This is a genomic window from Novosphingobium sp., from assembly GCF_036733805.1.
GTDB lineage: Bacteria > Pseudomonadota > Alphaproteobacteria > Sphingomonadales > Sphingomonadaceae > Novosphingobium.
Genome location: NZ_DAIMZT010000020.1, coordinates 1 through 49,324, shown reverse-complemented (window position 1 = coordinate 49,324; position 49,324 = coordinate 1). Strand labels below are relative to the sequence as shown.

General features: G+C 62.8%; 40 protein-coding genes. 21 read left to right on the top strand and 19 right to left on the bottom strand.

The window, feature by feature from the left end; all coding sequences use genetic code 11:
- A partial coding sequence (locus V7D69_RS07030; protein WP_333605419.1) for an efflux RND transporter permease subunit occupies window positions 1-2,518 on the bottom strand: 2,518 nt, incomplete at its 3' end.
- Entirely contained in the window at window positions 2,515-3,777 is a 1,263-nt protein-coding gene (locus V7D69_RS07025; protein ID WP_324063796.1) for an efflux RND transporter periplasmic adaptor subunit, read from the bottom strand. The genes V7D69_RS07025 and V7D69_RS07030, both read right to left, overlap by 4 nt.
- Window positions 3,778-3,847: 70 nt before the next feature.
- On the opposite strand from V7D69_RS07025, the gene V7D69_RS07020 reads away from it, so the two are divergent.
- Complete coding sequence (locus tag V7D69_RS07020) at window positions 3,848-4,804, top strand: glycosyltransferase family 2 protein (protein ID WP_333605418.1); 957 nt, start codon at window positions 3,848-3,850, stop codon at window positions 4,802-4,804.
- Window positions 4,789-5,625, top strand: coding sequence for a ChbG/HpnK family deacetylase (locus tag V7D69_RS07015; protein WP_324064167.1), 837 nt, complete (start codon window positions 4,789-4,791; stop codon window positions 5,623-5,625). The genes V7D69_RS07020 and V7D69_RS07015 overlap by 16 nt, the downstream gene beginning before the upstream one ends.
- On the opposite strand, the gene V7D69_RS07010 is transcribed toward V7D69_RS07015, so the two are convergent.
- On the bottom strand, window positions 5,622-6,608 hold the full coding sequence (locus V7D69_RS07010; RefSeq protein WP_333605417.1) for a CorA family divalent cation transporter: 987 nt from the start codon (window positions 6,606-6,608) through the stop codon (window positions 5,622-5,624). The genes V7D69_RS07015 and V7D69_RS07010 overlap by 4 nt on opposite strands.
- 189 nt (window positions 6,609-6,797) lie before the next feature.
- Between V7D69_RS07010 and msrB the strand changes: the two genes are divergently transcribed.
- Window positions 6,798-7,196 (top strand): peptide-methionine (R)-S-oxide reductase MsrB, encoded by a 399-nt coding sequence (gene msrB, locus V7D69_RS07005; RefSeq protein WP_333605416.1) that lies wholly within the window; start codon window positions 6,798-6,800, stop codon window positions 7,194-7,196.
- A 159-nt stretch (window positions 7,197-7,355) separates the two neighbouring features.
- A complete protein-coding gene (locus V7D69_RS07000) occupies window positions 7,356-9,563 on the top strand; it encodes a transglycosylase domain-containing protein (protein ID WP_333605415.1) in 2,208 nt (735 codons plus the stop codon).
- 80 nt (window positions 9,564-9,643) lie between these two features.
- Here the strand turns inward: V7D69_RS07000 and V7D69_RS06995 are convergent, their stop codons facing one another.
- The 3 genes from V7D69_RS06995 to hflK form a co-directional block, all read right to left on the bottom strand.
- The gene (locus tag V7D69_RS06995; protein ID WP_333605421.1) at window positions 9,644-11,200 is read right to left on the bottom strand and encodes a Do family serine endopeptidase; all 1,557 of its coding nucleotides are present in this window, start codon (window positions 11,198-11,200) and stop codon (window positions 9,644-9,646) included.
- A gap of 132 nt (window positions 11,201-11,332) precedes the next feature.
- On the bottom strand, window positions 11,333-12,172 hold the full coding sequence (gene hflC / locus V7D69_RS06990) for a protease modulator HflC (RefSeq protein ID WP_324063271.1): 840 nt from the start codon (window positions 12,170-12,172) through the stop codon (window positions 11,333-11,335).
- On the bottom strand, window positions 12,172-13,320 hold the full coding sequence (gene hflK / locus V7D69_RS06985) for a protease modulator HflK (protein ID WP_324063273.1): 1,149 nt from the start codon (window positions 13,318-13,320) through the stop codon (window positions 12,172-12,174). The genes hflC and hflK overlap by 1 nt, the downstream gene beginning before the upstream one ends.
- A 178-nt stretch (window positions 13,321-13,498) precedes the next feature.
- On the opposite strand from hflK, the gene V7D69_RS06980 reads away from it, so the two are divergent.
- The 5 genes from V7D69_RS06980 to V7D69_RS06960 all read left to right on the top strand — a co-directional run bounded on the left by V7D69_RS06980 (window position 13,499) and on the right by V7D69_RS06960 (window position 20,404).
- A complete protein-coding gene (locus tag V7D69_RS06980) occupies window positions 13,499-14,488 on the top strand; it encodes a P-loop NTPase (protein ID WP_324063258.1) in 990 nt (329 codons plus the stop codon).
- Complete coding sequence (locus V7D69_RS06975; protein WP_333605414.1) at window positions 14,488-16,758, top strand: molybdopterin cofactor-binding domain-containing protein; 2,271 nt, start codon at window positions 14,488-14,490, stop codon at window positions 16,756-16,758. The genes V7D69_RS06980 and V7D69_RS06975 overlap by 1 nt, the downstream gene beginning before the upstream one ends.
- Window positions 16,758-17,807: a ferrochelatase gene (gene hemH / locus V7D69_RS06970; protein WP_333605413.1), complete on the top strand. Its 1,050-nt coding sequence runs from the start codon at window positions 16,758-16,760 to the stop codon at window positions 17,805-17,807. The genes V7D69_RS06975 and hemH overlap by 1 nt, the downstream gene beginning before the upstream one ends.
- Window positions 17,808-17,896: 89 nt before the next feature.
- Window positions 17,897-18,889 carry a MarR family transcriptional regulator gene (locus V7D69_RS06965; RefSeq protein WP_333605412.1) on the top strand — a complete coding sequence of 331 codons (993 nt, stop codon included), beginning with the start codon at window positions 17,897-17,899 and terminating at the stop codon, window positions 18,887-18,889.
- A gap of 189 nt (window positions 18,890-19,078) precedes the next feature.
- Entirely contained in the window at window positions 19,079-20,404 is a 1,326-nt protein-coding gene (locus tag V7D69_RS06960) for a GGDEF domain-containing response regulator (RefSeq protein ID WP_324063265.1), read from the top strand.
- Between the two features lie 55 nt (window positions 20,405-20,459).
- Here the strand turns inward: V7D69_RS06960 and V7D69_RS06955 are convergent, their stop codons facing one another.
- Window positions 20,460-21,716, bottom strand: a complete 1,257-nt coding sequence (locus tag V7D69_RS06955; RefSeq protein ID WP_414690989.1) for an aspartate kinase — start codon at window positions 21,714-21,716, stop codon at window positions 20,460-20,462.
- A 64-nt stretch (window positions 21,717-21,780) separates the two neighbouring features.
- Between V7D69_RS06955 and ubiG the strand changes: the two genes are divergently transcribed.
- Window positions 21,781-22,521: a bifunctional 2-polyprenyl-6-hydroxyphenol methylase/3-demethylubiquinol 3-O-methyltransferase UbiG gene (gene ubiG / locus V7D69_RS06950; RefSeq protein WP_324063266.1), complete on the top strand. Its 741-nt coding sequence runs from the start codon at window positions 21,781-21,783 to the stop codon at window positions 22,519-22,521.
- Here the strand turns inward: ubiG and V7D69_RS06945 are convergent.
- A complete protein-coding gene (locus V7D69_RS06945) occupies window positions 22,514-22,852 on the bottom strand; it encodes a Spx/MgsR family RNA polymerase-binding regulatory protein (RefSeq protein WP_324063268.1) in 339 nt (112 codons plus the stop codon). The two genes, ubiG and V7D69_RS06945, sit on opposite strands and share 8 nt — an antisense overlap.
- 31 nt (window positions 22,853-22,883) lie before the next feature.
- Here V7D69_RS06945 and V7D69_RS06940 point away from each other — a divergent pair, with 31 nt between their 5' ends.
- The 4 genes from V7D69_RS06940 (at window position 22,884) to V7D69_RS06925 (ending at window position 26,809) form a co-directional block, all read left to right on the top strand.
- On the top strand, window positions 22,884-23,453 hold the full coding sequence (locus tag V7D69_RS06940) for a recombinase family protein (protein ID WP_333605411.1): 570 nt from the start codon (window positions 22,884-22,886) through the stop codon (window positions 23,451-23,453).
- Between the two features lie 1,042 nt (window positions 23,454-24,495).
- A complete protein-coding gene (locus V7D69_RS06935; RefSeq protein WP_333605410.1) occupies window positions 24,496-25,053 on the top strand; it encodes a hypothetical protein in 558 nt (185 codons plus the stop codon).
- Window positions 25,054-25,065: 12 nt separating this feature from the next.
- Window positions 25,066-25,677: a hypothetical protein gene (locus V7D69_RS06930; protein WP_333605409.1), complete on the top strand. Its 612-nt coding sequence runs from the start codon at window positions 25,066-25,068 to the stop codon at window positions 25,675-25,677.
- A 52-nt stretch (window positions 25,678-25,729) separates the two neighbouring features.
- The gene (locus V7D69_RS06925) at window positions 25,730-26,809 is read left to right on the top strand and encodes a hypothetical protein (protein WP_324063006.1); all 1,080 of its coding nucleotides are present in this window, start codon (window positions 25,730-25,732) and stop codon (window positions 26,807-26,809) included.
- 103 nt (window positions 26,810-26,912) lie between these two features.
- Here the strand turns inward: V7D69_RS06925 and V7D69_RS06920 are convergent, their stop codons facing one another.
- The 3 genes from V7D69_RS06920 to V7D69_RS06910 all read right to left on the bottom strand — a co-directional run bounded on the left by V7D69_RS06920 (window position 26,913) and on the right by V7D69_RS06910 (window position 28,096).
- Complete coding sequence (locus tag V7D69_RS06920) at window positions 26,913-27,110, bottom strand: hypothetical protein (protein ID WP_324063005.1); 198 nt, start codon at window positions 27,108-27,110, stop codon at window positions 26,913-26,915.
- A 208-nt stretch (window positions 27,111-27,318) separates the two neighbouring features.
- Window positions 27,319-27,672, bottom strand: a complete 354-nt coding sequence (locus V7D69_RS06915; RefSeq protein ID WP_324063003.1) for an arsenate reductase — start codon at window positions 27,670-27,672, stop codon at window positions 27,319-27,321.
- Between the two features lie 115 nt (window positions 27,673-27,787).
- On the bottom strand, window positions 27,788-28,096 hold the full coding sequence (locus V7D69_RS06910) for an antibiotic biosynthesis monooxygenase family protein (protein ID WP_324063001.1): 309 nt from the start codon (window positions 28,094-28,096) through the stop codon (window positions 27,788-27,790).
- 95 nt (window positions 28,097-28,191) lie between these two features.
- On the opposite strand from V7D69_RS06910, the gene aroC reads away from it, so the two are divergent.
- Window positions 28,192-29,259: a chorismate synthase gene (gene aroC, locus V7D69_RS06905; protein WP_333605408.1), complete on the top strand. Its 1,068-nt coding sequence runs from the start codon at window positions 28,192-28,194 to the stop codon at window positions 29,257-29,259.
- Between the two features lie 28 nt (window positions 29,260-29,287).
- Here aroC and map read toward each other — a convergent pair whose 3' ends face one another.
- Both map and V7D69_RS06895 read right to left on the bottom strand, forming a co-directional pair.
- Window positions 29,288-30,115 (bottom strand): type I methionyl aminopeptidase, encoded by an 828-nt coding sequence (map, locus tag V7D69_RS06900; RefSeq protein WP_324063049.1) that lies wholly within the window; start codon window positions 30,113-30,115, stop codon window positions 29,288-29,290.
- Window positions 30,116-30,152: 37 nt separating this feature from the next.
- The gene (locus V7D69_RS06895; RefSeq protein WP_324063051.1) at window positions 30,153-31,007 is read right to left on the bottom strand and encodes a DUF4163 domain-containing protein; all 855 of its coding nucleotides are present in this window, start codon (window positions 31,005-31,007) and stop codon (window positions 30,153-30,155) included.
- A gap of 49 nt (window positions 31,008-31,056) precedes the next feature.
- On the opposite strand from V7D69_RS06895, the gene V7D69_RS06890 reads away from it, so the two are divergent.
- Genes V7D69_RS06890 through argC form a run of 4 tightly spaced genes read left to right on the top strand, consistent with a single transcriptional unit; the run spans window position 31,057 to window position 35,037 of the window.
- A complete protein-coding gene (locus tag V7D69_RS06890; protein ID WP_324063053.1) occupies window positions 31,057-32,439 on the top strand; it encodes a leucyl aminopeptidase family protein in 1,383 nt (460 codons plus the stop codon).
- Window positions 32,432-33,670: an MFS transporter gene (locus tag V7D69_RS06885; RefSeq protein WP_324063055.1), complete on the top strand. Its 1,239-nt coding sequence runs from the start codon at window positions 32,432-32,434 to the stop codon at window positions 33,668-33,670. Before V7D69_RS06890 ends, V7D69_RS06885 begins: the two co-directional genes overlap by 8 nt.
- A 42-nt stretch (window positions 33,671-33,712) precedes the next feature.
- Window positions 33,713-34,117, top strand: a complete 405-nt coding sequence (locus V7D69_RS06880) for an SH3 domain-containing protein (RefSeq protein ID WP_324063057.1) — start codon at window positions 33,713-33,715, stop codon at window positions 34,115-34,117.
- Window positions 34,114-35,037 carry an N-acetyl-gamma-glutamyl-phosphate reductase gene (gene argC, locus V7D69_RS06875; protein WP_324063059.1) on the top strand — a complete coding sequence of 308 codons (924 nt, stop codon included), beginning with the start codon at window positions 34,114-34,116 and terminating at the stop codon, window positions 35,035-35,037. The genes V7D69_RS06880 and argC overlap by 4 nt, the downstream gene beginning before the upstream one ends.
- Before the next feature lie 50 nt (window positions 35,038-35,087).
- Here argC and V7D69_RS06870 read toward each other — a convergent pair whose 3' ends face one another.
- The gene (locus V7D69_RS06870) at window positions 35,088-39,848 is read right to left on the bottom strand and encodes an NAD-glutamate dehydrogenase domain-containing protein (RefSeq protein ID WP_333605407.1); all 4,761 of its coding nucleotides are present in this window, start codon (window positions 39,846-39,848) and stop codon (window positions 35,088-35,090) included.
- 154 nt (window positions 39,849-40,002) lie between these two features.
- The gene (locus V7D69_RS06865) at window positions 40,003-40,899 is read right to left on the bottom strand and encodes an ROK family protein (protein ID WP_324063063.1); all 897 of its coding nucleotides are present in this window, start codon (window positions 40,897-40,899) and stop codon (window positions 40,003-40,005) included.
- 207 nt (window positions 40,900-41,106) lie between these two features.
- On the opposite strand from V7D69_RS06865, the gene V7D69_RS06860 reads away from it, so the two are divergent.
- Both V7D69_RS06860 and msrA read left to right on the top strand, forming a co-directional pair.
- A complete protein-coding gene (locus V7D69_RS06860; RefSeq protein WP_324063065.1) occupies window positions 41,107-42,150 on the top strand; it encodes a LacI family DNA-binding transcriptional regulator in 1,044 nt (347 codons plus the stop codon).
- A 57-nt stretch (window positions 42,151-42,207) separates the two neighbouring features.
- Window positions 42,208-42,879 carry a peptide-methionine (S)-S-oxide reductase MsrA gene (gene msrA, locus V7D69_RS06855; RefSeq protein ID WP_333605406.1) on the top strand — a complete coding sequence of 224 codons (672 nt, stop codon included), beginning with the start codon at window positions 42,208-42,210 and terminating at the stop codon, window positions 42,877-42,879.
- On the opposite strand, the gene V7D69_RS06850 is transcribed toward msrA, so the two are convergent.
- From V7D69_RS06850 to V7D69_RS06835, 4 genes are all read right to left on the bottom strand, one after another.
- Window positions 42,867-44,492: an NAD(P)/FAD-dependent oxidoreductase gene (locus V7D69_RS06850; RefSeq protein ID WP_333605420.1), complete on the bottom strand. Its 1,626-nt coding sequence runs from the start codon at window positions 44,490-44,492 to the stop codon at window positions 42,867-42,869. The genes msrA and V7D69_RS06850 overlap by 13 nt on opposite strands.
- Window positions 44,493-44,620: 128 nt before the next feature.
- Complete coding sequence (locus V7D69_RS06845; RefSeq protein WP_324063069.1) at window positions 44,621-46,411, bottom strand: acyl-CoA dehydrogenase C-terminal domain-containing protein; 1,791 nt, start codon at window positions 46,409-46,411, stop codon at window positions 44,621-44,623.
- Between the two features lie 82 nt (window positions 46,412-46,493).
- Window positions 46,494-48,821, bottom strand: a complete 2,328-nt coding sequence (locus tag V7D69_RS06840) for a 3-hydroxyacyl-CoA dehydrogenase/enoyl-CoA hydratase family protein (RefSeq protein ID WP_333605405.1) — start codon at window positions 48,819-48,821, stop codon at window positions 46,494-46,496.
- The coding region (locus V7D69_RS06835) for a thiolase family protein (RefSeq protein WP_333605404.1) at window positions 48,818-49,324 on the bottom strand (507 nt) is incomplete at its 5' end. The genes V7D69_RS06840 and V7D69_RS06835, both read right to left, overlap by 4 nt.

The following is a 49,324-nucleotide window of genomic DNA, read 5'->3' as shown; positions in this document are numbered from 1 at the left end:
TTCCCAGGTCGCGCCCACGCACGCTGAACTTGATCGGAATGTAACGCTCCTGGTGTTCGCGATAGATGAACGAGGCGCCGGAGGTCAGCCGCACGTTCGCCACTTCCGACAGCGGCACCTGGATCAACCCGTTCCCGTCAGGCGCAGGCGCCCCGATGGTGATCCGGCGAATGGCATCGATCGTGCCGCGCTGTTCCGGCCGCAGTCGCACCACGATCGGAAAGTGGCGGTCCGTCCCCGGTTCGTAAAGTTGCGCGGGTGAAGAACCGCCGATTGCGGCGGCCACCGTCTGATTGACGTCATCAGGCGTAAGCCCATAGCGGGATGCCTTGGCAAGATCGACGTCAATCCGCACGGTCGGCTGGCCGAGCGACTGAAACACGCCCAGATCTTCGATCCCGCGCACTTTGGCCATTTCCGCCTTGATCGCATTCGCGGTCTTTTCCAAGACCGCCAGATCGGGGCCGTAGAGCTTGATCGAATTGGCCCCTTTCACGCCGGAGGCCGCTTCCTCCACGTTGTCCTCAATGATCTGCGAGAACGAAAATTCGACGCCGGGATACTTGTTCTGAAGCTCGGACGACATCTGGTCGATCAGCTTCTCTTTGGTCATGCCGGACGGCCATTCTCCGTGCGGCTTAAGCGGCACGAAATATTCCGCATTGAAGAAACCGGTCGCATCGGTGCCGTCATCCGGGCGGCCGTGTGCGGACAGCACTGACACCGCCTCGGGATAGCGGGCAAGGTCTCGCCGCACCGCATTCACCAGCGGCTGCCCCGCCTCGAGGCTGATCGAGGGCGGCAGACTGGCGCGGATGTAGAGGTTCCCCTCCTCCAGATGCGGCAGGAACTCGATGCCGAGAGATCGCACGCCCACTAACGCCACTACCAGCGCCAGCGCCGCGCCCCCGAAGGTCAGAACGCGGTTCGCCTGGGCAAAAGCGGCGGCGGGCTCATAGCGACGGCGCAGCCAGGCGACGAGGCGGGTCTCCACTTCCGACAGCCGATCCGGCAGGAGGATTGCCGAAAGTACCGGAGCCACCGTGAAAGTCGCGATGACGCCGCCGGTGATCGCATAGGCATATGTCTTCGCCATCGGCCCGAAGATATGACCTTCCACGCCGGTGAGAGTGAACAGCGGAATGAAGCTGGCAATGATGATCGCGGCCGCGAAGAAGATTCCGCGGCTCACCTCCGAACCGGCGTGCAGGATGGCGCTCAGCCGGTTGGCCGGCGTATAGTGCCCGCGCCCGGCCTCTACCGCCGCAGAGCGTTCAACCATGTGGCGGAAGATATTCTCCACCATGATGACGCTGGCATCGACCACAAGCCCGAAATCGAGCGCGCCTACCGAAAGCAGATTGGCGCTCTCTCCCTGCGCAACCAGGATGAGCACCGCGAAGGCAAGTGCAAACGGAATCGTCGCCGCGACGATCAGCGCGCTTCGAAGGTTGCCGAGGAATATCCACTGCAGCGCAAAGATCAGCACGATCCCGGCCAGCAGGTTCTCCATCACGGTATGCGTGGTCAGGTGAATAAGGTCGGACCGGTCGTAAATCCGTTCCAGGTGCACGCCTGGCGGCAGCACCCCGGAATCGTTGATTTCGGCCACTTCCTTCTGCACGGCCTCGATCGTCGGCATGGACTTGGCGCCGCGCTGCATCAGGACGATGCCCTGGACGATGTCATCCTGGCCATTGTAACCCGCAATGCCCAGGCGCGGCTCATTTCCGATCGAAACTTTCGCCACGTCCTTCAGCAACACCGGCGCACCGCCTGCCATGCCGACCAGCACGTTCTCAATGCCTGACGGCGACTGGATCAGGCCGACGCCGCGCACGATCGCGGCCTGGGCGCCGAAGTTGATCGTCTGCCCGCCAACATTGCTGTCGCTCTTGCCGAGCGCCGCCATTACCTGAGAGATCGTAACCCCGTGCGCCACCAGCCGGTCGTTGTCGACCGTAACCTGATACGTCCGGAGCTTGCCCCCCCACCCGGTGACGTCAATAACGCCGGGAATACGCTTGAACCGTCGCTGGAGCACCCAGTCCTGCAGCGTCTTGAGGTCCATCACCGAATAGCCGGGAGGAGCAACGATGCGATAGCGATAGATCTCGCCCACCGGGCTGGTAGGCGAAAGCGTGGGCTGAGCGCCGCCTGCAAGAGGGGGAAGCTGCGACAGGCGGTTTATCACCAGCTGCTGCGCTTCCTGAAAGTTCAGATCGTAGGAAAACTGGACCTTAACATCCGAAAGACCGAACAGCGAAATCGCGCGGACAGTGGTGAGATGCGGTATTCCAGCCATTGCGACTTCGATCGGAATCGTCACATTGCGTTCCATCTCCTCAGCCGAAAGACCTTCAGTCTGAGTGACGATTTCGACCATCGGCGGAACTGGATCGGGATAAGCCTCGATATTCAACGCGGCGAATGCAAAGCCGCCCGCGACAAGCACGGTCGCGAAAATGGCGACGATCAGCAGCCGCTGACGCAGCGCAAAGCCGAGAATGCGATTCACGAGCCCATCCCGGCTTCATTGACGAAGATAGCGCCACCGGTCACCACGGTCTCGCCGGACCTTAGCCCGCTGACGATCTCCACCCGGCCGCCCTGCTCATCCCCCGTGCGCACGCCCCTCGCCTCAAGCCGGTGATCCGGACGCAATATCCAGAGCCGGGCGCTGTCACCCTCGTGAATGACGGCAGTGGCCGGCACGTAAAGCCGGGGCTCGCTCGTCATGTGACGGATCGTAAGGCTGGCGAACATCTGCGGCTTCAGCGCGTGATCCGGGTTGGCGATCGTCGCGCGGACCGGCAGGCGGTGCGTCGCCGGATCGATCCCGGCGCCTACGGTATCGATCGTCGCATGGAACACGCGTCCGGGATAAGCCGGCGTCGTCACGTCGACGCCGTCACCGACATGAGCGGCGGACGCATCGCTTTCCGGCAGCTGGGCGACAAGCCAGACCTTCGTGGGGTCAGTGATAGTGAAGACCGGCTTGTCGCCGCCCACCTGAACGTATTGGCCAGGCGATACGTCGCGAGTTGCGATGGTGCCCCCGATCGGCGCGTGGAGCGTGGTCACCTCATGCAGGCCGACCACTTCGCGCACGCTTTCCAGCCGACGGATTTCGGCGCCCGACTTGCCCAGGATCGCAAGCTTATCACGCGCAGCACCCGTTGCGGCTTCCGCACTGCGTTCCTGCGCCTGCGCGGCGGCGAGATCAGTCTGGGCCTGCTGGTAATCCTTGCGCGCACCGCCGGCCGTTTCGGCGAGAGCCTTCGCCCGCTCCGCATTACGCTCCGCATTCAATAATTGCGCCTGCGTCGAACGCAACGTGGCCTCGGCCGCGAACAACGTATTTCGGGCATCCACAAAGTCGCTGGTGCGGATCATCAAAAGGGGCTGCCCCTTGGAAACGACCCGTCCCGTATCGACTAGCACCTGCACGACCTGTCCGGAGTAAGGCAGCAGCACAGGCGTGCTCAGATCGCCGTCCGCGCTGACCGTACCGGTGGCCGTCGTCACGCTTCCGGTAACGCTGGAGCCGATGCGCTCAAGCGAAAGCGATCGAAGTTGCTCTGCGGTGGGGCGAAAGGTTCCCGGTGGATCGGCAGGCGCCGGCGCCGGCGCATGATGGAAAAGGCCAGCGACCAGCCAGATGACAAGCAACACGGCAGCCAGAATGCCTGCCGCGATGGCAAGTAGCCGTATTTGCGCGTGGCGGGGAAGGCGGACCGGATCGGCGGCGGGGGAATCATGGATCGGCACGGACATGCGGCAACTTTCGTGAAGCGACCGCGCGCCTAGGATCGCTGCCTTACATCCTGCTTACAGCAAACCGCGAATGCCCGAATTTGCAAATGAGGTTCAACGACCGCTGCGCCGTCTTTGGGAAAGAGGAGCGGCAATGATTCACACCGAGGTCAGATATCCACCGGGCGCAATCACGGGAAGCGTCCGTCGAAAAGCAAGTCAAGATGTCCGTTCCGGCGACGATGGCGAGCGCTGGACCGTGGTAATACCCTTTCATAACGAGCGGACCTTTCTGCCGCTCGTCCTAAGAAGTATCGCGACACAGCATGAACGTTTGAAACTCATTCTGGTCGACAATGCCTCTACCGATCGCAGCAGCGAGCTTGCCCGCCAATTGTGCGACGACCTCGGGCTAAGCGCCACTCATGTGCGCGAAGCCCAGCCCGGCAAAGTGGCCGCGCTGCAGCGCGGGCTGGAAGAGGTCGCGACCGAGTTCGTCGCAACGTGCGACGCCGACACTTTTTATCCTGCTGATTATCTTACCGTTGGGCAGCGCCTGCTTTCCACGCCTGGGGCCGTCGCAGCCATCGCCGCCAATTGTGATCTTGGCGCGGCCGGATGGGCCGCTCGCATGGCCGGCCTGCGCTTGTCTCTCACGGCCAGGCTGCTGCAACAGCAATGCCTGAATGGCGGCGCGAGTCAGGTGTTCCGCACATCGGCATTGCAACGCTGCGGCGGCTTCGATCCAGCGATCTGGAACTGGGTTTTGGAAGATCACGAAGTTATGGCCCGGATCGCCCTGCACGGCCAGATCGCCTATGGTCGCGATTTCCTGTGCCATCCCTCACAGCGGCCACGTTCGGTCAACTGCACGGGCTGGACCTTGATCGAGCAAGTGCGTTATCATGCCACTGCCCCTTCGGAACGCGTGGCCTATTTTCATGAGTTTCTCGCCCCCAGACTGCGAGCACGCGCACTGTCGAGCGAGAGGCTGCGTCGCCAGGACACGGCCTCGCTGGAGCGTGATGTACGGTGTCTTCACGGTTGATTCTTTGCGCTGACGATTTTGCGCTGACTCGGGAAATCAGCACGACAATCGCCGCCCTCGCCCGAAAAGCCTGTCTCAACGCGGTGAGTTGCATGGCTGCGATGCCTAACTGGGCCGACGATGCGCGAATGCTTGAAGGTATCGAAGAGGTTGAATGCGGCGCCTTCGGCCATGTCCAGGTCGGCCTGCACCTGGTTCTCACCAGCGAGCGCCCCATCACGCGGATGTCCTGCCTCGATCAGGAAGGAAAGTTGCCGGGGCCGGACAGATTGCTGTTGCTGCTGCTGGCACGGCGGATCGACCTCGCCGAGTTCGCTCTGGAAATAGACCGCCAATTCGAAGCCTTTGTTCGCGCACGCGGCTGCCCTCCCGCCTTCGTGGATGCCCATCAGCATGTCCATGTCTATCCCGGTATGCGGCAGCTGGTCATCGCGGCGGTGAAGCGTCACGCGCCCGACGCCTGGGTTCGCGTGCCCGCCGACGGAATATCTCCCATGCTGGCGCGCCCCTTCCGCGCGAAGGCCGTGGGCTCAACGCTGCATTCGCTGGGTCTGTGCCGCGCCCTGGCCCGAGCAGGGATCGCCGCCAATCGGAGCTTTGCCGGGCATTACGATTTCCGGGGCTCCTACGCAGACCGCCTGCCCCGATTTCTCGAACATGGATCCCGTGCGCATCTGGTCATGTGCCACCCTGGCGCGGGCCTCGCTCCCGGCGACTCCATCGCGGCCGCGCGCATAGAAGAAGCGCGGGTTCTCGGGCAGATGACGCTCGCCCAACGAATAGCGGAACTGTCGCAGGACGCACCGCGCCGATCAACCTAACGGAAGAACCCTCGTCCTCGCAGGAACACGTAAGTCGCCAAGGCAAAGGCCGCGGCGATCAGACTGGCGCCGATGGTGCCGCCATGACCCGTCAAGGGCAGGTCGCCGGTGTTCATGCCGAAGATACCGGTGACCAGCGTGGTCGGCAGCAGCAGCGCGGTCATGACGGAAAGAATGTAGAGGTTCTGGTTCATCCTCAGGTTGGACTGGTCGTTGATCTCATCGCGCACGGCGCGAAGCTGGCTCATCACGCTTTGGATATCGCCGTCCACGCCATGCACGCGTTGCGACAGCTTTTCCACGGTCGGCAGGATCGTGCCCGGCAGGTCCTGGTCAAGTTCCAGGCGGCGAAACACGCTCTGCATGCCTTCCAGCATGCGGTGGAGCTGAGCCAGGCGGCGGCGAATGTCCATCAGGCGATGGCTGTTCGGCACCTGTCGCTCCTCGACCAGCGCATCCTCGGCCACTTGGACTTCGGCGGACAGACTGCCGATCACGCGCCCGAAGTTTTCGAGGATGGCGCTTACGATCAAGTCAAGCCCCCGCGCCGGCGCGGTGACAATATCGCTTTCACGCAGCCGCCGCCGGGCAATATCCGCCGATCCGATGGGGTGGTGACGGGCCGAGACGATCAGATTCGGCGTTAGCACGATGCGCAGAGCCCCGATGCGGCCGGTATCGCGCACGTCGAAGTCCCGCTCGAAGTCGTGAAGCACGCAGGCGACCGTTTCCCCCTCCACCAGCGCGCGCTGATGCTTGTCCTGCGAGAGCAGTATCTCGCGCGCGCCGGGTAAAAGCTCCGGCGTCGTCTCGATCCATAGCCGCGTCCCATGATCGGCAAGGTTAAGATGGAGCCAGCGCAGGAAGCCGGTATGCGGACTGTCGCAATTGTCGACGTCACGCCTTTCGCCCGCCGCGAAGTCGATACCCCAGATCAGACCGGGTCCCTGACGGAGCGCGATCCTCTCATGCGGTTGCTCCATCGATCTTTTCTCCATTGTGGGCGGCGACATTCCAGAAGATCTTGGACTTGCGCCAATTTCGAGGCGACTCTGCCTGGCCGGTGCGGGTTAGCACGAAATTGTCTGCGTTCGAGAGCGCCTCCGACATCCGCTCACTCTGGAAAACCTCTTTCGCCGCCGCCATATCCCGGCCGCAAGGAGAACGACGCGATGACTGACAAGCTCAACCTCACGGAAGCCGAATGGCGAGCGAAGCTTTCCTCGGAGCAGTACCACGTCCTGCGCGAAGCGGGCACGGAACGGGCGTTCACCGGCAAGTACGAGGGCAACAAGCAGCCCGGCATGTATTTCTGCGCCGGCTGCGGCGCGCAGCTGTTCTCCTCCGAAACGAAATACAATTCCGGATCGGGCTGGCCCAGCTACACCGCGCCCGTGGCCGGTGAAGCGGTCGAGGAACACCGCGACATGTCGCATGGCATGATCCGTACCGAAGTGACCTGCGCGAAGTGCAGCGGCCATCTTGGCCACGTCTTTCCCGATGGTCCAGGGCCGACCGGGTTGCGGTACTGCATCAACAGCGCTTCGCTGGATTTCAAACCCGAGGAATAGATCGCGCGGTTCGCGGCCGGCAAACGAACGATCCCACGCATCTTCGACGGACATCGAAGGCATACCGACGATCACCGTTAACCTCGGGTTACAAATCCCCGTGCAAAGTGTAGGAGCGACCGGACATCGGTGTCTGCAAGAGGGGTTTGCACCTAACACATGGCCAAAGATTCCGGCCGGAACCGCAACTCAGGCGGTTCTTCCTCGACATCTCAGAAAAAACCGCTCTGGCTGCGCATGGTGCGCGGGCTGTTCGTGTGGGGCTTCGCCGTGGCGCTGCTGGGGGCGATCTTCCTGGGCGCGGCGGTATTCTTCACTGAGCGGGAGCTGCCGGATTACAACGCGCTCAAAAGCAGCCAGAACGGCCAGATGATCGTCGTGCGCGCGCGCGACGGGTCGGAACTGGTCTCTCTGGGGCCAAGCTATGGCAAGTGGCTACCTTACGACCAGATACCGCAAGTGATGAAGGACGCCATGGTCTCTGTGGAGGACCGGCGCTTTCGCGATCATCCCGGCGTCGATCCAATCGGCCTCGCCCGCGCCGTCTATGTCTCGCTAACCACGGGTGGGCGCGCCAAGGCGACATCTACGATCACGCAGCAGCTTGCCCGAAACATTTTCCTCAACAACTCCCGCTCGTTCACCCGCAAGGCGCGCGAGGCGGTGTTGGCGCTGGCGCTGGAGCGCAAGTTCGGCAAGGACGACATTCTCGAGCTTTATCTCAACAAGGTCTATTTCGGCGGCGGCGCTTACGGCATCGATGCGGCCAGCCGCAAGTTCTTCGGCCATTCGGCCACTCAGCTGTCGACGGCGGAAGCGGCGATCATCGCGGGCCTGGTGAAAGCGCCCTCAAACTACTCGCCGACCGCCGATATCAATGCCGCGATCGATCGCGGCAAGGTCGTGCTTGACCTGATGGCCAAGAACGGCGCCATCTCAGAGGCAGAGGCGCAGAATGTAGACTTTACCCATGTCAACATCGCCAGGGAAAAGGGACAAAATTCGGTCCGCTATTTCACGGATTGGGCATTGCCGCAGCTCGACATGCTGCTGCCGCAGACCACCGAGCCGATCGAGGTCTGGACCACGCTCGATCCCGCCATGCAGCGGGCGGCGACGGCGGCGGTGGACAGTAACGTGCCCAAAGGCGCGCAGGGCGCACTGGTCAGCGTGGATCGCGACGGCGCCGTGTTGGCAATGGTGGGCGGCACCGACTACGTGAACTCAAATTACAATCGCGCCACCGCCGCCGTGCGCCAGCCCGGCTCGGCCTGGAAACTGTTCGTCTATCTCGCCGCGCTGGAAGCCGGATATACCCCGGCAGACCGCGTGGTGGATGAACCGGTGACGATCAACGGGTGGAGCCCGCAGAACTCTGGCCGTTCCTATGCGGGCGCAATCGATGTCCGCACCGCTTTCGCTTATTCCAAGAACACTGTCGCCGCGCAGCTTGGCAATGAGGTCGGCTTCGGCACGGTCGCCAGCATGGCGCGCCGCTTTGGCATCACAACGCCGATCAACACCCAGCCGGCCATGGTGCTGGGAACTTCCGATGTGCGCCTGATCGACATGACGCGCGCCTTCGCGGCGGTTTCCGCCGGCGGTACTTCGGTGGAGCCCTATGGCATCATAAAGGTGACGACGACTTCGGGCGAAGTGCTTTACCAACACAAGTCCGTGCAGGGGCAGGTTCTGGTGCCGCCTAACGTCGCGGCGGGCATTACCGACCTGCTGCAGACCGCCGTCGCTACCGGCACCGGGCGCTCCGCGCAGATCGGAAGGCCGGTGGCAGGCAAGACCGGCACGACCAGTTCGAACAAGGACGGCTGGTTCCTGGGCTTCTCCAGCGGGATCACCACCGGCGTATGGATGGGCCGCGACGACGCGAGGCCCGTACCCGGCCTTTCGGGCGGCCATGCTCCGGCGCGGGCCTTTGCCGATTACATGAAAGTCGCCGTCGCCAACCGCCCGGTGCAAGAGTTCGACACCAAGCTGCAATTGCCTGAATGGCAGCTGGAACCCGACGACGAGCAGCTTCAAGGCAATCCGGACGATTACTATTACGTTGACGAGAACGGCAATCTGGTGCGTCCGGAGAACGGTACGCGTCCGGATGGCCAACCGCGTTACGAGGATGGCTCCGTGGGACCTGGACCAGGCCCCGGAACGCCGCAGGTTCCCGATTACGGCCCTCAGAACGGACCCGGCGCGCCGCCCGCGGCGGGCGAGGACTTCCTTAACCGGGCCACCGGCCAGGACAACCGCGCGTCCGATCCGGGACTAAGGGCGGGGCAAAATGCCGCCACGCCGCAATCGCGCCCCTCACCGCGTCCGGCGCCGACACGCATCCCTCCAATGGCGCCCTGAAGCGACAAAGGCCAGCCCCAACGAAAACGCCCGCCGGTACGAACCGGCGGGCGTTTTCGTTGGGGTTCGTGATATTTGCGTCAGCGCAAGCGGACGGGCACGAAGATCGGAGACTGCCCGCGTGGCTGAACGCGCAGCAGGATCGCGGCGCGGCCATCAGCCTTGGCAGCCTTGACCGCCGTTTCAAGGTCCGCCTTCGTTGTCACTGGCTGACCGTTCGCGGCAAGGATAATGAAACCGCGGGCGAAGCCCTTCTGCCCGGCATCGGAACTCGGGTCCACCGCGACGATCACGACGCCGCGCGTACTGTCCGCCGTGCCGAGCTGCCGCGCGATCTGCGGAGTGAGCGGTGTGACTGACATGCCCAGCGACTTTTCGACCAACCCCTGCTGTTGCGGCTGCTGCTGGTCGGACCCGCCGTTGAAGGCATCGTTGTCCTGATTGCCGTCAGGGTTGAAGCCCTGCTGCAGTTCGTCGTCGCTCGGCCGCTTGGCGACGGTGGCGGTCACGATCATCTGGTGGCCGTTGCGAAGCAGCTCGACCGGAATGCGCGTGCCCGGCGCGGTATTGGCGACGAGATACGACAAGGTCTGGTCGCGCGTGACCTCCTGGCCGTTCACCTTCACGATCACATCGCCTGCCTGGATGCCGGCCTTGGCGGCCGCGCCATCCGGCTCGACGGCCTGGATGAACTCGCCCTTGTTGTGCTCGAGACCCAGCGAATCCGCGAGGTCATCATTCAGCGGTTGAATGCGCACGCCCAGATAGCCTCGCTCGATCGCCTCGCCCCGGATCAGTTTCTGGACGATCGGTGCGGCGGTGTCCGCCGGGATTGCAAAACCAATGCCGACGCTGCCGCCGGTGGGCGAGAAAATCGCGTTATTGATGCCGATGACCTGTCCGTTCATGTCGAACATCGGTCCGCCCGAATTGCCGCGGTTGATGGCGGCGTCGGTCTGCAAGTAACGGTCATAGGCGCCGCCATTGCCGGTGTTGCGATAGACCGCCGAGATAATGCCCGAGGTCACCGTGCCGCCCAGGCCAAACGGGTTACCGATGGCGATGATCCAATCGCCTACGCGCGCGTGCCGCGAATCGCCGAATTTTACGAAAGGCAGCGGTTTCTTGGCGCTGATCTTCAGAACCGCGAGGTCTGAGGCCGCATCCTTGCCCACCAGCTTGGCGGGATATTCGTCTCCATTGGACAGGGTGACGGTGATCGACTCGACCTCTCCCTTGCCCTCAGCGGTGATGACGTGATTGTTCGTCACCACATAGCCATCGGCCGAGATGATGAAGCCGGAACCCAACGATTGCGCCTCGCGCGTCTGATTGCCGCCGCCCTGGCCTTGGCCCTGGCCCTGGCCGCCGAACAGCCCTTCGAACGGGGTGCCGGCGAAAGGATTGTCCGCCGCTTGCACCTGGATCCGTTGGCGCGTCGAGATATTGACCACCGCCGGCGCGAGTTGTTCGGTCAAGTCTGCGAAACTGGCCGGCGCGCCGGATCGCGGAACGACCTTGGATATCTGGCTCGCTTCGTTCTGAGCCACTTGCGCCCCGGCCGGATAGCCGGTCGCCAGCGTCAGGGTGGCGCCCCCCAGCAGGAGCGCTGTCGTCAGTCCATAAGCATATCGCACGGGCTTCACGTCCTTTGATTCCTCCACAGCGGGGGCCAGCGGCACCATGTCCTACCCGGTTCGGTTGACGCCCGCAGGCTTAACCGGGATTGAATGGCGCGGCCTGGCCTCCATTCGGCCCTTTTCGGGCGGTTACGGCTCCCTGAAGTGCCTCAGGTAGGCATTATCGGGCGAGAGTAGAAGGGTCTTGTTGGCCTGATCCTTCGCGAACGACACCGTATAGCTTTGCATGGCCCGGTAAAAATCATAGAACTCCGGGTCCTTGCCGAAACTGTCGGCATAAGTCTTGGCAGACTGCGCCTCGGCATCAGCGCGGATGATCTGCGCATCGCGCTGCCCCTGCGCCGCGACCGTCTTGGCCTCTTCCTGCCGCGCCGCCTCCATGCGGGCGAAAGCGCTTTCCAGCGCACCGTCGGGCAGATCGGCGCGCTTGATCCGCACGTCGACGACTTGCGCGCCATACTCACGGGCTTCCCGATCAAGCAGATCGCGAATGTTTATCATGGCCCGGCCCCGTTCAGCCGTCAGCAGCGACTGAAACGTGCGTTTGCCCAGCTCCTGGCGCACGACCGAGGAAAGGATCGGCTGAAGCTGTTCGGTCACCCGATCAGACGTGCCGGCGGTTTCGACCATGCGCACCGGATCGATGATCCGATAGCGGGCGAAGGCATCGACATTCAGGCGTTGCTGGTCGGTCGAAAGCACCTGCTGCGATTGCATGTCTACGGAAAGCAGGCGCTTGTCGATTCGCTGCACCCTGTCGATCAGCGGCACACGGAAATGAACACCGGCGTCGGTCTGGCCGAAATCGGCCTTGGCATTGAACGGATTGTAGACCGCCACAGGTCGACCGGCCCGGATGACGACGGCCTCTTCGTTCTCCGGCACGACGATCACGCTCATCATCAAACCGACGATGATGACGCCGGCGAGGATCCACGCCGCCTTGTAGTCTTCCCACAAGTTGCGCATCATTGTCCTCCCGTCCCGGTGGCGGCCGCATCCGGCGGGGCATCGTCTGCCTTGCGCCGCTTCATTTCCGGCAGCGGGAGGTAAGATGTTACGCCCGGCGCACCGGCGACGACCGTGTCATTATCGCGCAGCACGCGCTCCATCGTCTCGTAATACATTCGGCGCTTGGTCACTTCGGGGGCAAGCTTGTACTGTTCATAGACCTTGTTGAAAGCGGTAGCATCGCCCTGCGCCCGGGCAAGAAGTTGCTGCGCCCACGCACGCGCCTCGCTGCGGTCACGCTCGGCTTCCTGCTGAGCGACGGTGACCTGTTCGAACGCAGACCTGGTCTTGGCAGGCGGGTCGGCCTTCTTGATCTCCACACCCTGCACCGCAACGCCCGACTTGTAAGCATCCAGGACGTGCTGCATGCGGTCCCGCACATCCTCTTCCATTTGCGCCCGCCCGGCGCCGGAAATCGCATCATTTAGAGATATCTGCGCAATCGAGGCGCGCATCGCCGCCTCGGCCACTTCACGCACGGTTTCCTCCGGATCGACGAGGCGGAACTTGTAATTCTTCAGGTTCTTGATGTTCCACCGCACCAGGTAGCTAAGATCGACAAGGTTCTTGTCGCTCGTGAGCATCAGCTTTTCCGTGTCGTTCTCAGGAATCATATCCACCCGGAACGAGCGCACATCCTCCACGTCCACCTGCTCAATCGGCCAAGGCAGTGTCAGGCTCACGCCGGAATCGACCGGACGGGAATATTTTCCGAAGATGGTGACTATGCCCTGGTCTTTTGGCCCCAGCACGTGGACGCTCGACAACAGGAGCGCCGCCGCGACCGCAAGGCCGATCCCCAGCGGCAACCAGGACTTGCCGTCCGGCCGGCGCGGGATTCGCGGGAAGCCTCCGCCCGAACCGCCGGAGCCGCCCGAACGGCGCTGCTCGCGATTGCGGAAGATATCCTCGATGCTGGCCGAGCGGCGCGGCGGTGTCTCCCCGCTGGGAAGCCACGGATTGCGCGGCCCCTTGCCGCCATCATCGCCTTTCCCCGCATCATCGCTCTTGCCGGCCGGTCCGTCGGCCCCAGCTCCTTCATCGTCGCCGCTTTTCCGCCCGTCGTCCTTGCCGCCGCTGCCCCACGGGCTGTTGCGGCCGGCCATCGCCAGTCCCACGGGGGCATTCGGGCCAGTGCCCGATCCCGTCATTGCATCGCCGATTACTTTCATGAACCCATCTATAAGTACCCCCCGCGCAAAATACAGGGCTGTCTTGCCCTTTTTGCGCGACTGCGCCACCTGAGCGGCAGCACCCGCCACGAATTACGGGCCTGGAGAAAGCATGACGAGTGACGCCGCCGACGCGCTGAAAACCCTTCTGCCGCCAGAAGCTGCCCCGCGCCTGCAATCGCTGCGCCTGGCTGACGGGTGCGCCACCCTCGTGCTCGATGCCACCGGGCTTGGCGCGCCGGGGCGCGACGCGCTGGAAGCATCCGTGCGGCAAGCGCTCAACGGCGCTCCGGGCGTCACCGAAGTGCGCGTGGCGATGATGGCGGACAAGAATCCGGAAAGAGGGAAAAATACTGGTCCACAAATCGTCGCGATCGGCTCGGGCAAAGGGGGGGTGGGCAAGTCCACCGTCGCCGCCAATCTCGCCGTGGCGCTAGCCCGCGCCGGGCACAAGGTCGGCCTTGTCGATGCCGACATCTACGGTCCTTCGCAGGCTCGCCTGCTGGGCACCGAAGGCAGCCGCCCTGTCGCGCATGACAATCGCCTGGTGCCCATCGCCAGCCAATGGGGCGTGCCAGTACTGTCCATGGCGCACCTTGCGGAGCCTGGCCAGGCAATCGCCTGGCGCGGCCCCATGGCCTCCGGCGCGCTAACGCAACTGCTGGAAGGGCATTGGGACGAGGCGGAGGTTCTGATCGTGGACCTGCCGCCGGGCACGGGCGACATTCAGCTTACCATGCTGCAAAAGTTCAAACCGGCCGGGGCCGTGATCGTCTCCACCCCGCAGGACCTTGCGCTGATGGACGCGACCCGCGCCGCCGAACTTTTCGCCAAGGGCGCGGTGCCGGTCATCGGCGTGATCGAGAACATGGCCGGTTACACCTGCCCGCATTGCGGCGAGGTAAGCGATCCTTTCGGCTCGGGCGGCGCAGAGGCGGCGGCCGGCCACATGGGAACCGGCTTTCTTGGCCGTATACCGCTGGACATCGCGATCCGCCGCGAGGGAGACGCGGGCACACCCACCGCCGCCGGCGAGGGACCGCAGGCACAGGCTTTCGCTGACCTGGCGGGCAAGATCGCAGACTGGCTGGAAACGCATTGATGGCGCTGACCCGGCGCGGCATCCTGATCGGGGTCCTGGCCGGAAGCGGGCTGGCGCTGGGATATGTCGTTCGACCCCGCCGATTTCCTCTACCATTGCAGCCCGCCCCCGGCGAGTTCGCCTTCGATGCCTGGATCAAGATCGGCAAGGACGGCGTGGTTTCGGTGGCGGTGCCGCAAGTGGAGATGGGCCAGGGCGTGACGACGCTGATCCCGCAAGTGGTCGCACACGAATTGGGCGCCGACTGGCGGCAGGTGGCTGTCGAAACCGTGCCGGTCAGCCCGATCTATGCCAACCTCGCGCTTGCGGCACGGTGGGCGCCTCTATGGATGCCGCTAGCACCGTCTCTGGCGGAAAACCCGCATGGGATGCTCGCTCGCCGCTGGGCTGAGGATCGCGCCTTCAACGCCACGGCAGACGGGATGTCCATCGCCGCGTATGAAGCGCCCGCTCGCGCCGCTGCCGCATCGGCCAGAGCCATGCTGATGAAGGCCGCGGCCGCGCGCTGGGGCGTTGATTGGCAGGATTGCGAAGCAAGGGACGGCTTCGTGGTCCACAAGGGTGCTCCGCAAACCAGGCACCTTCCCTTCGGCGCTCTGGCGGAAGAAGCGGCGGCTCATGCCCCGCCCTCCACCCCGCCATTACGGGCCGACGCCATGGCCGAGAAGCAGGAGCGCAATTCCGCCGGCGCACCGCCGCGCTATCCCCGACTCGATCAACTGTCCAAGGTCGATGGTTCATGGACCTTCGCAGGGGATGTGCGGCTACCGGGAATGCTCCATGCCGCCATTCGCCACGCGCCGCTGGGCGCCGACGCTTCGCTATTTGCGATGCGCGAGGATGCGGCGAAAGGCACGAAGGGCTTCGTGCGGGTAGTGAAGGGCGAAGGCTGGGTCGCCGCGGTGGCGCAAGACTGGTGGACCGCCGAAACCGCCCTTGCCCGCATGGCGCCCCGGTTCAAGGTGACAGGCCCGATCGACAGCAACGCCGTTGATGCCGCCCTTGACGAAGCCATGCGCACCGGCAAGGCGCACCGCATTTACGCGGCGGGGGATATGGCGCTTATCGAGGGCGGACTGCCACTCCAATTGCGCTACGAAGTCTCGCCCGCCGTTCACGCCACGATCGAAACCGCCAGCGCCACCGCCCGCCTTGAGCACGGCCGTCTCGAACTATGGATCGGCACGCAGGCGCCCGAGGCCACGCGCGAATCGGCGGCGCGGGCCGTGGGCCTCTCGATTGCCGACGTGGTGCTTTATCCGATGCCTCTGGGCGGCAGCTTCGACCGGCGGTTGGAATTTGCCCACGCGGCGCAAGTCGCGATCCTGGCGAAGGAGCTGGGCCAGCCGGTGCAACTGACCTGGTCGCGCGGTGAGGAAATGCGCGCCGGCCTGCCGCGAACGCCCGTGGTCGCGGTAATGGCTGCGCGTCCTGACGCCGAAGGCGGCGTAGCCGGCTGGCGCGCGCGCATCGCCGCGCCGCCCGCCGCCCTGCAATTCGGCCGCCGCCTGTTCGGCCAGGACAGTCCGGAGCAGGCGGTCGCAGCGGTCGCCGGAAAGGCCGATCCGCTGGCGCTTGAAGGCGCGGTGCCGCCTTATGCCATTCCCGCCGTTGCGGTCGATCACGTGCCCGCGCGGATCGCCTTGCCCGTGGGGCGTCTGCGCGGCAATGCTCATAGCTATACGGCGTTCTTCAACGAAAGCTTCATTGACGAACTGGCGCATAAGGCGGGGCGGGAACCGCTGTCATACCGCATTGCCATGCTGGGCAAGGATCCGCGTCTCGTCGAATGCTTGCAGCGCGCTGCCGGACTGGGGCAGTGGGGCGGGGGCGGTGACAATAGCGGCCAGGGCATCGCTTGCCACGTGATCGGTGAAGGACGCATCGCCGTCGTCGCCAGCGCGCGCCGGGATGAGAACGGCGTGCGCGTTGACCGGCTGAGTGCGGTTTCCGACATCGGCCGCATCATCAACCTCGACATCGCCCGCCAGCAGGTGGAAGGCGGGCTGGTGTTCGGCCTCGGCCTCGTGCTCGGCTGCTCGATGCGCTACGAAGAGGGCCGCCCGCTCACCGAGAGGCTTGGCGAACTGGCCTTGCCCGTGCTGGCGGATTGCCCCACGATCGAGGTGGATTTCGTCCCGAGCGATGCCGATCCGGCCGATCCCGGCGAGCTGGGGGTGGCCGCGGTAGCGCCCGCAGTCGCCAATGCCCTCTATTCGGCGACCGGGGTGCGATTTCGCCGTTTGCCGCTGTTTGACGAGGAAATTTGATGCCTCCGTCCCATCATCCCGCCCTGCCCCCAAACGGCGTCGGCGTGTTGCTCGTCAATCTCGGCACCCCCGATGCGCCGACGCCGGACGCGGTGCGGCGCTATCTTGCGGAGTTCCTTTCCGACCGGCGGGTGGTGGAGCTTCCGGCGTTGGTCTGGAAGCCAATTCTCCACGGCGTGATCCTGCGCACGCGCCCGGCCAGATCCGCGCACGCCTATGCCCAGGTCTGGACCGACGAGGGTTCGCCCCTTGCCGCCATTACCGCCGGGCAGGCGCAGAAGCTGCAGGAACGGCTGGGGGAAAGCGTGCGGGTGGACTGGACGATGCGCTACGGCAACCCGTCGATCCCCGCGAAACTGCGGGCCATGAAGGAGGCGGGATGCGATCGCATTCTCGTGGCGCCGCTCTATCCGCAATATTCGGCGGCGACGACCGCCTCTGTGCTGGATCGGGTCGGCGATGCCCTGCGGACCATGCGCTGGCAGCCGGCGCTGCGGACCCTGCCACCGTATTACGACGATCCTGCCTATATCGCCGCGCTGGAAAACGACATCACGGCGCAACTGCAAGCATTGGACTTCACGCCGCAGGTGCTCCTCCTCTCCTATCACGGAATGCCGGAGCGCACCCTGCATCTGGGGGACCCCTATCACTGCCATTGCCGCAAGACCTCCCGCCTGCTGAGCGAACGACTGGCTGCCCGGCATCCCGGACTGCGGCTCGGACTGCGGCCCGGACTGCGGCCCGGACTGCGGATAGAAACCGCCTTCCAGTCCCGCTTTGGTCGCGCGAAGTGGCTTGAACCGGCGACGGAGGCGGTGCTGGCCCGCGAGGCGAAAGGCGGCACGCGCGCCCTGGCGGTGATCGCACCGGGCTTTTCCGCCGATTGTGTGGAAACGCTGGAGGAATTGGCCATCCGGGGGCAAGACGTCTTCACGACCGCTGGTGGCGAACGATATGCGACGCTCGCCTGCCTCAATGACCGGGCAACGGGCATGGCCATGCTCGAAACGCTCGTCCGCCGCGAGCTCGGAGGCTGGTGGACATAGGCTTACAAAATTTTAACCTAGCCTCATTCTTGACGTGATCCCTTTATGTTCTATCTATGTTCACGGCACTTGGCACGGAGTCGGAACAGATGAACGGCATGGACTTCCAACAGCAGGATTTCAGCTACTCGGTCCGGCCCACGGATGGGGCGATGAGCGGACTTCCGGTGGCAATTTCGATTTTCGCAGATCGGGGACATCTGCGCGCCACGATGCAGGAAGATGCACAAGCCGCGCGACTGACGGTCACGGCCGCTGGTTCGCTGGCGGACCTGCTTGAAAGCGGCGCGAGGCCGCTGGGCGACATCGTGCTTGTCGATTGCCCGCAAGTGGATGCGCGCGCAGCTGCGGCTCTGACGCGGCTGGATCAGCGCGCCGCGCGGTGCGAGGCAAGACTGATCGTTTCAACCAGCGTTGATGCTCTGGACGAGGTCTTTGCCTGTATGGACCAATCGGCGCCGGTGCTGCTGGTCAATCCCAGTCGGGCGGAACGGGTGATCGCGCTAGGACAAGTGCTGAGCAGCGTATCTCCCACAAGGCTGCGCGAACTTTCCGAGGACGATCGGCTGATGCTGCTGCGTCTTTCCGAGCAGGTGGGGCAAATCGCCGGTCGGATCGAGCATCTCGCGCCGGGAGGAACGCAAGTGAAGGACGCGGGCCTCGGGGCTTTTCGTTTCGCCGATCATACTTCCGACCGGCTGGTCGAGGGGCCGAATGGAGCGGTGACCGCGAAGAAGCGGGCTGCCCGCCCAGCGCTTCCCGATGCGCGTCTGGTGCGCAAGATCATCCGCCAGCGCCAACAGCGCGCCCGCCATTTCAACGCCGGGCTGTTCGCCGATCCGGCATGGGACATGCTGCTCGATCTCACCGCCGCGCGTGTGGAGCATAAACGGGTCTCCGTCACGTCGCTATGCATTGCCTCGGGCGTTCCACCGACGACCGCGCTGCGCTGGATCGGCCAGATGATCGACGCGGGGCTTTTCGTGCGCCTGTGCGACGACAGCGACCGCCGCCGCGCCTTCATCGAACTGACTGACAAGGCCGTGGACGCTATGGCCCGATACTTCGCGGATATGCCTTGAACAGCCGGGAATGAGGCGTCTCACGCGGAGCGAAACCGGGACGATCGACGCCAAGGTAAATGTCCGACTCACGAGTGCAAACGGATGCACCGCATGAGGCCCTTCATCAGAAACTAACCGGTCTTATGCGAACCGTACGCGGCGAGAGCTGCTTCCGGCCTCGCTGTGCCCACGCTGCAAGGAGCTCTCGTGACCCGCTTCCGCCAGATCCATAGCGCTCAGCCGTTCGAGACGGTGGCGCAGACGTCCTCGACCATCCTGCTCGTGGAGGATTCGGCGGCGATGGCACTGATGCTCAAGTCCCGCATCGAGTCGGAAACGGCCGGTGAAGTCGAATGGTGCAAGACTTACGCGGAGGCTGAACGGGCCTTGACCCAAGGCCGCCCCGGTCTGGCGCTGACCGGCATGAATCTGCCCGATGCACCTGATGGCGAAATCATCGACCTGTTGGAGGAAGAAGGGGTTCCGACCATCCTCTTCACCGCGACGCTGAACCGCAAAGTGCGCGAACGCGCCAGTGCGCCGCACATCGTCGACTATTTCATCAAGGACGCAAAGGACACCATCGATCATATCATCCGCACCATCCAGCGGATTACCGAGGCTGCGGTCGCCTCCATCCTGGTCGTTGATGACAGCGCGAGCGCGCGGGCGACGCTGAACGAAATCCTGCGCCTGCAGAATTACCGGATCTACGAGGCAACCTGCGGCTTGGAAGCGTTGGAGGTGTTAGCGGCGCACGGCGACATCCAGCTTGTCATCACCGACTTCCATATGCCCGACATGGATGGCCAGGAGCTTACGCGACGCATCCGTGCCAGTTATGCTCCCGAACGCATCCGCATCATCGGCATTTCCGCCAGTTCCGATCCCTATCTCTCGGCCGCGCTGCTCAAGGCGGGCGCCTCGGACTTCGTCTACCGCCCCTACATCGCAGAAGAAGTGCGATGCCGCATTGCCGGCAACATCGAGACGCTGCACCAGATGCGGCGGCTACAGTCCCTGGCCGAGCGCGACTTCCTGACCGGCATGTATAACCGACGCGCCTTTTTCGAACAGGCGCAGGCTCAACTCGCGCACTTGCGCGAAAAACATGACAGCGCCTCCATCGCGATCCTGGATGTCGACCACTTCAAGAAGTTCAACGACACTTACGGTCACGACGTCGGCGACAAGGTGCTGCAGGCCGTGGCAAAGACGGCGCACAAGGTACTGGCCCAGCACAAGTGCCTGTCAGCCCGCCTTGGCGGCGAGGAATTTGTCATCCTGCTGACCGGCATGTCCAATGACGACGCCGTGACCGTCTGCGAAGAGGTGCGCAAGGCGATCGCCGAAGTGGTGCTGCCTCACAACGAGGCAAGGCTGCAAGTGACAGCCTCGCTCGGCGTCGCCGTCGTCCAGTTCGCCGAAGGGCTCGACAACAACCTCAACGCGGCCGACCAGATGCTTTACATGGCCAAGGAACAGGGCCGAAATCGCGTTTGCGCGGACGCGGTGTTCTACCGCGCCGCTTGAAGGCGGTTACCAACCTATCTGGGAATGCCCATTCCGGGCATTTCCAAACGAACGCTCAGGCGGCGTCCAGCCCATAAGCCGTGTGCAGCACGCGCACGGCCAGTTCCGTCTCGTCGGCATCGATCAACACTGAAACCTTGATCTCGCTGGTGGAGATAGCCTGGATGTTGATACCGCGGTCAGCCAGCGTCTTGAACATCGTGCTGGCAACGCCCGCATGGCTGCGCATACCCACGCCCACGACACTGATCTTGGCGACCTTGTCATCGGAGATCATGCGGTAATAGCCGATCGCCTCCTTGCGCTCCTCCAGCATCGCCTGCGTGCGGGCCAGATCAGCCTGCGGCACCGTGAAGGTGACGTCCGTGTCGCCTTTGTCCTTGGCAACGTTCTGGATAATCATATCGACGTTGATGTTCGCTTCGGCCAGCGGGCCGAAAATGGAGGCCACCGCGCCCGGACGGTCGGACACGCGGGTCAGGGTGACTTTCGCCTCGTTCTTGTCCGCGGCGATACCGGTGATGAGCTGGCGTTCCATGTCACTTCCTTCAAGTTCTTCGTCGCTGACGATCATCGTTCCGGGCAGAGTGTCGGCGGCGGGCGCGCTCTCGTCTATGAAGGAAGAGAGCACCTGCACCCGCACCTTCTCCTTCATGGCCAGACTGACTGAACGCGTCTGCAGCACTTTCGAGCCGACCGAGGCCAGCTCCAGCATTTCCTCGTACGTGACGAGCGGCAGTTTGCGCGCCTTGGCGACTATGCGTGGATCGGTGGTATAGACGCCGTCAACATCCGTGTAGATGTCGCAGCGGTCCGCCTTCACGGCCGCCGCCACGGCGACCGCCGAAGTATCCGAACCGCCACGGCCCAGCGTGGTCACTCGGCCCTCGGGCGCTAGACCCTGAAAACCGGGGATCACCGCGATTTCGCCCGTAGCCATCGAAGCCAGCAGAGCTTCTGAATCAATCTCTTCGATGCGGGCCTTCGCATGGGCGTCATTGGTTCGAACGGGAAGCTGCCAGCCCAGCCACGACCGCGCTTTGCAGCCCATCGCCTGCAGCGTCAGCGCGAGAAGACCCGAAGTGATCTGCTCGCCCGCAGCAACCACCACGTCATATTCGGCCGGATCGTAAAGCGCATTCGCCTCACGGCAGAAGTTGACGAGACGGTCGGTCTCGCCAGCCATGGCGGAAACCACCACCGCAACTTCATGCCCGGCGTCCTGCTGGCGTTTGACGATCCCCGCCACGCGCCGGATGCGCTCGGTTCCGGCCATAGATGTGCCGCCGAATTTCATCACGATACGTGCCAAGGTGCCCGTGCTCCTTCGTGTCGCCTTGCTGGATAAGAGTCGGGCGCGCTGTTAGGGGTGCTTCATGGACAATGCAACTGCAACGATCGATCCGAAGGAAGCCGCGCATTTCGGCGCACTGGCGGCCGAGTGGTGGGACCCGAAGGGTTCATCGGCCATGCTTCACAAGCTCAATCCGGTGCGCCTGGCCTTCATTCGTGAAGCGATCGATGCCCATTTCGGCATCGATTCGCGCGCACTGCGCCCCCTTGCCGGCAAGCGCGCGCTGGACGTCGGCTGCGGCGCGGGCCTGCTGTGCGAGCCGCTCGCCCGGCTCGGCGCGCAAGTGACGGGCGTGGACGCGGCACCCGAAAACATCGCGGCGGCAAGAGCGCATGCGGATGGAATGGGGCTGTCGGCGGGCACGATCACTTACCATGAAGGGGAACTCGCGGCGTTGGGCCTCTTCGGCTTCGACCTCGTCTGTTCTCTCGAAGTGATCGAGCACGTGACGGACAAGGCCGCCTTTCTGAAAACCCTGGCCGATGCGCTGGCCCCCGACGGCTTGATGATTCTTTCCTGCCCCAACCGCACGCCACAATCGCGCCTGCTGCTGGTGGAAGTCGCCGAGCGGCTTGGCCACGTTCCACGCGGAACGCATGACTGGAAGCAGTTCGTCACCCCTGCCGAACTGCGCGATCTGGCCTCAGGCGCGGGGCTGGTCCTCAATGAACCGAAGGGCATCACCTGGTCGCCGCTGAGCGGCCTGCACCTCTCGGACGATCTCTCCCTCAATTACATCGCCACCGCAGGCAAGGTCAGGTAAGCGCGGCCTCCCACTCGGCTTCCTTGAAGCCCACCAGAAGGCCGTGGGGATATTCCACCACCGGCCGCTTGATGGTGCTGGGATTGGCGGCCATTATAGCGACGGCCTTCGCCGCGTCGAGCGCGGCCTTGTCCGTATCGGGCAGTCCCCGGAACGTCGTACCGGCGCGGTTAAGCACCTTTTCCCAACCGGCCTCGTCCACCCAACGCATCAGCCTTGCGGGATCGGCGCCTTCCTTCTTGTAGTCATGAAAAGCGTACTCGATCCCCCGCGCCTCCAGCCATTTGCGGGCTTTTTTAACGGTGTCCCAATTGGCAATCCTTGTAGACAAAATCCTAACCAGCCCGCGTTAGGACAACACCATGAGCAAAAACGCTATTCTATACCTACGAGTTTCCACACCGGATCAAGTCAAGGGCACCGGCATGGACCGGCAGCACAGAGGAGGCCTGGCTTACATCGCAGAACAGCGCTGGCATTTGTCGGATACGATTAGCGATGCTGGCCGCTCGGCATTTCACGGCATCAACCGCTTACAGGGCTCTGCCCTGCACAAGTTCGAGATAGAAGCCCGCGACGGCCAGCACGAAGGCAAGGTACTGGTGGTTGAAAACCTCGACCGGCTTTCCCGCCAAGGGCCGAAAGCTCTCACCAAACTGATTTGGTCGCTGAACGAGTATGGCGTCGATGTCGCGGTATGGCAGACCAACAAAATCTTCAGCGCAGATAACGGCGACGACATCCTCGGCATGTTTGAAGCCATTCTCGTCGGTTCACGCGGAAAGGAAGAAAGCCTCACGAAAAGCCTGCGCGGCAAAGAACTGTGGGTGAAGCGATACGCGAATATCGAGAACGGCACGATGGGCACGATGGCTGGTCAACCGCCTGAACCCACGCGGCGGCCCCCTCGTGTCTGTCAAACCAGCCACTGAACAAAAGTACCGCAAACACCGCAGCCATCGTCACGGCGAGGGCCGCCCAATGCGATCTGTCAATTCTCTGTGCCATCGCATTTTCCCTCCCATGGCATGTGGGCGTAAGAGCATCTGGCTTTCTGGGTATAGCGGCACTGAAAGTATATGGTGCTTTCGTGTGGCTCAGCTAGTAAGCTGCATTGAGCCGCGTCTTCTCAAAGTCCGCCCCCCAACCTTACCGCCATTCCCGGCCAAAAATGTCGTCCTCAATTCCGGTCGGGCGGCTTCCAGGGCGAGGCCAAGCGGCCTGCTATGGCCGCTAAGTCGGGGAGTCCGGAACGGAACATTATAGCGGCGGACAGGGCTTGGCAGCCGGTCATTCAGGTCTGTGCCTATGGGAAGAATGGGGGCAATTGTGCTAGTGTCTCGCTGCGGCTCTCACCTTGAGTACCACTTCGATCGCGAGGCTTGACGCCGCCCGCTCCATACCCGCGTAGAACCGCGTTGCTTCGAGTGGTCGCAGTTCCTCAAAGCCGGCGTACTTCCAATCGTCAAATTGACGATGGCACGCGCTTACGACGGCCTGCGCGATTGTCGACGCGTCCGAAACGTGGTCATCGAACGACGCGGCTTGTGCAAAAAAGCACTTCAACATCTCTCTTTCTGCGTTCTGCGCAGCTTGGTGAGGGTCAGCCGGCTCCGCGCCGTTTGCCGACCCGACCAACGTGATCGCAGCGAGCAACAGGGAGAAGGCCCCAAGCTTCTTTGGGTGTCGCTGCAGGTTCGGTCGGTGTCTCCCCATGACACGATCATGGCATCAACGGCGGGGGCGCACAAGCGATCGCGGTCCCAAGCGCCCCCTTCGAAGGCGGCTATCAAGAAAGCGTCAACACGACGCACATGCCTCGGGCGTATGCATGTGTGCTACAGATAGGGGATAGGGATCACCAAGAACTTTCGGAGAAACAATAGGAGGGTCGAATGGCAGCCATTTCGAAGCGCATGCTCAACCTGTTGTGGGCTCTCGTTGCTTGTGTCGGGTTTTCCGCTGGAACGGCATATGCGAACGGCGTTGATTGCAGACAGTTCCCGATCGATCCGGCAGCCAGCAGCCCGTTGCAGGCGGTTCCGTTCCCGCCAGATCATGCATGCGTTTTGCGGAACAGCAATGGTTACCCGTTACCCGACCCGTCATGCACTCCGGGGGGCAATCAACCCCACCGTAACCGTCGATGTTCTCAGGGACCCGAATTTTACCACCAAATGCGAACGAGATCATGCCGCCTCGGCGGAGGACAAGGCCAAAACCTACGATTGGTATGGGATCGAGCATCCAACCCATAACACCGGTGAGAACGAGGTATGCGAACTGGATCACCTGATTTCGCTGGAACTGGGTGGTGCGGACACGCTCGACAATATTTGGCCCCAATGCGGTCCGGATGGCGCAACCTTGAGAGAGCGCTATTTCAAACAGAAGGATTTGGTGGAAAATTACCTCGCTGCGCAGGTGCGGGCCGGAGCTATGAGTTTGGCAGATGCCCAGAAGGGAATCTCAACCGACTGGACCGAGTATCTCGCGGCGGCACAAGCAGCTAAGGTCGGCGTTGTTAGATAGGAAGAGATGGTGATGAAATTGAAGGGGAGCATGTGGAGTTGCATTGGGCTTGCAACATTGTTGATGGCTGGCTGTGACAAATCGCCGCCCATCTCTACTGCTGAGGAGCAGCCCAGCGCACCAAAGAAACAGGTCGCGTTCCAGCCTGATTGGGTTCCTAAAGCATTGGGTTCAGGCAATTTTGAAGTTTGCTTGAGTAACGAGGCAGAGGAAAATGGGGTCAAGGATCTCATCTTGCCAGTTGGCATGATGTTTGATTCATGGGGGCATATGACTGGGAGCCTACGGGATAGTAAGGCCTTCGATGGAGAAGGGACCAGTGGCTTTGGGAAGAGCGATCAATATGCCCTAGCTTTGACTGCGCGTGTTCATTTGACCAGTGACCGGCCTTGCGCGATCACACAAGCGCAAGCCGTCACACATCAGGGTTTCCGCTACCGGCATGAGACGGTCCCAGCCTCCCTTCATTACAACTTTTCTGCTGGAGGCCTGTATCTGAACAAAAAGGGCGGAATTACGAACGATATGAAAGGACCAGCAGGCGATGCTGCGCAAATTGGCTTGCTGAGTGGTACACCAATTTCGGATGTCGGTGATGTTTATCGAGCAACAGAAGATTTGTGAGGCTAGGGCGGAGAACCTTCACCGAGCGTCATGTCCTTGCTAGCGTGACTACATGGACAGCTTCACCATCTTCATTGATCCTGATTTTCCCGTTGAAGATGTCGAAACGATCGCCAATCGCCTGACATCGCTCAACTGCTTGGCGTCGGGTTTCATTCCACCGCCAGTCGGTCTGCTCGACATCGCGGCGCTTATGTATGCCGAACGCTGCGATGAGATCGAGACCACCCTCATCGTGGACCGCAACCTCGCGTCTAGAATGGCGCAACTCGCTCGCGAAGGAGCGCCGCGCAAATGGGATCGCACCACTGAGATTGCGGTCAAACTGATGGCTTTCGCCCAGGCAATGAATCTCGACATCGAACCCGGCCTCGCCTTTCATGAGCTTGCCCATCGAGACGGCAATGCCAGCGCGCAAGCCGAGCTAAGCTGGTTTCGAGCGGCCGATCGTGGGGCTGCGGTCAAATGGATCGACGTGGCGCTCGGAAGGGCGACAAAAGTGGACCTCGGCCCGGTCGCGGAGCCGGAGACGCATGACTTGGCCAAGCCACTGATGCGATGGCGCAGGAACTATATCGTCGCGCTGAAAATCGCAGAGCCAGCTCTCATTGGTGGCAAGGCCGTCAATTCGATGCTCGCCCTGTTCGACTGGATGATCGATGACTTCATCCTTGCTGGCCCAGCAGCCATGTACGCCGCCCGCTATTTCGGTCCCTTGGCAAACAAGGGAAGGATGATGAAATCGATGCGCTCAAACGATCGTGAACGCGCCATAGCGGGTGCCAAAAATGCGGCTTGGGACATCACTTATGTGAGCGAATTCTGCCGACGCACCAGATCGGGGGAGGAGAGCGGCCGCCAATATATCTTCGCGAGTGGCGATCAGGCGCTCATCGATGTGGCCTCGATCATCACCTGCGGTCCGGAGGCTGATGAAGATGGTCCTTCCTTGTTGGAGAGATTGTGCGAATGGTGGCCCGGGCGCGAGGGCCGCGTGATCCATGACCGATATTTGGCGTGCATCGAAAGGGTCGGCAACGGACGTAATCGCGGAACTGATCTGACCGGTGATCCGATCGGGGAGATGATCCTGCAGGGTGAAGGCTGGCTGCGTAGCTGGCCGGGCAAATAGGCTTCAATCAATACGAAAGCTGATAGCCTGGGCGGTGGCGATGCCGGACTTGCTTCTCTTGCATACCGGCGCTGACCAGCTTTCCATGCGAAAGATGTCCAGATCACATGCCGTTGAAAAGCCCGCCGAGCAGATCACCCCGACCAATCAGCCGACCGTTGGCGTTGCGGGTTTCATTTCGCGCCGGATCGAACCAGCCAACGAGCCGTCCGGCATCGTCGCGCCCGTTGATCCGTCCGACCATTCCCTCTTCCCGCCAGCCGATCAACCTGCCGTTGCTGTCGCGGAGATACTGCCTCATCGTTTTGCCTCCTTGCAGTGAGGCTTTGCGATCAAACGCCATGAGGGCCCGGCGTCAACGCCAGAGGCCAAAATCTTTAGCCTCTAAAAATTCGCCCCTGTAAGGCCCTTGTTGCGCCCGGCAGCACTCGGACGCACTCCATCTCTGGAGTACCCTTACGGCCCCGCGCAGGGCATCAGTGGGCGCGCTCAGAGCGAACAGCCCTCTCCTATTCTGGTGCAAGCATGGCGACCCATTCGGGTTCGATAAAGCCGATCAGTAGGCCACGGGGATACTCGACAATCGGCCGCTTAATCAGCGAAGGCTGCGCCACCATCAGCGCCACTGCCTTGTCCACGGTCAGGTCCGCTTTCTGCGCCTCGTCCAGCTTCCTGAACGTGGTCCCGGCCTTGTTCAGCACCTTCTCAAGCCCCGCCTGCTGCACCCAGCGGGCGACCTGCGCCGCATCGGCGCCGTGCTTCTTGTAGTCATGGAATGCGCAGGCGATCTGATGGGCATCCAGCCACGTCCTTGCCTTTTTCACGGTGTCACAGTTCGGAATTCCATAAAGCGTGACGGCCATCGACTTGAAATCCTTAATTTATCAAATATAATCAGTATATTAGACGCAAAAAATCCCAGTCTACAATTCTACCCAATTGCTCACAGTTGGGAATGCCGTAAAACGCGATCGTCACTCAGGTCTCCTTGGAAAACCGACGCACCTCGGGTTGGTCGCACGAATAGGTGACATAGCTCTCATAGTAATCCGTCCGCCCGCGCCCTTGCATGGCAAGATGTTCGGCCTGGTGACGCCAGGCTCGAGCGTGATCGGCGGTTTCCCATTCGGAGATGGTGACCGTCTCGCCATCTTCGGCGGCGAAGGTCTTGTGCGATAGGAAGCCCGGTTGTGCGCGGGCGAGTTCCACCATGCGCGCGGCGTCGGTCTGATAAGCTGCCGCGTCCAAGTCAGGACGTTTGCGGCTGCGGAATACGTTGACGTACATGGACCCTGCAATGGCGTGCAAATCGGGCTTCGACAAGCCTGGGGCGGATCGCTGCGACTGGACAAACCGCTCGCTTGGGGACAAAGCGCCAATTCATGAGCGTGAACAGCTTCGGCCGCCTTTTCCGTTTCACCACCTGGGGCGAAAGCCACGGACCGGCGATCGGCTCCGTGGTCGACGGCTGCCCGCCGGGCCTGGCCATCGATGAAAGCGCGATCCAACCGTTCCTCGACGCGCGGCGGCCCGGCCAGTCGAAATTCACCACCCAGCGGCAGGAACCGGACCAGGTCCGCATCCTTTCCGGCGTGTTCGAAGGCCGAACGACCGGCACCCCGATCAGCCTGATGATCGAGAACATCGATCAACGATCAAAGGACTATTCGGACGTGGCGCTGGCTTATCGCCCCGGTCACGCCGACTACGCTTATGACGCCAAGTATGGTTTCCGCGACTATCGCGGCGGCGGCCGCTCATCGGCGCGCGAAACGGCCAGCCGGGTGGCGGCGGGCGCGGTGGCGCGGATGGTGATCCCGGAAGTGTCGATCCTGGGCTATGTCTCCGAGATCGGCGGCGATGCAATTGACCGAGCGAAATTCGATCCGGCCGAGATCGCCAACAATCCTTTCTTCTGCCCGGATCCAGCAGCAGCCCGGCGTTGGGAAAAGATCGTGGACCAGGCGCGCAAGGCCGGCTCTTCCGTCGGCGCCGTGGTCGAATGCGTGGCGACAGGCGTTCCCGCGGGGTGGGGCGCGCCGCTGTACGGCAAGCTTGACGCTGATCTGGCCAGCGCGATGATGAGCATCAACGCCGTCAAAGGGGTCGAAATCGGCGACGGTTTCGCCGCAGCGCGGCTGACTGGCGAGCAGAACGCCGATCCGATGCGGCCGGGCGATAACGGCCCTGTTTTCGACGCCAATCACGCCGGCGGCATTGCTGGCGGCATTTCCACAGGCCAGCCGGTAGTGGTGCGCGTGGCGTTCAAGCCCACCAGTTCGATCCTGACCCCTCAGCCCACCATCACGCGAGGTGGCGAGGCCACCGAGCTATTCACCAAGGGCCGCCATGATCCCTGCGTCGGCATTCGCGGCGTGCCCGTGGTGGAAGCGATGATGGCGCTGGTGCTGGCCGATCACAAACTGCTGCACAGGGGGCAGTGCGGATAAGGGCAGTGCGGGTAAACGTGCCCCACCTTCAATAAGGCGGTTTGTGCAGGCCCTTGGGGCTGAGCGTGAAGATCTCGCAGCCATCCTCGGTAATGCCGATCGAGTGTTCAAACTGCGCTGAAAGCGATTTGTCGCGCGTAACGGCGGTCCAGCCGTCGCTCAACAGCTTCACCCCCGGCTTGCCTAGGTTCACCATCGGTTCAATCGTGAAGAACATGCCGGGCTTCAGCATGGGGCCAGTGCCGGCACGACCGGCATGGACCACTTCCGGCGCGTCATGGAACAGGCGGCCCAGACCGTGGCCGCAAAATTCGCGCACCACGCCGTAGCGATTACCTTCAGCATAAGCCTGGATCGCCGCGCCGATATCGCCGATGCGATTGCCCGGCTTCGCCTGCTCAATGCCGATCATCAGGCATTCGTATGTCACATCGACCAGCCGCCGCGCCTTCAGGGGCACATCGCCGACCAGGTACATGCGGCTGGAATCGCCATGCCAGCCGTCAAGCAGCGGAGTCACGTCGATATTGACGATGTCCCCATCCTTGAGCGTCTTTTCCGAAGGGATGCCGTGGCATACGACATGATTGATCGAGATGCATGACGAATGGGCATAACCGCGATAGCCCAGCGTCGCCGGCACTGCGCCGCCGGCCAGAGTCAGTTCGCGCACTTTATTGTCAATGGCGGCGGTGGTAACGCCGGGCTGCACCATCGGCGCGATCTCATCGAGAATCTCGGCGGCAAGCCGCCCCGCCTTGCGCATGCCTTCGAATGCTTCGGGGCCGTGCAGCTTGATGGTGCCGTCGCGCAGGACGGTTTCGCTTCCGTGTTCCACGATCTGGTATTCGTTCATCGGGCCTAGATAGCGTTACTGAGAGTAAATTGCGAGATCAGTGTCCCGCTGAAAAACTCGCGCGGTATTGGGGCCTCAGCGCCGCCATGACCTTGCCCGTCACCGGCAGGGTCACCTCGTAACTGCCTTCCGCGTAAGGGCCCGCCTCGTATGGGGCGACCAGGATGCCGATGCGGTCGAAGGTTTGATGATTCGCAGAACCCAGGATCAACGTCTGCGCCAGGGGATCGATGCATTCGGTAAACATTTGCCCGCTATCGCGCTGCACCGGCTCTCCCCGCCGTTTCGCGCGCTCTTTGTCCAACGCATCGCAGAACGGTTTCTGAAGCGCATCGCGCAAAGCATTGGCGCTGGTGAAAAGATCGCGCGGCTTGCGGGCGGTGTTCGTGCGGCGATCCCACAGCAGCGAATCGAAATTGCTCATGCCATGCGCGCCGCCGGAAAACGTGTAGACATCGGCCGAAAGCGAAAGCCAGCCCGGCAGATCGGCCACGACCGCCCATTTCGCGGAGAAGCTATGTGAGAGATAAGGGAAGCCGCCGCTCTTCGCCTCTTTCCGGTCATCACGGGCAGAAGATGCAAGCTGCGTGCGTTCGCTGGCCAAGCGGGCATCAAGCATGTCTCTCAGTCCGGTGAGGGCGCCGGCCGCATCGGGATAGGAATATGCAAACTCGTAAAGATCGTTGGACGCCTCTACCGAGCGCCCGGTTCCCACCGCCGCCTGGGACGCCGCTTCACTGGGCGCGTCCTCGGTTTCCGGGGCGCCGGTGTCGGAAACCGCAAGCTCTGCTGCCGGGGTGCGGGTGGCATCGCTCCGCGCCGCATCGCTCCCTCCGCCCTGACAACCGCCGGCCAGAAACAGGACTATCGCCGCCCATCCGCCCTGCCGCATCAATTTTCCTCTCGCGCTCAAGCTCGGGGCGAGGCTAGAGAAACAGGGCATGAGCGACAAGAACGCATTGATCCAGCCCGATCGCGGCCAGAAGGCGATTTCCATTCACCTTGTCGACAAGGAAGGGCTGGAAGCCTTTCTCAAGGATCGGACACCCGCCCAACGCGCTGCGCTTCAAGCGCACAAGTTCGAAGCTGAGAAGAACGAATACGCAATCATCCCGGATGGAGAAGGTTGGGCCGTGGCGGCAGGCGTCGCGGACACTGGCGCGCTATCCAGCTGGTGCATGGCCAAGCTGGCCGAGAAACTGCCAGCCGGCACCTATCGGCGCGAGGGCGGTGGGCCGGGGCCGGCAGCGTTCGGATGGATCACCGGTCAATACCGTTTCGATCGCTATCTTTCGGATCCGGACGAGGAAGGCCCGCGTGTGCTGCTCACAGGCGAACCGAAGGCGATCGGCGCGCTGACGGCGGAAGCGGAGGCGGTCATGCTGGTGCGCGATCTCGTCAATACCCCGGCCGAGGATATGGGGCCCGCTCAGCTGGAAACCGAGGCGGAGAGCCTGCACAAGGCATTCCGGGCCGAAATAAAGGTGACTCGCGGAGATCTGCTGGAGCGGGAGTTTCCGATGGTCCATGCGGTCGGCCGCGCCGCCGCGCGCAGTCATGCGCCCCGCATGATCGAGCTGGAATGGGGCGATCCGAAGCACCCCAGGATCGCGATCGTCGGTAAAGGCGTATGCTTCGATTCGGGCGGGCTCGACATCAAGCCCGGCTCCAGCATGCTGCTGATGAAGAAGGACATGGGCGGCGCCGCGCATGCGCTGGCCCTCGCCCGGCTCATAATGAACGCCAATCTACCGGTGCGGCTGCATGTCTTGGTGCCGGCGGTGGAGAACGCGGTGGCGGGCAACAGCTTTCGCCCCGGCGACGTGCTGAAAAGCCGCGCTGGGATCTCCGTCGAAATCGGCAATACTGACGCGGAAGGCCGTCTCGTCCTGGGCGACGCGCTCGCGCGCGCCGGAGAGAACCAGCCGGAGCTGGTCATCGACTTCGCCACTCTGACGGGCGCGGCGCGCGTCGCGGTCGGGCCGGACCTGCCTGCCCTGTTCGCTCGCGAGGACGCCACAGCGGACGCCATGCTGGCCGCGGGCAAGACGCACGACGATCCCTGCTGGCGCCTGCCACTGCACGAAGGCTACCGGGAATACCTGAAATCCGACGTGGCGGACATTAACAACGCGGGTTCCAGCGGCTTTGCCGGAGCGAGCACGGCCGCTCTGTTTCTGGACAAGTTTGTGCCCAAGGGGGTGGACTGGGTCCACCTCGACACTTTTGCCTGGCGTCCCAACGCAAAGCCCGGCCGTCCCAAGGGGGGCGATGCGCTAGGACTGCGCGCAGCGTGGCATATGCTGAAAGGACGTTATGGCTGAACGCCGCGCCCGCATCGCCGACTGGATCATTCCCGGCGGCACCGCAGACCTCTCCCGTTCACAGAAGATGGCGATCTGGGCCGCTTATCTCGGCTGGACACTCGACGCTTTCGACTTCTTCCTGCTGGTCTTCATGCTCAAGGCGATCGCGGGGACTTTCGGCGCCGAGATCAGCTCCGTTTCGGAAGCGCTGTTCCTCACGCTGGCGGCACGGCCGGCGGGAGCGCTGGTGTTCGGCTGGCTGGGAGACCGCTTTGGACGGCGGCCCGTGCTGATGCTGGTGATCGTTTCGTTTTCCCTGTTCTCGGCGCTGTCGGGGCTGGCAGGCTCCCTCTCTCAGTTGCTTGTCATCCGCATGCTGTTCGGGTTCACCATGGGCGGCGAGTGGGGGCTCGGCGCCAGCCTGGTGATGGAATCGATCCCGGCACGGTTGCGCGGGGCCGTCTCTGGCCTGCTGCAATCGGGCTATCCCTCCGGCTACCTTCTGGCGAGCGTGGTCTATTATCTTTTCTTCGACGCGCTGGGCTGGCGAGGCATGTTCTTCATTGGCCTGCTGCCGGCAGCGCTGGTCTTCGTGATCCGCAGCCATGTGGAAGAAAGCCCAGCGTTCCTCGCGCGGCGAGATCGACCCCGGGAACATGCCGGGACGGCGCTTGCACGGCACTGGAAGCTGGCCCTTTATCTTGTCGTGCTGATGACCGCCTTCAACTTCTTCAGCCACGGCACCCAGGACCTTTATCCCACTTTCCTGCAGAAACAGCACGGCTTCGATACGCACACGGTCGGCACGCTGACGATCATCCTCAATTTGGGCGCATTGATGGGCGCGCTGATCTTCGGGCCGCTGTCGCAAGCCCTCGGAAGGCGCAAGGCGATCATGCTTGCCAGCGCGCTGGCGCTGCCGGTGCTGCCGCTTTACGCCTTTGGGGACGGGTTCCTGCTCCTCGCGGCGGGGGCCTTTTTCATACAGGTTGCGGTGCAGGGCGCCTGGGCCATGGTGCCCGCTTATCTCAACGAGCTTTCGCCCTCGGCCGTCCGGGCGATGTTTCCCGGTTTCGTCTATCAACTCGGCAACCTGATCGCTTCGCGCAATGCCGTGATCCAGGCAGGAATTGCCGAAAGCCATGGCAATAACTATGGCCTGGCCCTTGCACTGGTGACCGGCATCACCGCCGTTGTCCTGATATGCTGGACCGCCCTGGGCCCCGACCCGGAAGGCAATGTCGATTAGGCGCGCAATCTTCTCTTCCGCACACTACCTTGCCTATCGGACATGACCCAGCTAAGCGCGCCCATCTTTGCCTTTGGAGACGTGACCACGTTGGCCGCCGATGATTCCTATACCCGTTCGCCACGGCTTGACGGCATGCTTGCCATGACCGGGCCGAGCGTGACGGCGGATCCGGGCTGTCTTCCTGTGCGCGGCGACCTGGCGCATATCAAGCTCGCCGGCCGGTATTTCGTACCTCATTACGCCGTACCGATGCCGCATGCGATCAAGTCCGGCGCGGTTCTGCGCGCCGCCGGCCGAAGCGATGCAGAAATTATCATGGGTCTGCCCCAGGATGTGATCTTCAATGTGCTCGATATCGCCGGACCCTGGGCCTGGGGCCAATTGGGCGAGGACGGACGGGTCGGCTATGTCGCGCTCGAGCAACTCGAAGCGGTGACGAAATGAGCGCAAGCATTTTCATCGACGGCGCCGCCGGCACCACCGGCCTGGAGATCGGCGAAAGGCTGGCGGACCGGCCCGAGTTCGACCTCATCGTGCTCGAAGAAGAACGGCGCAAGGACGACGACGCCCGCGCCCAGGCGATGAACGACGCTGATTTCGTGATCCTGTGTCTACCTGACGATGCCGCCAAGGCCGCGGTGGGCATGATCCGCAATGACCGTACGCGGGTGATCGACGCTTCTTCCGCGCATCGCGTGGCGGCAGACTGGACTTACGGCTTTCCCGAGGTGATCGGTCGCGAAGCGGTGGCGACAGCCCGTTTCGTCAGCAATCCGGGGTGCTATCCCACGGGCTTCATCGGCCTTGTGGCGCCATTGGTACGCGCCGGGCTGCTGCCGGCGGACTGGCCTTATGTCTGCCACGCCGTTTCCGGCTATTCAGGCGGCGGCAAGGCATTGATCGCGCGTTTCGAGGCCGAACGCGACATCGCCTTTCGCACTTACGCTCTTGCGCTCAATCACAAGCATGTGCCCGAGATGCAGATTCACGCCGGCCTTTCGCTGGCGCCGCTTTTCGCACCGGCCGTGATCCCGGCGCATCGCGGCATGGTGGTGGAAGTGCCGCTGCATCTTGGCGCCATGCCAAAGGCCGGATCGCCCGAGGTATTGCGCGCCGCGCTGACTGATTTCTATGCCGGCAGCCCGGTCGTGAAAGTCGCGGCGGACGAGCCTGACGAAATGTTGCTTCGCGCCGCAACGCCGCCGGTCGATACGCTAACCTTGCGGATATTCGCCGCGAAGGACGGCAGCCAGGCGCGACTGATCGCCACTCTGGACAATCTCGGCAAAGGGGCAAGCGGGGCTGCGGTGCAGAACCTCAACCTCATGGCGGGGCTGGACGAGATCGCCGGTTTGCGCCTTTGACGCTCAGGGCGTCCCGTCTACCTTCCTGAAGCGCTGGTGGAGCAGATGGTCTACCGCCCCAGCAGGTTTCTCGCCTGACTGGCAATCTGCGCGAGCATGGCGGGCGTGATCGACATCGCGTGTTCGGCCCGGCGGACCATCGTGCGAAAGGCAGCGATTGCCGCCATGTGCTGACGGCCCCAGTCTTCCGCGGCGGCGAGCGGGTCTTTCCTGCCCAGCTTGGTGCGGGCGAGGCGTTTCAAAAAATCGAGGCGCATCTGCTGGAAATCGCGCGCCAGACCCGCCACCAGAAGCCGTTCCCACGGATCGATGGGAGACATGGTCGCGGCACTGGCTTGCGCCCAATCCAAGCCAAGACCGGCACCGATCCGCGTGAATGCGGCGACCATTTCACGCGGGGCGATACCCGTATCAGCGGAAAGATCGGCGATGCCCACCGCGCCATCGAGATCGAACAGATTCGCCACGTCCGCCACCACCGTTTCGGGCGTGCCCAATTCTCGCAGACTCGCTCGAAAACTGAGTGAGTAAGCCAGCGTCCGTTCACCCAAAAGGTCGATAGTATCAGTCGAAAGCGCTGCGATTCCAGCTTGGAGGCGCGCTGCCAACATCGACGAGGGGACTTGCCCCGCCCCAGCGCGCAGCAAGTCCGCCATGTGTCCGCGCACGGCGATCGCCACCCGATCGAACAGCGTGACGCGCGCTGTCTCGGGCATCGGCACGGTTTCCAACTGCCCCCACAGGGCGTCGAGCCCGAAGAGCTGCTCCGCCAAAGCGAAAGCGCCGGCGACATGGGCCAGATCGGCGCCCTCCTCTTCGGCTAGCTCAAACGGGTGAACAATGCCCAGCCGGTTGACGATACGGTTAGCGAGCTTAGTCGCAACGATCTCCCCAGCCAGGCGGTGGCTGGCGATGAAACGCGGAAACTTTTCCCGCATAGGCCGGGGGAACACGGAGAGGAGCAGCCCGGCAAGGCTCGGATCGGTGGCAAGCTCGCTGCGCTCGATCGCCTCCTGCAAGAGCAGCTTGCCGCTCGATAGCAGAACCGCCAGTTCGGGACGGGTCAGCCCCCGGCCGTCCTGCGCGCGGCGGGCCAGCGTTTCATTGTCAATCAGCCCTTCCGTCCGGCGATCGAGGTGGCCGCCTTCCTCCATCGTTTCGATCAGGCGGATATGCGAAGGCATGGCCGCCGCGCCGCCCCGCTCCGCGATCGAGAGGGCAAGGGCCTGGAGCCGATTGTCCTCCAGCACCAAGCCGGCGACTTCGTCGGTCATCTCGCGCAGCAATCCGACGCGCTTCTTTTCCGAGAGCTTGCCTGCGCGGCGAGCGGCGGCGAGCGCGATCTTGATATTGACCTCGTTGTCCGAACAATCGACCCCGGCCGAATTGTCAATGAAGTCCGTATTGATGCGGCCGCCCAAGCCACCGCGACCCAGTAGTGCAAATTCGATGCGACCCGCCTGCGTAACGCCCAGGTTGGCGCCCTCGCCGATCACTTTTGCTCGGACTTCATTGGCGCTGATGCGCAACGCGTCATTGACGGGATCGCCAACGGTGGCGTTATTCTCGCCCGACGCCTTCACATAAGTGCCAATGCCACCGAACCACAAGAAATCAACCGGTGCCGCAAGAACGGCGGAAATCAGCGAATCCGGGTCCATCTCGCTGCCCTCGATTCCTAAAACCTCGCGAACCTGCGGCGTCAGGGGAATCGACTTGAGGCTGCGTGGAAACACGCCGCCTCCTTTTGAAATCAGCGCCTTGTCGTAATCGTCCCAACTGGAGATCGGCAACGCGAACAGGCGCTTGCGCTCGGCCCAGCTAAGGGCCGGGTCAGGATCGGGATCGAGGAAAATGTGCCGGTGATCGAAGGCGGCGACCAGCTTGATCGCTTGCGAGAGCAACATGCCATTGCCGAACACATCGCCCGACATGTCGCCGCAGCCCACCACGCGGACCGGCTCGGCCTGAACGTCAACGCCCAATTCGAGGAAGTGGCGTTGGACGGAAAGCCAGGCTCCCTTCGCGGTGATACCCATGGCCTTGTGGTCATAGCCGTTCGAGCCGCCACTGGCGAAAGCATCGTCAAGCCAGAAGTCATGTCTTCCTGCAATGGCGTTGGCGACGTCCGAGAACTTTGCCGTGCCCTTGTCCGCCGCAACGACGAAATAAGGGTCTTCGCCGTCAAGCACGACCACCTCGGCGGGATGCACCACTTTTTCTCCGACGATGTTATCCGTCACTGAAAGCAGCGTATCGACGAAGACTTCGTAAGCCGCCTGCCCTTCGGCGGCCCAGCCGGCGCGATCATGTGCTGGGTCGGGAAGCTGCTTGGGATAAAAGCCCCCCTTGGCGCCAGTCGGCACGATCACCGCATTCTTGACGCGCTGCGCCTTCATCAGGCCAAGTATCTCGGTGCGGTAATCATCGCGGCGGTCAGACCAGCGCAAGCCGCCACGTGCGATCGGGCCGGCGCGCAGATGAATGCCTTCAACCCGGCGCGAATAAACGAATATCTCGCGCCACGGCACCGGCTTGGGCAGACCCGGCACCAGCGCGGAATCGAACTTGAAAGCCAGCGCAATCTCGCCCGCCGCGACGAAAGCGTTAGTCCGCAACATCGCCAGGACAAGATCGCGATGAGCGCGCAATAAACGATCGTCGTTGATCGCGGTGACGGCGGTAAGGCCGCTCCGGATCGTTTCTTCCGCCCGCAACCGGGCTTCCGCGCGATCGGCCAAGAATGCGGGATCATGAAGGGCGCGAAAAAGCTCGATCAGCGCCAGTGTAACGCTCGGCGCACCTTGAAGCGCATCAACGACCGTGGGAATGCCGTAATGCATGCTGGCCTGGCGCAGATAGCGATACCAGGCCCGCAGCCAGTTAACCTCACGCTTGGACAGGCCGATGCCGGGAACGAGGCAATTGAACGCATCGTTTTCGCTCCTGCCGTTCAGCACCTCGCACAAGGCGTCCTCGATCATCGGCGCCAGACGCAAGAGATCTTTAGCATCGCGTCCTACAGGCAGCGCGAGCGTGAAATCGTGAATTGTTCCCAGTCGTCCCTCGTCAAGCTGCGTCGGAAACTCGGCCAGTACGCGGAACCCGAAGTTTTCCAGCGCCGGCACGGCGTCAGACAGCGGCAGACTGCCATGCGCCTCGTAGATCTTCAGACGCAAGCGCCCCGGCTCGTCGCTTTCGCGCGCATAGAGCCGGACATCGCGATGCAGCCGGCCCGACGCGGCATCAGCCGCCTCTCCGACCACGATCTTGCGCAAATGACCGATATCTATCGCAGCCTCAGCCGGGCCGTAATCGCTGCGATAAGCGAGCGGGAAAGCCTCGGCATAGCGGCCCGCAACCGCGGCCGCGCGTGCCGGCTCGAGCGATTGCGCCAGCGCAGCCTCGACCGCCTCTCCCCAGCCGCGCAGGATGATCTGCATGCGCCGGTCAAGCTCTTCCTCGTCCGGCTCATGCACGCCTTCCCGGATATCTACGGTAAAGCGTAACATGGCCAGATTGCCGGCCTCCACCGTCAAACTCCAATCAAGCGAGGGCGCCTGCGCAGCTTCCTCGATCATGCCCTGAATGCGCTTGCGCATTTGAGTGGAGACCATGTCGCGCGGCATCCACACAAAAGCGAAAAGGTGGCGCATGAGCGGGGCCCGCGCGATCAGGAGGCGCGGTCTAGGACGGTCGACAAGGCCGGTCATGGTCATGGCCAGCCGCTCCACGTCTTCACTGCTCATGCCCAGGATAAGGTCATGCGGCAAGCTGGTCAGGGCATGGACCAGCGCCTTGCCCGTATGACCCACAGGGTCAAGCCCAAGCTTGCCGGCCAGACCCGCCAGCAGCCGACGCAGCCTGGGCACGCGGTCCGGCGGAGCCGCCAGCGCTGCGCTGGTCCAGATTCCGGCGTGCACCGAAAGCGCCGCAACCGTCCCCCGCTCGATCACCGGGACCAGGAAGAGGTCCAGCGGCACACGACGATGAACCGTGGCGACCTGGTTCGCCTTGATGACCATGGGCGCGTAAACCTGCCCCGCGGCCAATTCCGCATCGAACGCCGCGAAAGCGCGATCATAGCTGGCTTCGGAAAGAATCTCCCTGGCGCCCCGGCGGCACACTCCCAGCCGTTGCGACCGGCTGCCGTCACGCCTGCAAGTCACATGTCCGAGCTGCGTCAGCATGCCATCCGCGAACCAGCGCAGCAGAACGGCACCCTCCTCATCAGCGACGGTATCCGCATCACCGCGCATAATTTCGACCATGCGCGGCCAATCGGCTACGGCGCTGCGCACATCGGCCAGCGTGTTCTCCAGACCGCGGAGAAGTTCGCGCCGCTGACGTGCATCGACACGGGCCGTTTCGATATAGATCATCGATTCCCGCGTGCGCGCCGACCCCGCTTCCTCGGGAACCGCAGTCAGACGGCCCTCCGCGTCTCGCACGACCGGGAACACCGGATGTGCCAGCCGGTCAATCACCAGCCCCGCCTCAGCAATCGCAGCGGCCACCGAGTCGACGAGAAACGGCATGTCATCATTGACGAGCGCGATGCGCAGAAGACGGCGCTCCTCACTGGCCGAGGCTACCCGCATCACAGGCTCCCCCTCGGAACGCACCAAGGCGGCGGACAACAGGAAATCCGCGGCATCGTCGATCCAGCTCCCCTCTGCTTGCTCGCCGGGCAGCAAAGAGTCGCGGATACGCTCCGCAATGGCCAAGCGCAGCAGATCTCCTGATTTGCGGTCGGCTTTGTTGCCGACACGTTGTGTCCTTCGGGGGGCAGCCAATTCGCCTGCGTTCATTGCAGTCTCCGTGATCTTTTCGGGCATCGCCGCTGTCACTCTAAGCCATGGAAGATGAACGAATCCGCCCTGCCGGACGAGGAAAAACACCGGTTATACGTGAATGCTTGCCGCGTTATTGTGTAACGCGATTTTTCACGACAGCAATATTCTTTCAACCTGACGTAATCCCCATATACTCAGCCAGGATCAGTGCTCCCGTTGGTCCGGCGTCATCGCCCAGCGCGGCAGGCACGATTCTACGTTCCAATTCCTCTTTCGTGCAGTCCGGGACGTAGCCGCGTATTATTTCGGGAATCCGGGAAACGGCCCCGAGCAGGAGATGCGGTTGTTTGTTGGCGACACCCCCGCCGACAACGATGCGCTGCGGCGAAAGCGTCAGGATGAGCATGCCAAGCAGTTCGGCCAAGTCATGTGCGACGGGGTCCCACACCGGGTCGCCGGCGCCAAAGTGCGACGGATGCGCCCCAAACCGCAGGGCCAGCGCGGGACCGCCCAGCAAACCTTCCGCGCAATCGCCATGGAACGGGCAGCCGCCGGCAAAGATATCTCCCACTGCCCTTCGCAGGCGTACATGGCCGATTTCGGGATGAAGCGCCCCGTGAACCGGCACGCCGTGGATCAATATGCCGCCGCCAAGCCCAGTGCCGATCGTCAAGTAGACCATTACGGAACATCCCTGCGCGGCACCGAACTTATGCTCCGCGAGGGCGGCGGCGGCGACATCCGTGTCTACCGCAATCGGCAAGTCGAGCGTTTCGGCCATCCGCGGTAAGATACGGGTGCCCGTCCAGCCGGGCTTGGGCGTCTGCAGCACGGCCGAAAAGTCAGCGGCGCTGTGGTCAAGGCGAAGGGGGCCAAAACTGGCCACGCCAACTGCATCCAACCGCACGCGTTCATGCCATCGCTGAATTATGTCCAGTGCGTGAGACAGCGTCTCGTCAGGCGTGGTGGTAGGAAACTCCAGCCGTTCCCGAATGTCGCCCGGATGGCCGAGCACAACCACGGTCTTGGTTCCACCCAATTCGATGCCGCCGAAATTCCCGCTCATGCTGATGTCCTTGGCCGAAATCGGCCGCTAAGGCATTCCAACGATCGACCGCCACAGGTGTTGCGATGCGCTGTATCAGTTTATTCGGTGTACGCTTTGCCCACCGTCTGCGCTTCCATTCCCTTGGGCAATCGGCCGCATAAGAAACTTTCGCTTTCTGTTTCAAGCTGTTAGGTTTTCCGCAATGCAACAGGGATGGCAGGAACAATGAAGGCAACGACGCAGGCTGGTTCCGAGGCGTCCGCCGAAGTGCGCACGCTTGCCGATCTGGCCAATCTCGCCGGCGTTTCTCCCGGCACTGTTTCGCGGGCTTTGGCCGGCAAGTCGCTCGTCAATATCGAAACGCGCGAACGTATCCAGGCCCTTGCCCGTCATCATGGCTTCCGGCCGAATCAGATGGCCAGCAGACTGCGTTCGCGACGGACCGGCGTGATCGGAGTGGTGGTGCCGCTGGGTCATGCGGTGCGCCAGCATATCTCTGACCCTTTCTTTCTCACGCTGCTTGGCCATCTTGCCGATGAGCTGACGGAGAATGGCTATGACGTCATGCTCAACCGCGCGATTCCCGATGGAACGCCCGATTGGTTGGAGCGCATAACCGGCTCCGGCATGGTCGACGGCGTACTGCTGATCGGCCAGTCGGACCAGTTCGAAGTGATAGAGGCGGTTTCCGCGCATTACCGGCCAATGGTTGCGTGGGGCGCCCATCGCGCGGAGCAGAGACATTGCTCCGTTGGCACGGACAACATTGCCGGCGGTCGTATCGCGGCCGAGCACCTGATCGCCGGTGGCGCTCGCAAGTTGGCCTTCCTGGGCGAAAGCTTGAGCCTGGAAATCGGCAAGCGGCACAAGGGCGCGGCCATGGCTGCGGCGGAGGCCGGGGTCCCCTTGCTCCACATTCCCATCAATCCGGCCCGAGAGGCGATGCGACGGCAGATCAAGGCCGCGGCGGAACAATGCGAACCCGGGGTTGACGGCATCATCGCCGCATCGGACGTGATCGCCATGAACGTCCTGCAATGCCTTCATGAGCGGGGCCGGCGGGTGCCGGAGGATGTGCAGGTCGTGGGTTTCGACGACCTGCCGCTGGCCACATTGACAGCACCGCCGCTCAGCACCGTCCGGCAGGAAATTGCATCCGGAGCGAAAGCCATGGTCGAACGACTCAAGCCGCGCATCGAAGGCGAGCATACGGAAACCCTCATCATGCCGCCGCGCCTCGTCGTGCGCGAGACAACCAGGGCCGCTTAGCGATCCCCGTGACTCCGCCAGGCAAGCGGTCTAGGATCGGGGAACGGAGTGTTCGCCATGTTCATTCGCCCGCTTCCCCTATTTGTTGCGCTTGGCATCATTACGCTTGCAGCCAGCGGGACCGCCATTTCCGGCCGAATGCCCGAAGTTCCCGCACATTTTCCCTCGCCGCCGCCTGAAAGGGCCGCGCCGGCGGGCGATCAAGTCGCGGTTCTGGCGGGCGGCTGCTTTTGGGGGATGGAAGGACTGTTCGAACACGTCAAAGGCGTAAAGTCCGTCACTTCCGGCTATGCCGGCGGAACCCAGGCCACCGCCACTTACGCCAAGGTCTCGACCGAAATGACTGGCCATGCGGAGGCAGTGCGGATCGTCTATGACCCGGCAAAGGTCAGCTACGGCACGCTGCTCAAGATCTATTTCTCGGTCGCGCACGACCCCACGCAGGTCAATCAACAGTACCCGGACGTCGGCCCCAGCTATCGGTCCGCTATCTTTCCGCAGAACGCAGGTCAGCGCCAGATCGCCGCCGCCTATATCGCCGAGATTGGAAGGGCGAAGGTGTTTGACCGCCCGGTCGCCACGAAGCTGGAAAACGGCAGCTTCTATCCGGCTGAAAGCTATCACCAGGATTTCATGCGACGAAACCCCGACAACGGTTATACCAACCGCTATGACAAGCCGAAGATCGCGGCTTTCAGAAAGGCTTACCCGGCGCTCTACCGCGGCTGAGCCAGTTCCAGCGCCAGCGCCTCGGCCACGCGTATCCCGTCCACTGCCGCCGAGAGAATACCACCTGCATAGCCCGCGCCTTCACCCGCCGGATAGAGGCCGGGCGTGTTAAGGCTCTGGAAGTCCCTTCCGCGCGTGATCCGCACAGGAGAGGAGGTGCGCGTTTCCACGCCGGTCATCACCGCGTCAGGATGATCGTAGCCCGGCACTTGCCGGCCAAACACGGGCAACGCTTCGCGAATGGCTTCGATCACGAAATCCGGAAGACAGTCTTTGAGGTCAGTAAGGTGCACGCCCGGCTGGTAGCTGGGAGTCACCACGCCCAACTTGCTGGACGGACGCCTTGCCAGGAAATCGTCCACTTTCTGCCCTGGAGCCCGGTAATTCGATCCGCCTGCCCGGAAGGCCAGTTCTTCAAATTTACGTTGAAAGGCGATGCCGGCAAGCGGATGGCCGGGATAATCGCGTTCAGGAGTAATATCGACGACCAGGCCCGAATTGGCGTTGAACTCGGCACGCGAATACTGGCTCATGCCGTTCGTAACGACGCGGCCTTCCTCGCTGGCGGCGGCGACCACCCGTCCGCCGGGACACATGCAAAAGGAATAGACGACACGGCCATTGCTGCACTTGTGCGAGATCGAATAGGCGGCCGCACCCAGAAGCCGGTTGCCCGCGCTGGGGCCATAGCGCGCCTTGTCGATCCAGCTTTGCGGATGCTCGATCCGCACCCCTACCGCGAAGGGCTTCGCCTCTATGTAGACCCCCCGATCATACAGCACCTGAAATGTGTCCCGCGCCGAGTGGCCAACCGCCATGATGACATGGCTAGCCGGCAGGAACTCTCCCGTGGAAAGATGGAGCCCCATGAGGCGGCGGACGCCGTCCTCGCCGGTTTCGATCTCGAAATCCTCCACCCTCGTCTGAAAGCGGTATTCGCCGCCCAGCTTCTCGATCGTCTCACGAATGCTCATCACCATGGTGACGAGACGGAACGTTCCAATGTGCGGGTGCGCTTCCGTCAGGATATCGTCGGGCGCGCCGGCCTTGACGAACTCGGTCAGCACCTTGCGGCCGAGATGCCGCGGGTCCTTTATGCGGCTATAGAGCTTGCCATCCGAAAAGGTGCCTGCCCCACCCTCTCCGAACTGCACATTGCTTTCCGGGTCAAGCACGGAGCGGCGCCAGAGGCCCCAGGTATCCTTGGTCCGTTCACGCACCGCCTTGCCGCGTTCGATAATGATCGGCCTGAAGCCCATCTGCGCCAGGACCAGCGCGGCGAGCAGGCCGCACGGTCCGGCACCGATCACCACTGGACGGGGACCGTCATAGCTTTCCGGCGCACGCGTAACGAACTTGTACGCCGTGTCAGGTGTTGGGCGCACGTGCGGATCACCTGCGAAGCGCGCCAGCACATCCGCCTCGTCCCGCACTTCCACGTCAAGCGAATAGACCAGCTTGATCGCGCTCTTGCGCCGCGCGTCATTGCCGCGCCGCGCCACCGTAATGCGCGCGAGGTCCCCGATAGCAATGCCGAGCCTGTCGCATGCAGCCCGTTCCAGATCGGCGGGCGTGTGGTCCAAAGGAAGGGCAAGGTCAGTCAGGCGGATCATCGGGCGCCCATAGCCGGGAACGTGCCGATGCGCCATCGGGTTGAAGACCCGAGCTTGCTCAGTCCCAGAAAGGTCGATCAGCGCGGCCCGGCTTCGCCGGGCATGAAGGTGACGTGGCGACCTCGTCGTCAGAAAGCGTCGACCTCCAGCGCCATCATCGATGCCTTCCCCGCCTTGATCGCTAGGAACATGGCGGTCGCCTGAGGCAAGATTCGGTCGAAGAAGAACTGCGCTGTGGCAAGCTTGGCCTTGTAGAATACCGCCTCATCGCCGCTGTCGGCCAGTCGGGTCCGCGCGATCAGGGCGGCCTTGGCGAAGCAATAAGCCATGGCGACCAGCCCGGTCAGTCGCAAGTATTCAGTCGCCGCCGCAGCGCCTTCTTCCGGGTCAGCCATGCCTTTCTGCGCGAGAGTGGCAGTGGAGAGCTGAAGCGCGCCGAAAGCCTTTTCCAGCGTTTCGATCATCGGCGCCATCGCCTCATTCCCCTTGTTCGCTTCGACGAACTGCGAAACCGGATGGAAGAACGAACGCAGATAGCGGCCCATGTGCGCCGGCAGCTTGCGGCCGACCAGATCAAGCGCCTGGATGCCGTTCGTGCCTTCATAGATCATCGCAATGCGCGCGTCGCGCGCGTACTGCTCCACCCCGCTTTCGGCGATGTAGCCGTGCCCGCCGTAAACCTGCATAGCAAGGCTCGCGGTCTCGAAACCAAGATCAGTGAACAGCGCCTTCACCACAGGCGTCATCAGCGCGACGAAGTCTGCGGCGCGCTGCTTCAGTTCGGGATCGGTAGCGTGCTTTTCCGCATCGAGCGCGCGGCTGATCCATCCAGAAATCGCGCGGCAACCCTCGTTATAAGCGCGCATGGTCATCAGCATACGGCGTACGTCCGGGTGAACAATAATCGGGTCAGCCGGGCCGCCGGGGTTCTTCACGCCGGAAAGCGAACGGCCCTGCAGGCGCTGCCTGGCGTACCACACTGCCGACTGATAGGCCGCTTCGCCCACGCCAAGACCCTGAATGCCGACCGAGACGCGCTCAGTGTTCATCATGGTGAACATGGCCTCAAGGCCGCGGTTCGCTTCGCCGATCAGCCAACCGGTCGACTCGTCGAAATTGAGCTGGCACGTGGCCGAAGCCCTCAGACCCATCTTGTGCTCAATGGCCGCGACCGAAATGCCGTTCGACGGACCCGGCGTACCATCATCCTTGGGCAAATACTTGGGCACCAGGAACAGGCTGATCCCTTTTACGCCTTCCGGCGCATCGGGAAGCCGCGCGAGAGCGAGGTGAACGATGTTCTCAGTCAGGTCGTGTTCGCCCGCGGAGATGAAGATCTTGGCGCCGGAAAGCTTGTAGCTGCCATCATCCTGAGGCACGGCCTTGGTTCTCAGCATGCCCAAGTCCGTACCGCAATGCGGTTCGGTAAGACACATCGTTCCCGACCATCGCCCCGAGACCATCCGGGGCAGATAGAACTGCTTCAACTCGTCTGTGGCATGGCACTTCAGCGCGGTGGTTCCGCCGTGTGTGAGGCCGGGGTAAAGGCTGAACGAAAGATTGGCCGAGCAGATCATCTCCTCGGTCATCTTATTAACCGATTCTGGCAAACCCTGTCCGCCCCATTCCGGGTCAGCGGCAAGCGCGCACCAACCGCCTTCGCGGAAGGTGTCGTAGGCTTCTTTGAAGCCTTTGGGCGTGCGCACTACGCCGTTTTCCAGCGTACAGCCTTCAATGTCGCCGCTGCGATTCAGCGGCAGAAGGACTTCCTGCGCGACCTTCGCTGCTTCCTCCAGCACCGCGTCGATCAAGTCGGGCGTGAACTCCGCCAGCGGTTCGAGATCGCCAAAGCCGTCATCGGCGTGAAGCTCATGCAGCACGAACTTCATGTCTCGCAAGGGCGCTTCGTAGATTTGCATTCTCACCTCCTCGCGGCGTGGGCTTCGATCGGCTCCTCCGTGAGGAAGGTTATCGAATATGGACGCCGTTCTTCGTTGCGGTCTAGTTCCGCAGCGGCTTGCCTGTCTCCAACATGTGCTCCACCCGCGCGATCGAGCGTGGTTCGCGCACCAGCTGCAGGAAAGTCTCGCGTTCCAGCTTGAGCAGTTCCTGTTCGGTAACGATGTCGAGAAGGTCCGCCCCGCCTCCGGTCAGCACAGTCGCCAGGGCATCGGAGACGACCATGTCATATTCAGTCGCGAGCCCCCGCTTACGGAAACCTTCGGCGGCCATGTTCAATGCCGTCCGGCCGCTTTCGCCCGGCAAGCGGTACTCCGGCGCATCGGGGGGGTGATACCCATCGAACAGGGCAAGCGCTTTCTGCTTGGCATCATGGAGCAGGCGATCACGGTTCATCGTGATCCCATCCTCCGGGCGCAGGAACAACAGCTCCTTCGCTTCGGCGGCGGACTTGGAAACAGTGGCAGTGGAAACGGTCTCGAACACCTTGGCAACCGCCGGCATCGGGCCCTTGGGCATCATTTTCGCCTGTCGGGCGCGGTCGAGCATTTCGCCGTTGCCGCCCCATCCGGGAATCAAGCCGAGGCCGCACTCGACCAGGCCGGTATAAAGCTCGGCATGGGCCTGGATCGCATCGCAATGGAGCAGGATTTCGCAGCCGCCGCCCACGGCCAGCCCGGCGGGTGCTCCAACGACCGGGAACGGCGCATATTTGAGGCCCTTGTAAGCCATTTGCCCACCCGCCAGGAGCTTTTCGATCTCACTCCACGCGGCAATGTTCACACCGAAAAGCGCAAGGCCGATGTTGGCTCCGGCAGAAAAGCCATCGGCGTCGTTATAAATCACCAGCGCCTTGTATTCCGCTAATATCAGCGGAATCGCCTGCACGATCAGCTTCATCACATCACCGTCAAGCGCGTTCATCTTGCCCGTAAATTCAAGGCAGACGACACCGTCGTCCACGTCCCAGAGCGCGGCGGACCCATTCTTAAGCAGCGGTTTGGAAGAGAGCTTGATATCGGCGAGGCTTAACACCCCTTCGGCCCGCGTTATGTCATGATATGCCCCGTTTATGCCGAGAAACTGGCGCTTGCCGTTCTCGATACGATAAAAAGTGCGTTCCCCGGCAAGCTTAAGCAAGTCGGGCACAGGCTTGCCCTCGGCTTCCAGACGCTCGGCAAGGTATTTCGCGCCAAGCTTGTCGATCAGTTCGAAGGGCCCGGCCTTCCAATTGTAGCCAAGCTTCACTGCGTTATCGATCGCCAACAGGTCCGCCGCCGCCGAAGGCACCAGCCCGGCCGCGTAAGCCAGGGTTTCGCCGAGCACGGCCCAGGCATAATCGCCGACGACGCCCTTCGTTTCGACCAGCGCCTTGAGATCGCCCTTGGCGACCGCCCCCTTGAGGCCGGACGGCTTGATCGTCGGGCGGTATTCGCCCGTCGCCAGATCGATGGCCTCCTTTCGGCGCCCCGCCTCCGGGTTCAGACGATAGAAGCCGCCCTTGCCCTTTCGGCCGGTATAGCCGTCCACGATCATCTTTCCGATCAGCGGGATCGAACGCGCAACCGCATGATAAGGATCGTCATGAGGCAGCATCGACGTCAAGCTGGCCTGCAAATGCGGCACCAGGTCAAGGCCAACGAGGTCGAGAAGCCCGAAGATGCCGGTCTTGGGCACTCCCATCGGCGGGCCGACGATGGCATCGGCCAATTCGATGCTCAGCCTCATGTCGAATGCGGCGTTAAGACCCGCCTGGAGCCAGTAAGCGCCGATACGGTTGGCGATGAACCCTGGTGTGTCCTTGGCATGGACCACCGCCTTGCCCAGCGCCACGTCTGCGAACTTTTCGACCCGAGCGGCCAGACCCGCATCGGTTTCGGGACCGGTGACAATTTCCAGAAGCCGCATATAGCGCGGCGGGTTGAAGAAGTGCGTAATCAGAAAATCACGGCTAAACGCGTCCGAACGGCCGTCCACGAGTTTCGCCAGCGGGATCGTCGATGTGTTGGAGGACACCGCCGTGCCCGGCCGCTTGACCATCTCCAACTTCGCATAGAGATCTTGCTTGATCTCGAGCCGCTCCACCACTGCCTCAATCACCCAATCACATTGGGCAACCTTGCCAAGATCATCCTCAATATTGCCGGTCTCCACCAACTTTGCCGCCGCCTTGCTCATGAAAGGTGCGGGATCGGCCCTGAGCATGCGCGCCACCGCCCCTTCCGCCACGGCATTGCGGTTCGCGCCATCGGGAGGAACGATATCCAGCAGCAGCACCGACACGCCCGCATTGGCGACCTGCGCGGCGATGCCGGCGCCCATTGTCCCGGCGCCGATCACGCAGACTTTCCTGATTGCGGGCTCACTCATTCCACCGCCTCCAGCACCGTTGCGATACCTTGACCGCCGCCGATGCATTGAGTGGCCAGCGCATACTTGCCGCCCTCTCGCTTCAACAGCGAGGCCGCCTTGCCGACAAGGCGCGCGCCGGTGGCGCCAAGCGGATGGCCGATGGCGATCGCGCCGCCATCGATGTTGGTCCGCGCCGGATCGAGGCCCAAATCCCTGATACAGGCTAGAGCCTGTGAAGCGAAGGCTTCGTTCAGCTCCACAACGTCCAGATCGCCAACGGAAATCCCGGCGCGTTGCATCGCCTTGCGGCTGGAGAGAATCGGCCCTAGGCCCATGACCTCCGGTGCGCACCCTGAAATCGCGACCGCCTTGATCCGCGCGAGAATCGGTAGATCATGCTTGCGGGCATAGTCCTGCGTCGTAACGAGCACTGCGGCCGCGCCGTCAGTAAGGGGCGAGGATGTCCCAGCGGTCACCGTCCCGTTAGCATCGAATGCAGGCTTAAGCGCGGCTAATCCCTC

What these genes read in the sequence shown, in the direction of transcription:
- V7D69_RS07025 (WP_324063796.1), bottom strand. Translation starts at nt 3,777, where the DNA reads ATGTCCGTGCCGATCCATGATTCCCCCGCCGCCGATCCGGTCCGCCTT.
- V7D69_RS07020 (WP_333605418.1), top strand. Translation starts at nt 3,848, where the DNA reads ATGCCCGAATTTGCAAATGAGGTTCAACGACCGCTGCGCCGTCTTTGG.
- V7D69_RS07010 (WP_333605417.1), bottom strand. Translation starts at nt 6,608, where the DNA reads ATGGAGCAACCGCATGAGAGGATCGCGCTCCGTCAGGGACCCGGTCTG.
- msrB (WP_333605416.1), top strand. Translation starts at nt 6,798, where the DNA reads ATGACTGACAAGCTCAACCTCACGGAAGCCGAATGGCGAGCGAAGCTT.
- V7D69_RS07000 (WP_333605415.1), top strand. Translation starts at nt 7,356, where the DNA reads ATGGCCAAAGATTCCGGCCGGAACCGCAACTCAGGCGGTTCTTCCTCG.
- hflC (WP_324063271.1), bottom strand. Translation starts at nt 12,172, where the DNA reads ATGCGCAACTTGTGGGAAGACTACAAGGCGGCGTGGATCCTCGCCGGC.
- hflK (WP_324063273.1), bottom strand. Translation starts at nt 13,320, where the DNA reads ATGGCCGGCCGCAACAGCCCGTGGGGCAGCGGCGGCAAGGACGACGGG.
- V7D69_RS06980 (WP_324063258.1), top strand. Translation starts at nt 13,499, where the DNA reads ATGACGAGTGACGCCGCCGACGCGCTGAAAACCCTTCTGCCGCCAGAA.
- V7D69_RS06975 (WP_333605414.1), top strand. Translation starts at nt 14,488, where the DNA reads ATGGCGCTGACCCGGCGCGGCATCCTGATCGGGGTCCTGGCCGGAAGC.
- hemH (WP_333605413.1), top strand. Translation starts at nt 16,758, where the DNA reads ATGCCTCCGTCCCATCATCCCGCCCTGCCCCCAAACGGCGTCGGCGTG.
- V7D69_RS06965 (WP_333605412.1), top strand. Translation starts at nt 17,897, where the DNA reads ATGAACGGCATGGACTTCCAACAGCAGGATTTCAGCTACTCGGTCCGG.
- ubiG (WP_324063266.1), top strand. Translation starts at nt 21,781, where the DNA reads ATGGACAATGCAACTGCAACGATCGATCCGAAGGAAGCCGCGCATTTC.
- V7D69_RS06940 (WP_333605411.1), top strand. Translation starts at nt 22,884, where the DNA reads ATGAGCAAAAACGCTATTCTATACCTACGAGTTTCCACACCGGATCAA.
- V7D69_RS06935 (WP_333605410.1), top strand. Translation starts at nt 24,496, where the DNA reads ATGCGAACGGCGTTGATTGCAGACAGTTCCCGATCGATCCGGCAGCCA.
- V7D69_RS06930 (WP_333605409.1), top strand. Translation starts at nt 25,066, where the DNA reads ATGAAATTGAAGGGGAGCATGTGGAGTTGCATTGGGCTTGCAACATTG.
- V7D69_RS06925 (WP_324063006.1), top strand. Translation starts at nt 25,730, where the DNA reads ATGGACAGCTTCACCATCTTCATTGATCCTGATTTTCCCGTTGAAGAT.
- V7D69_RS06920 (WP_324063005.1), bottom strand. Translation starts at nt 27,110, where the DNA reads ATGAGGCAGTATCTCCGCGACAGCAACGGCAGGTTGATCGGCTGGCGG.
- V7D69_RS06915 (WP_324063003.1), bottom strand. Translation starts at nt 27,672, where the DNA reads ATGGCCGTCACGCTTTATGGAATTCCGAACTGTGACACCGTGAAAAAG.
- V7D69_RS06910 (WP_324063001.1), bottom strand. Translation starts at nt 28,096, where the DNA reads ATGTACGTCAACGTATTCCGCAGCCGCAAACGTCCTGACTTGGACGCG.
- aroC (WP_333605408.1), top strand. Translation starts at nt 28,192, where the DNA reads ATGAGCGTGAACAGCTTCGGCCGCCTTTTCCGTTTCACCACCTGGGGC.
- map (WP_324063049.1), bottom strand. Translation starts at nt 30,115, where the DNA reads ATGAACGAATACCAGATCGTGGAACACGGAAGCGAAACCGTCCTGCGC.
- V7D69_RS06895 (WP_324063051.1), bottom strand. Translation starts at nt 31,007, where the DNA reads ATGCGGCAGGGCGGATGGGCGGCGATAGTCCTGTTTCTGGCCGGCGGT.
- V7D69_RS06890 (WP_324063053.1), top strand. Translation starts at nt 31,057, where the DNA reads ATGAGCGACAAGAACGCATTGATCCAGCCCGATCGCGGCCAGAAGGCG.
- V7D69_RS06885 (WP_324063055.1), top strand. Translation starts at nt 32,432, where the DNA reads ATGGCTGAACGCCGCGCCCGCATCGCCGACTGGATCATTCCCGGCGGC.
- V7D69_RS06880 (WP_324063057.1), top strand. Translation starts at nt 33,713, where the DNA reads ATGACCCAGCTAAGCGCGCCCATCTTTGCCTTTGGAGACGTGACCACG.
- argC (WP_324063059.1), top strand. Translation starts at nt 34,114, where the DNA reads ATGAGCGCAAGCATTTTCATCGACGGCGCCGCCGGCACCACCGGCCTG.
- V7D69_RS06870 (WP_333605407.1), bottom strand. Translation starts at nt 39,848, where the DNA reads ATGAACGCAGGCGAATTGGCTGCCCCCCGAAGGACACAACGTGTCGGC.
- V7D69_RS06865 (WP_324063063.1), bottom strand. Translation starts at nt 40,899, where the DNA reads ATGAGCGGGAATTTCGGCGGCATCGAATTGGGTGGAACCAAGACCGTG.
- V7D69_RS06860 (WP_324063065.1), top strand. Translation starts at nt 41,107, where the DNA reads ATGAAGGCAACGACGCAGGCTGGTTCCGAGGCGTCCGCCGAAGTGCGC.
- msrA (WP_333605406.1), top strand. Translation starts at nt 42,208, where the DNA reads ATGTTCATTCGCCCGCTTCCCCTATTTGTTGCGCTTGGCATCATTACG.
- V7D69_RS06850 (WP_333605420.1), bottom strand. Translation starts at nt 44,492, where the DNA reads ATGATCCGCCTGACTGACCTTGCCCTTCCTTTGGACCACACGCCCGCC.
- V7D69_RS06845 (WP_324063069.1), bottom strand. Translation starts at nt 46,411, where the DNA reads ATGCAAATCTACGAAGCGCCCTTGCGAGACATGAAGTTCGTGCTGCAT.
- V7D69_RS06840 (WP_333605405.1), bottom strand. Translation starts at nt 48,821, where the DNA reads ATGAGTGAGCCCGCAATCAGGAAAGTCTGCGTGATCGGCGCCGGGACA.